At 55.8% G+C, this 57,671-nt stretch carries 53 protein-coding genes and 2 riboswitches (2 of these 55 cut by a window edge); of the genes, 17 read left to right on the top strand and 36 right to left on the bottom strand.

The window, feature by feature from the left end:
* The 21 genes from tssH to KGA69_RS18025 all read right to left on the bottom strand — a co-directional run.
* Positions 1-1,579, bottom strand: partial view of a type VI secretion system ATPase TssH gene (gene tssH / locus KGA69_RS18125; RefSeq protein ID WP_213292543.1) — the 5' portion only. It extends 1,034 nt beyond the left edge of the window; only the first 1,579 of its 2,613 coding nucleotides appear in the window; it begins with the start codon at positions 1,577-1,579; its stop codon lies off the left edge, out of view.
* 49 nt (positions 1,580-1,628) lie between these two features.
* A complete protein-coding gene (gene tssG, locus KGA69_RS18120; protein ID WP_045387934.1) occupies positions 1,629-2,672 on the bottom strand; it encodes a type VI secretion system baseplate subunit TssG in 1,044 nt (347 codons plus the stop codon).
* Complete coding sequence (gene tssF, locus KGA69_RS18115) at positions 2,669-4,540, bottom strand: type VI secretion system baseplate subunit TssF (protein ID WP_213292542.1); 1,872 nt, start codon at positions 4,538-4,540, stop codon at positions 2,669-2,671. The genes tssG and tssF overlap by 4 nt, the downstream gene beginning before the upstream one ends.
* 2 nt (positions 4,541-4,542) lie before the next feature.
* On the bottom strand, positions 4,543-5,106 hold the full coding sequence (gene tssE / locus KGA69_RS18110; protein ID WP_213292541.1) for a type VI secretion system baseplate subunit TssE: 564 nt from the start codon (positions 5,104-5,106) through the stop codon (positions 4,543-4,545).
* A complete protein-coding gene (locus KGA69_RS18105; protein WP_213292540.1) occupies positions 5,103-5,897 on the bottom strand; it encodes a type VI secretion system accessory protein TagJ in 795 nt (264 codons plus the stop codon). Before KGA69_RS18105 ends, tssE begins: the two co-directional genes overlap by 4 nt.
* A 9-nt stretch (positions 5,898-5,906) precedes the next feature.
* Entirely contained in the window at positions 5,907-6,890 is a 984-nt protein-coding gene (locus KGA69_RS18100; RefSeq protein ID WP_063447110.1) for a hypothetical protein, read from the bottom strand.
* Between the two features lie 21 nt (positions 6,891-6,911).
* Positions 6,912-7,706, bottom strand: coding sequence for a PP2C family protein-serine/threonine phosphatase (locus tag KGA69_RS18095; RefSeq protein WP_015705455.1), 795 nt, complete (start codon positions 7,704-7,706; stop codon positions 6,912-6,914).
* A gap of 2 nt (positions 7,707-7,708) precedes the next feature.
* Complete coding sequence (tagH, locus tag KGA69_RS18090; protein ID WP_063447111.1) at positions 7,709-9,433, bottom strand: type VI secretion system-associated FHA domain protein TagH; 1,725 nt, start codon at positions 9,431-9,433, stop codon at positions 7,709-7,711.
* Positions 9,434-9,550: 117 nt separating this feature from the next.
* Entirely contained in the window at positions 9,551-9,949 is a 399-nt protein-coding gene (locus KGA69_RS18085) for a hypothetical protein (protein WP_223683732.1), read from the bottom strand.
* Positions 9,950-10,348: 399 nt separating this feature from the next.
* The gene (locus KGA69_RS18080; RefSeq protein ID WP_045394289.1) at positions 10,349-11,338 is read right to left on the bottom strand and encodes a hypothetical protein; all 990 of its coding nucleotides are present in this window, start codon (positions 11,336-11,338) and stop codon (positions 10,349-10,351) included.
* A gap of 64 nt (positions 11,339-11,402) precedes the next feature.
* Positions 11,403-11,885, bottom strand: coding sequence for an Hcp family type VI secretion system effector (locus tag KGA69_RS18075; RefSeq protein ID WP_015366565.1), 483 nt, complete (start codon positions 11,883-11,885; stop codon positions 11,403-11,405).
* 324 nt (positions 11,886-12,209) lie between these two features.
* The gene (gene tssC, locus KGA69_RS18070; protein WP_049053513.1) at positions 12,210-13,709 is read right to left on the bottom strand and encodes a type VI secretion system contractile sheath large subunit; all 1,500 of its coding nucleotides are present in this window, start codon (positions 13,707-13,709) and stop codon (positions 12,210-12,212) included.
* 3 nt (positions 13,710-13,712) lie between these two features.
* Positions 13,713-14,237: a type VI secretion system contractile sheath small subunit gene (gene tssB / locus KGA69_RS18065; protein WP_015366559.1), complete on the bottom strand. Its 525-nt coding sequence runs from the start codon at positions 14,235-14,237 to the stop codon at positions 13,713-13,715.
* Positions 14,238-14,312: 75 nt separating this feature from the next.
* Positions 14,313-15,323: a type VI secretion system protein TssA gene (tssA, locus tag KGA69_RS18060; RefSeq protein WP_045394286.1), complete on the bottom strand. Its 1,011-nt coding sequence runs from the start codon at positions 15,321-15,323 to the stop codon at positions 14,313-14,315.
* 11 nt (positions 15,324-15,334) lie between these two features.
* Positions 15,335-16,042, bottom strand: a complete 708-nt coding sequence (gene tagF / locus KGA69_RS18055) for a type VI secretion system-associated protein TagF (RefSeq protein ID WP_047048474.1) — start codon at positions 16,040-16,042, stop codon at positions 15,335-15,337.
* A gap of 16 nt (positions 16,043-16,058) precedes the next feature.
* On the bottom strand, positions 16,059-19,670 hold the full coding sequence (tssM, locus tag KGA69_RS18050; protein WP_213292539.1) for a type VI secretion system membrane subunit TssM: 3,612 nt from the start codon (positions 19,668-19,670) through the stop codon (positions 16,059-16,061).
* Positions 19,671-19,672: 2 nt separating this feature from the next.
* The gene (locus KGA69_RS18045; RefSeq protein WP_015705462.1) at positions 19,673-20,902 is read right to left on the bottom strand and encodes a DotU family type VI secretion system protein; all 1,230 of its coding nucleotides are present in this window, start codon (positions 20,900-20,902) and stop codon (positions 19,673-19,675) included.
* A 14-nt stretch (positions 20,903-20,916) separates the two neighbouring features.
* Positions 20,917-22,260, bottom strand: a complete 1,344-nt coding sequence (gene tssK, locus KGA69_RS18040; RefSeq protein ID WP_015366554.1) for a type VI secretion system baseplate subunit TssK — start codon at positions 22,258-22,260, stop codon at positions 20,917-20,919.
* 24 nt (positions 22,261-22,284) lie between these two features.
* On the bottom strand, positions 22,285-22,791 hold the full coding sequence (tssJ, locus tag KGA69_RS18035; RefSeq protein ID WP_015366553.1) for a type VI secretion system lipoprotein TssJ: 507 nt from the start codon (positions 22,789-22,791) through the stop codon (positions 22,285-22,287).
* Positions 22,792-22,815: 24 nt separating this feature from the next.
* Positions 22,816-23,310, bottom strand: coding sequence for a hypothetical protein (locus tag KGA69_RS18030; RefSeq protein WP_015366552.1), 495 nt, complete (start codon positions 23,308-23,310; stop codon positions 22,816-22,818).
* 608 nt (positions 23,311-23,918) lie between these two features.
* Entirely contained in the window at positions 23,919-24,236 is a 318-nt protein-coding gene (locus KGA69_RS18025; RefSeq protein WP_045394282.1) for a DUF2502 domain-containing protein, read from the bottom strand.
* Positions 24,237-24,517: 281 nt separating this feature from the next.
* Between KGA69_RS18025 and KGA69_RS18020 the strand changes: the two genes are divergently transcribed.
* Positions 24,518-25,801, top strand: coding sequence for a glycoside hydrolase family 10-like protein (locus KGA69_RS18020; RefSeq protein ID WP_045394647.1), 1,284 nt, complete (start codon positions 24,518-24,520; stop codon positions 25,799-25,801).
* 73 nt (positions 25,802-25,874) lie between these two features.
* Here KGA69_RS18020 and KGA69_RS18015 read toward each other — a convergent pair whose 3' ends face one another.
* Entirely contained in the window at positions 25,875-26,852 is a 978-nt protein-coding gene (locus KGA69_RS18015) for an NAD(P)H-dependent flavin oxidoreductase (protein WP_045394279.1), read from the bottom strand.
* Positions 26,853-27,014: 162 nt separating this feature from the next.
* On the opposite strand from KGA69_RS18015, the gene KGA69_RS18010 reads away from it, so the two are divergent.
* On the top strand, positions 27,015-27,899 hold the full coding sequence (locus KGA69_RS18010) for a LysR family transcriptional regulator (RefSeq protein WP_213292538.1): 885 nt from the start codon (positions 27,015-27,017) through the stop codon (positions 27,897-27,899).
* A gap of 47 nt (positions 27,900-27,946) precedes the next feature.
* Here KGA69_RS18010 and KGA69_RS18005 read toward each other — a convergent pair whose 3' ends face one another.
* The 6 genes from KGA69_RS18005 to KGA69_RS17980 form a co-directional block, all read right to left on the bottom strand.
* On the bottom strand, positions 27,947-28,495 hold the full coding sequence (locus tag KGA69_RS18005) for an RNA polymerase sigma factor (RefSeq protein WP_047049008.1): 549 nt from the start codon (positions 28,493-28,495) through the stop codon (positions 27,947-27,949).
* A gap of 17 nt (positions 28,496-28,512) precedes the next feature.
* The gene (locus tag KGA69_RS18000) at positions 28,513-28,935 is read right to left on the bottom strand and encodes a hypothetical protein (protein ID WP_045394274.1); all 423 of its coding nucleotides are present in this window, start codon (positions 28,933-28,935) and stop codon (positions 28,513-28,515) included.
* 108 nt (positions 28,936-29,043) lie between these two features.
* Positions 29,044-29,997, bottom strand: a complete 954-nt coding sequence (locus tag KGA69_RS17995) for a hypothetical protein (RefSeq protein WP_045394271.1) — start codon at positions 29,995-29,997, stop codon at positions 29,044-29,046.
* Positions 29,998-30,062: 65 nt separating this feature from the next.
* Positions 30,063-31,169, bottom strand: a complete 1,107-nt coding sequence (locus KGA69_RS17990; RefSeq protein ID WP_045394269.1) for a DUF4056 domain-containing protein — start codon at positions 31,167-31,169, stop codon at positions 30,063-30,065.
* 66 nt (positions 31,170-31,235) lie between these two features.
* Positions 31,236-32,189 (bottom strand): hypothetical protein, encoded by a 954-nt coding sequence (locus KGA69_RS17985; protein WP_045394266.1) that lies wholly within the window; start codon positions 32,187-32,189, stop codon positions 31,236-31,238.
* Positions 32,190-32,204: 15 nt separating this feature from the next.
* The gene (locus KGA69_RS17980) at positions 32,205-33,329 is read right to left on the bottom strand and encodes a BamA/TamA family outer membrane protein (RefSeq protein ID WP_045394263.1); all 1,125 of its coding nucleotides are present in this window, start codon (positions 33,327-33,329) and stop codon (positions 32,205-32,207) included.
* A gap of 257 nt (positions 33,330-33,586) precedes the next feature.
* A riboswitch (TPP riboswitch) is annotated at positions 33,587-33,690 on the top strand.
* Between the two features lie 67 nt (positions 33,691-33,757).
* Between KGA69_RS17980 and tenA the strand changes: the two genes are divergently transcribed.
* The 6 genes from tenA (at position 33,758) to KGA69_RS17950 (ending at position 40,053) form a co-directional block, all read left to right on the top strand.
* Positions 33,758-34,453: a thiaminase II gene (gene tenA, locus KGA69_RS17975; protein ID WP_045394260.1), complete on the top strand. Its 696-nt coding sequence runs from the start codon at positions 33,758-33,760 to the stop codon at positions 34,451-34,453.
* Positions 34,450-35,175 carry an ABC transporter ATP-binding protein gene (locus KGA69_RS17970; protein ID WP_045394257.1) on the top strand — a complete coding sequence of 242 codons (726 nt, stop codon included), beginning with the start codon at positions 34,450-34,452 and terminating at the stop codon, positions 35,173-35,175. The genes tenA and KGA69_RS17970 overlap by 4 nt, the downstream gene beginning before the upstream one ends.
* Positions 35,172-35,912 (top strand): ABC transporter permease, encoded by a 741-nt coding sequence (locus KGA69_RS17965; RefSeq protein ID WP_045394255.1) that lies wholly within the window; start codon positions 35,172-35,174, stop codon positions 35,910-35,912. Before KGA69_RS17970 ends, KGA69_RS17965 begins: the two co-directional genes overlap by 4 nt.
* 27 nt (positions 35,913-35,939) lie before the next feature.
* Complete coding sequence (locus KGA69_RS17960) at positions 35,940-36,869, top strand: ABC transporter substrate-binding protein (RefSeq protein WP_045394252.1); 930 nt, start codon at positions 35,940-35,942, stop codon at positions 36,867-36,869.
* A gap of 307 nt (positions 36,870-37,176) precedes the next feature.
* Complete coding sequence (locus tag KGA69_RS17955; RefSeq protein WP_015366536.1) at positions 37,177-38,562, top strand: diaminobutyrate--2-oxoglutarate transaminase; 1,386 nt, start codon at positions 37,177-37,179, stop codon at positions 38,560-38,562.
* Positions 38,563-38,571: 9 nt separating this feature from the next.
* Positions 38,572-40,053, top strand: a complete 1,482-nt coding sequence (locus tag KGA69_RS17950) for a pyridoxal phosphate-dependent decarboxylase family protein (RefSeq protein WP_213292537.1) — start codon at positions 38,572-38,574, stop codon at positions 40,051-40,053.
* Positions 40,054-40,120: 67 nt separating this feature from the next.
* Here the strand turns inward: KGA69_RS17950 and KGA69_RS17945 are convergent, their stop codons facing one another.
* From KGA69_RS17945 to KGA69_RS17930, 4 genes are all read right to left on the bottom strand, one after another.
* Complete coding sequence (locus tag KGA69_RS17945) at positions 40,121-41,311, bottom strand: cytochrome c biogenesis protein/redoxin (RefSeq protein ID WP_045394246.1); 1,191 nt, start codon at positions 41,309-41,311, stop codon at positions 40,121-40,123.
* Positions 41,312-41,399: 88 nt separating this feature from the next.
* A complete protein-coding gene (locus KGA69_RS17940) occupies positions 41,400-42,752 on the bottom strand; it encodes an ATP-binding protein (RefSeq protein WP_045394244.1) in 1,353 nt (450 codons plus the stop codon).
* Positions 42,752-43,489 (bottom strand): response regulator, encoded by a 738-nt coding sequence (locus KGA69_RS17935; RefSeq protein WP_045394241.1) that lies wholly within the window; start codon positions 43,487-43,489, stop codon positions 42,752-42,754. Before KGA69_RS17935 ends, KGA69_RS17940 begins: the two co-directional genes overlap by 1 nt.
* 86 nt (positions 43,490-43,575) lie before the next feature.
* Positions 43,576-44,568, bottom strand: a complete 993-nt coding sequence (locus KGA69_RS17930) for an alpha/beta fold hydrolase (RefSeq protein WP_045394239.1) — start codon at positions 44,566-44,568, stop codon at positions 43,576-43,578.
* A 245-nt stretch (positions 44,569-44,813) separates the two neighbouring features.
* Between KGA69_RS17930 and KGA69_RS17925 the strand changes: the two genes are divergently transcribed.
* The 7 genes from KGA69_RS17925 (at position 44,814) to pqqF (ending at position 51,480) form a co-directional block, all read left to right on the top strand.
* Positions 44,814-45,833: a dipeptidase gene (locus tag KGA69_RS17925; protein ID WP_045394237.1), complete on the top strand. Its 1,020-nt coding sequence runs from the start codon at positions 44,814-44,816 to the stop codon at positions 45,831-45,833.
* A gap of 138 nt (positions 45,834-45,971) precedes the next feature.
* Positions 45,972-46,043, top strand: a complete 72-nt coding sequence (pqqA, locus tag KGA69_RS17920) for a pyrroloquinoline quinone precursor peptide PqqA (protein ID WP_002905689.1) — start codon at positions 45,972-45,974, stop codon at positions 46,041-46,043.
* A 54-nt stretch (positions 46,044-46,097) separates the two neighbouring features.
* On the top strand, positions 46,098-47,015 hold the full coding sequence (gene pqqB / locus KGA69_RS17915) for a pyrroloquinoline quinone biosynthesis protein PqqB (RefSeq protein ID WP_020078734.1): 918 nt from the start codon (positions 46,098-46,100) through the stop codon (positions 47,013-47,015).
* Between the two features lie 2 nt (positions 47,016-47,017).
* On the top strand, positions 47,018-47,773 hold the full coding sequence (gene pqqC, locus KGA69_RS17910; protein ID WP_045394234.1) for a pyrroloquinoline-quinone synthase PqqC: 756 nt from the start codon (positions 47,018-47,020) through the stop codon (positions 47,771-47,773).
* A 2-nt stretch (positions 47,774-47,775) separates the two neighbouring features.
* Positions 47,776-48,054, top strand: a complete 279-nt coding sequence (gene pqqD, locus KGA69_RS17905) for a pyrroloquinoline quinone biosynthesis peptide chaperone PqqD (protein WP_015366526.1) — start codon at positions 47,776-47,778, stop codon at positions 48,052-48,054.
* Entirely contained in the window at positions 48,041-49,183 is a 1,143-nt protein-coding gene (pqqE, locus tag KGA69_RS17900) for a pyrroloquinoline quinone biosynthesis protein PqqE (protein WP_213292536.1), read from the top strand. The genes pqqD and pqqE overlap by 14 nt, the downstream gene beginning before the upstream one ends.
* A complete protein-coding gene (pqqF, locus tag KGA69_RS17895) occupies positions 49,183-51,480 on the top strand; it encodes a pyrroloquinoline quinone biosynthesis protein PqqF (protein WP_213292535.1) in 2,298 nt (765 codons plus the stop codon). The genes pqqE and pqqF overlap by 1 nt, the downstream gene beginning before the upstream one ends.
* 5 nt (positions 51,481-51,485) lie before the next feature.
* Here pqqF and mrdA read toward each other — a convergent pair whose 3' ends face one another.
* The 4 genes from mrdA to KGA69_RS17875 all read right to left on the bottom strand — a co-directional run bounded on the left by mrdA (position 51,486) and on the right by KGA69_RS17875 (position 55,278).
* Positions 51,486-53,405, bottom strand: a complete 1,920-nt coding sequence (gene mrdA, locus KGA69_RS17890) for a penicillin-binding protein 2 (protein ID WP_045394227.1) — start codon at positions 53,403-53,405, stop codon at positions 51,486-51,488.
* Between the two features lie 186 nt (positions 53,406-53,591).
* Positions 53,592-54,224 carry a LysE family translocator gene (locus tag KGA69_RS17885; protein WP_213292534.1) on the bottom strand — a complete coding sequence of 211 codons (633 nt, stop codon included), beginning with the start codon at positions 54,222-54,224 and terminating at the stop codon, positions 53,592-53,594.
* Positions 54,225-54,241: 17 nt separating this feature from the next.
* Positions 54,242-54,321: riboswitch (ZMP/ZTP riboswitch) on the bottom strand.
* A gap of 9 nt (positions 54,322-54,330) precedes the next feature.
* Entirely contained in the window at positions 54,331-54,834 is a 504-nt protein-coding gene (locus tag KGA69_RS17880; RefSeq protein WP_213292533.1) for a DMT family transporter, read from the bottom strand.
* Positions 54,835-54,843: 9 nt separating this feature from the next.
* Positions 54,844-55,278 (bottom strand): DMT family transporter, encoded by a 435-nt coding sequence (locus KGA69_RS17875; RefSeq protein ID WP_045394222.1) that lies wholly within the window; start codon positions 55,276-55,278, stop codon positions 54,844-54,846.
* Positions 55,279-55,378: 100 nt separating this feature from the next.
* Between KGA69_RS17875 and KGA69_RS17870 the strand changes: the two genes are divergently transcribed.
* Together KGA69_RS17870 and katG are read left to right on the top strand one after the other, a co-directional pair.
* Positions 55,379-56,311 (top strand): LysR family transcriptional regulator, encoded by a 933-nt coding sequence (locus KGA69_RS17870; protein ID WP_045394220.1) that lies wholly within the window; start codon positions 55,379-55,381, stop codon positions 56,309-56,311.
* A 264-nt stretch (positions 56,312-56,575) separates the two neighbouring features.
* A protein-coding gene (gene katG / locus KGA69_RS17865) for a catalase/peroxidase HPI (RefSeq protein ID WP_213292532.1) crosses the window boundary here: on the top strand, positions 56,576-57,671 show its 5' portion. It continues 1,082 nt past the right edge of the window; 1,096 of the gene's 2,178 nt are visible here — the first part of the coding sequence; its start codon is at positions 56,576-56,578; its stop codon lies beyond the right edge, outside the window.

Genomic DNA, 57,671 nt, shown 5'->3' with positions numbered 1-57,671 from the left:
CCTGCAGGGTTTTTAGCGCCAGCTGTTTTTCATTAAGCATCTGGCGCAGCGCCGGCTGGGCGTCGTCATCGGCCTCCTGCAATTGCGCGCGCAACGCGATGACTTCATCAACCAACGCGCGTTCCTGCTCCCAGCGACGACTCAAGGTATCGCGTTCAGTTTCCTGCTGCTGACGCGCCTGCTTGAGTTGCTCAATGCGCTGAGCATCGCCAATCGCCACCCGGTTCTCGCGTTGGGCAATCTCCAGTTCCACATCCAGGGCGGCAATGCGCTGCAGGCAATCTTCCAACTGCGGCGGCGGCGCGCTTTGGCTGACGGCGACGCGGGCGCAGGCGGTATCCAGCAACGCGACCGCTTTATCCGGCAACTGCCGCGCGGGAATATAACGATGCGACAGCTTCACCGCCGCGTTGACAGCTTCATCAAGCAGCAGTACCCGATGGTGTTTCTCCAGCGGAGATACGGTACTGCGCAGCATCAGCAACGCTTTCTCTTCATCCGGCTCGTGCATTTGCACCGTCTGGAAACGGCGGGTCAGCGCCGGATCTTTTTCAATATATTTTTTGTACTCCGCCCAGGTGGTCGCGCCGATGGTGCGTAACTGTCCGCGCGCCAGCGCCGGTTTCAGCAGGTTCGCCGCATCGCCGGTGCCCTGCTGGCCACCAGCGCCAATCAGGGTGTGGATCTCGTCGATAAACAGCACGATCGGCGTCGGGCTGGATTGCACTTCGTTAATTAACGCCTGAAGACGGGCTTCAAATTCGCCTTTCATGCCCGCACCGGCCTGCAGCATACCGATGTCCAGCAGCCACAGCTCAATATTACGCAACGGCTGCGGAACATCGCCTGCGGCGATCCGCCGCGCCAGCCCTTCCACCACCGCGGTTTTGCCGACGCCGGCTTCCCCGGTCAGCAGCGGGTTGTTCTGCCTGCGCCGCATCAGGATATCCACCATCTGGCGGATCTCTTCATCGCGGCCAACCACCGGATCGATTTTGCCCTCCTGCGCCCGCAGCGTCAGGTTCTGTCCGTACTGGGCCAGTGTACCCTGCGCCGTCGGCGTCGCGCTCGTGTTGGCCGCCTCCACCGCCGCCTGCTGGCTCTCTTTACTGGCGGCCAGCAACGTCTCAAAGCTCTCGCTCAAGGCATCGACATTGATTTTGCTAAACTGCGGCGAAATACCTTTCAGAACATTAGCCAGATTCCAGGTTTTCAGCAGCCCTATTAACAAATGGCCGCCGCGGATGCGGTTGACGCCATATTTCAGCGAGCCATAAACCCACGCGCGTTCGACGGCGCTATCGATATGCTCAGAAAGGTCGGAGACAGAGCTGGCGCCGCGCGGCAGCGCATCCAGGGCCGCGATGATATCGCGGGTCAGCGCCTGCTCATCAAGGGCGAAATGGTGGATAATGTGTTGCAGGTCGCCGTCCTGCTGCTGCATCAGCTGATGCAGCCAGTGCACCAGCTCAACGTAAGGGTTGCCGCGCAGTTTACAAAAGGCGGTTGCGCTTTCCAGCGAGGTAAACAACAGCGTATCCAGTTTGCCGAAGAGTACGGCACGGCTGATTTCTGACATGTTCGGTTCCATTGATAACATTAATAAAGGTGTCAGAGAGCAGACGACATCAGGCGTCGCTCTGCTCCACGCTAAACACTAAATCGCCACGCGGCGCGGGGGCTGGCTGGCGGCCAAGCCAGGTGCTGTAGCCCAGTTTGCCGTCGCCGCTGAGGACCGTACCGGGTACTTCATCGCCGCGGATAAGTACCCTGACGTCCCATGCATATTCGATCCCGAGATACTGGCGGACCCAATCGCGTAATTCGTTCACCGCGTTTTCGCCCGGCAGAAAACGGGCGTATTCGGCGGCGCTAAGCGGGCCGATTTCAAGGCGGAATTTATGCTGAACATCGCGTACCGCGACGCCGAGAAACGCCGAGACGCCCAGGCGAGGTAAACGCCTTCCCGCCCCCAGTTGAGCTTGTTCTCGCGAGGTCAGCGGCATCCATTGCGGCACGTTGCTGATAATGTTGACCGGGACTTTGAAGTAATTTCGCAGGATCTTCTCCAGCCCTTCCGGATCCCGACCATGGCGGCTGAGATGGCCTGCGTGGGTGAAACGCGCATGCGGGCTCAGGTCGCCCTTCTCCAGTTGCCCCGGCTGACCCATGCCGATGAGTGAGGCGAGATAGCGCTCAAAGCGGCGGTTGTCCGCACGGTCTAACGATACCGTTGGCTGCGCGTCGGCCCAGGCGCGGTAGAACAGTAGCGTCAGGCGGTGATGAAAGAGATCGGCAAAAGCGCTCAGGCTGTCGTCCTGATGATGATGAATACGCTCACGGGCGTATTCGGTCATATGAACCGGCAGCGGGCCATTGGGGCCGAACAGACCGAAGCTGAGAATCGATATCTCATGCACCGCGCTATTTGCCCGTTTTTGCGCGCTGGCTAGCGTTGCTGGCGCAAACCCCATTGATGGCGTTTGCCCGATGCGCAGCGATTCAAATTTCGGCAGCGGCGCGCGCCCAAGCGGATAACGTTCGCCCCCTTGTGCGTCAATGCGGCGCAGCAGATGAAAAAGATCGTAGCGCCAGGGCGCGGCGGTAACCTCGCGCCAGAAAACGTCCGCCAGCGGCGTCAGGCGATGAATGGTAGCCAACGTGTCACTCATATCAGCGCCCTTTTACCCATTCGCGGCGCCCAGTAACCGATTTCGCCGCGCTGCTGGCTACATAAGGTGAATTCGGTAAAGCTGTTGAGCGACACCAGCCGGGCAAAGACCCGTTCCAGTACGCTGCCAAACAGCCACGGGCTGGCGCCGGAAAAAGCGCGCTCATCTACGGTTAAGGTAATGCCGATACCGCGGGCGAAGACGATGGGTCCCGGCTCCGGCACCCGGCGATGAACCGGCTCCAGCACGCAGTGGCGTACCCCTTCGATTTGGCGGGCCACGGCGGTCTCCGCCAGCCCGGCATACAGCCCAAGCAACTGGCGTAGCGCCGCGGCGCCTTCGCCATTTTCACCATCCATCAGGCTGAGATAGTTCATCTGCAGCTGGCTTATCAGCCGCCAGGTGCTGAGCCCTTCCGCCAGCGCCGGTCGCGGCGGCGTCGGGCCGCTACGCATTTTCAATGTTTTTACCGGTAGCGAATCCGCCAGCACAAATTGCCCCAGCTCCTGTTGTAGCATCAACGGCAGGTCGCGGCTGGTGCACAGCACCTCGGCGGTGATGTAACGCAGATCTTCCTGCCACGGCGCATGCTGCTCATCGACCAGTGAGACAAAGGTCTCAGAGCCGGTATAGCCGGTACGCGTGCCATAGCGCAGCGCGTGTTCGGAAAGCACCCGCTGTTCGCGGCGCAGTGAAAAATAAGCGCCATAATCTCCGGCATCCTTGCTCCATGAACTCCAGAATGGACGGAACTCGCGATCGTCGCGGTGGCCATCAGCGCTGCCGTGAATTTTACTCACCGAATAGATTTCGTAGTCCAGCGGGCGGATGTTATCGACCACCAGATGGTATTCATGTTGGCTGTCGCTCAACGACTGGCGGGCGGCGATTTTCGGAAACAGGTTAATCACCGGCGTGCAGTGCAACGCGAAGTGGTTAGCTTCCACCACTTGTTCCAGGCGGTCGTCGGTTTTATCCAGCAGAATGATGATATCGAATGATTTTTCTTCCTTGCACTGCCCAATTAGGTTGCTCAGGCCGTTAATACTGATAAAGCGGAAGCGCGCCGGGAAGGCAAAGTATTCGTGCAGCAACCGGTAGCCGTCAAAATTGCGAAGATCTTCCGGTAGCAGCGCCTGATTGGCGGCGAAACCCTCTTGTTGGATAGCCTCTTCGCTCAGCGAAAAACGTAGCGGATCGCGCCCGGTGGTCTGGCACACCACCCCGACCTGGTGGGCAAGAATCAGCTCCAGCAGGCGCAGCGCCTCAATATCCGGGCCGCTTAAGAAAAACGCCAGCCGGTCAAAGGTCAGATGGCCAAGATGTTGAGCCCCTTCACAGCTTATACGCAGGCGCAAAGCGCTGACGGCGCCGCGCTGGCTGAGCCCAAGCGCGGCCAGCGGCACATCGGCGGGGATCCCGCCAAGTTCGGCTTTCTCAATACGCAGCGGCAACAGCGTGACATCGTGCGCAGTGGTGTAGCTACAGGTGACGCCGTTTTTCTTCAGTACCTGGCTGTCCATCATCGTACCGCGCGGTACCACGAAACCTTTACTCAGATCGCCTTTATTGATGTCCGGCTGCAGTTCGGCTATCGCCATCGACGGCGTAGGCGCCAGATAATTGGGCGCGATCATCTCCAGCAGGCGCTGTGAAAAGCGCGGGAATTCGGCGTCCATTTTTAGCTGCACGCGGGAAGTCAGAAAGGCGAAACCCTCCATCATCCGCTCAACGTAAGGATCGGCGACCTCAATACCGCGCATGCCCAACCTGCCGGCAACCTTCGGATAGCGTTCGGCGAATTCAGCGCCCATCTCACGTAGATAGGCCAGCTCGCGGTTGTAATATTCAAGCAGTTTGCCTTCCATCGTTACCCCGCGTCTTTCAATTCAAAGTGGCCATTTTCGAGATCCACATCGGTACGGAACAGAAACTCTAATGGATACGGTACGCACCACAGCCGCCCTTTAATTTCAATCGACAGGACGTTATGTAAATCCAGTGACTGGGTATCAGAAATACAGCGGACCTGAAGCCCCTGCGGCAGAATGCGTGGTTCGAAGCTGATAATTGCCTCGGTAAGTTTGCGCTGAATATCCTGCCATTCAATGTCCGACATCCGTTTCCCGGCCAGCGGCGCGACGCCGAAATTAACCACCGAACGGCGCACATGCGCCAGCGCGGCCAACGCCTGCGGATCGTCATGATTGATGGTATTGAACAGCCACTGCAGATCGCGCAGCACGTGACGGCGCAGCGTACTGTGGGTGATCAGGTTGCTGTTAAGCGGCTCCGATTTTTTCTGCGGCTGATTATCGGTCAGGCGGTCGAGCAGCGACGGCTGCATCTTATCGCGGGCGCCAATGGTCTCTTGCTTGCTACGCGCCTGCCAGCCGCTGCGCAGCGCGTCACCGTCGCGTACCGTTTTGTTCATGCAAAACTCACCACGTCAAGAGAGAGAATCGGGAATTCATCGCTATCGTTAAGCCACACTTTCTGCCCGTGGCCCTGATGCAGCGCGCCTTCGTCGTCCAGCGGCTGCCACTCGGTGGCGCGGCCCAGCTGGAAGCGCGCCTCCGTCTGCGGCGTGACAGGGTAACGCGCGGGGATCTGACACACCTGCTCGCTTCCATCGGTCAGGCGCACCAGCGCATGGCGCCACACCAGATCGGTGACGCTCGCCGGGGCCTGAAAACGAATTTCGGCGATAGCGGCGAACGGCAGCCAGCAATACCGGCCATTGACGATAAGTTCGCAAACCGGACCCAGACGCGCGTCGCCGTCCATCAACCAGTGAAAAGCGACCGCGGGGGTATCCGCCTGATTGAGATTGCCAGGATTAAGGGGCGCCTGTTCAAAGGCGGCCAGCCGCTGTCGCTGGGCGGTTTCTGAATCAACACAAAGCGCGGAGGCCAGCGCAGACAGCCACGGCCACTGGCTGTCCGGCATCTGCGGGCGTGCGCTACCGGCAAATACCGCATCGCGCTGCTGCTCGCCCTGAATGCTCTGTTCCAGCAGGGTGACCGTTGGCCGGGCCTGCGGCTTCAGCACCAGCCAGCTTTTTAGCTGCGCCAACGCGCGCGCCCAGTTACCGCTCAGGCATAGAAACTGGACGAACGCCGCGCGCAAGTCGGCATCGGCGGGACGGCTTTTGATGTCGCTTTCCAGGCGCTGCAGCGCCGCGTCGACGCTTTCGCCAGCCAGCTGTTGATATAGCGTGTTCATCGTCGCTCCTTAGTTTGCCGCGCGCCATGCGCTGGCAGCCGGATTACGCAGCAGCGGGTGCAGGCCGTCGATCAGCACAACGTTGAGTTTGATATCCGGCGCCAGCCACGGCGACCAGACGCTCCGCGCCGCCTCTATCCGCGCCTGTAGACGCGACGGATCGTTGGCCAGTTCGCGGGACATTTCGATAGCCAGCGTGCCGGTCATCTGCCAACCGTTTTGTCCGGCGACATAGGGCAGGATCATCCAGCTTTGTTGGGCGTTTTCATTGCTGACTACCATGCGTTGGTTATTGACCGCGGTGATCAGAAGTTTGTTGGGGTCAGCGGCGGCATTGAGACCCACTACCGGGAAGCCATGCACGAACGTGACGGTGCTCTGCTTTTCTTCGCCGTTCACTGATTGAGTGATGACGGTGCGTCCGCTCAGCCAGCCGCCCTTTTCACAACTACCGGATTCAACGGCGGGAATGAATAAGGCGGCGGCGCTTTCCTGCCAGAAGGTGCGCAGTCGGCAGCCGCCCTGCAGCGTAAACTCCTGCCACGGCGTGCGGTCGGCGGCGGGAGACAGTTTTTCCGCCTTCTCTTCCGGCGGCAGCCAGGCTGGCGCGACGGGCTTTTCCGCCGCCGCGACGGTCTCGGCGGGCGCGACTTTTACCGCCCATTTTTTGTTTTTCGCCGCGCTACCCTGGGCGATATGCCCATTATTCGCGTCAACCAGCGTCCAGTTCAGCTGCTGTAAACGCGAACACTGATGCTGCATTAAGGCGCCGACGCGCGGCAGGAAGTTATCCAGTATTTTGACGTTCTTATTGCCGTTGGCGACGATGCGTAGCGCCACTTCATCAGCGCACCAGTTCTGCGCGGTGTTGCCCTTGATGTTATCGATCCAGACATCCAGTTTTTGCGAAGGCGATTGCACGATACGGTAGTTTTCCGCCTGCGCGACGCCGGTGGCGGCAAATATTGCCGCACCCAATATCCAATGTTTCATAAAAATCCTTCTTAGCCTGTCTCAATCCCGCAGTGGGAAAAATTGCGCGGCGTCGGCCAGCGAGTGCAGCAGCGTCGCCTCTTCCGGACTGCCCATCCATACCGCGACGGCGCTGTAGTTGTCCTGCGAGGCCTGGTCGCCGTCATTGTTTCTCTGAAGATACTGATTCATCAGGGTTAACCACTCCTGCGGGGTATTGACCATCTGCAGGGAGGATTTCATCTGCTCTTCGCCAACGCCGTGCCAGAAACCATCGGTACAGAGCAAAAAGGCATCACCGTCTTCCACCGGCACCACATCGCTATAGCTGGCTTCCGCGCCGTCGCTGGCCATGCCTAACGCCCGGTACAACAGATTACTGTTAATATCGTCGGTCTGATGTCCGGCATCTTTCATCTGTTGGACCAGACTGTGGTCAGTGGTGACGTGGTACAGCCAGCCGCGGCGAAACAGGTATAACCGGCTATCGCCGGCGTGGGCCCAGTAGGCCAGCTTATAATCGCGATCGATAAACAGGCTCACCAGCGTGGTGCCCATTCGCCGATAATCCGGCGTCGCCTGCTGTTGTTGGAGAATGGCGCCGTTGGCCTGCTGCACGTACTGACGAATGGTCTGGGCGTTCAGATGATTATCGCCGTCAAACCGATCCAGAATCGCGTTGCGCGCCAGTTCCGCCGCCACCTCGCCGCCGGGCAACCCGGCAATGCCGTCGCAGACCACAAAGCAGGCGGAGCGCTCACCGACGCATTCGCCGGTCTGATCCTGATTGCTGGCGCGCGTTCCCTGGCGGGAAAGAGAAGCCGTGGTAATGTCCATTATTATTCCGATCCGCTCTGTGAGTCTTTGTACTGATTCACTTCCATGTCATAGGCATAGAGGAACGCTTCACCAAACAGTGTGTGGAAATCGTCTTCAATTTCCCCGGCGGTTTCGCCGTAGGTACGGACAAAATAGTCCCATAACGCCGCTTTCCGGCTGGCCGGAAGCGCCAGGCGCGAAGTGTGGCCATCGCGTTTAGCCTCTTCTTCCAGCTGCTCAGGGTTAAAGGACTGCAGCATCGCGGCGATAATGGCGCGGATCCCCGAGATCATCCCTAACTGATGGGCCTGCAGGTCGATCAATGCGTCGCGTACCGATTTTTTCGGCGGCATAAAGCCCGGCATCCGCGCGCCGAACATCTGCATCAGCACGGTTTTCCCGGAAGGCAACAGCTTGAACGGGTTGTTGGCGTCGTCCAGTACCATGGTCATATCGGCTTTGACACCGCGTTTGAGGATCGAACGCGAAGAGAGCAGCGCGACGGTGCCCTGCGAGAACATGCTCAGCATTTGACCAAGCTGACGCATATTCTCTTTGTCGAACTGCGGCACCGGTTGCATATCGCCGAGCCCCATGCCTTCCAGTAAGGCTTCCAGTAGCTCTCCCTGCAGCACTTCGCCGTTACCCGGCTGCGGCGTGCTGGTCGCCTGATGTTCATGACGTACGGGATCGATACGCAAGCGCCCTTTTGGCGTCTGGGCGGCTTGCCGCGCCACGGCCTGCGGCGTCGGTAAGGTTATTTCCGGCGCTTCTTCGCGCGCTGCCGCGGGCGGCTCCTGCGGCGGCTGGGTCATTAATAATGGCGAATCAAAAGCGGCATCAGGCTCGTCGGCAACCGTTTTAGCAGGCTCTTCGGTGCTGAAGGCATCTACCGATGTCAGCGGCGCGCCGCCCATTAGCCCCAGCGGATCGTCATGACGCGCGGTTTTGGCGCTAGCGTCGCCGCCGAAGAGCGCCAGCGGATCCAATTCTGCCTGCGGCTCATCGGCGACAGGCTGAGCCGGTTTTTCAACTGGCGGCACCAGCGTCGTTGGCGTAACGTCGGCAAAAATACTGTCGCGATCAAATGGGGTGTCATCGGCAAACAGGTCGTCCGTCGCCACCGGCGGGCGCTCAAACAGAGGTTCACTATCAGCGAACATCGCCAGCGGATCTTCCGGATTACGTTCAGCAGGCTTCGGCTCAGCGAAGGGATTCGGCGCATTATCGGCCTGCGGCTTAGCCCGGCTGCTGGAGATGCTGTCGGCAATCGAGAATTCCTGCATCAGGCTATCCCAGATTTCTGACGGTACCGCGGTTGGCGCGGCTTCCGCCACAGTGGGCGCTGCGGATGGCGCTGGTGTCGACGGTTTCGTAGTGACAGGCGGCTGACCGCTCGCCGCCATTCGGCTTATCGGTTGGCTATCCTGCAGCAGATCGCTGACTTCGATGCGATAGTCGTCAATGGCGAGGATATCGCCATCCTGGAGTTCAACCTGACGCCCCCGCTCCAGCGGGATCTCGTTGAGTACCACCCGCGTCACGTTGCCGCGATTGGTAATTTTGCACTCGCCGTCTGCCGCCACGTGGACGATGGCCTGCAGGCGAGAAATGGCGCGGTCGTCATCCGGCAGCACCAGGTTATTGTCCGTGCCGCGCCCAATGGTACCGCCCGGCGCGTAAAAGTCACAGCTCCCCTGCGGGGGCTGATGACCGGCTTTGGTCGAAATAATCGTGAATCGCATAGCCTATTCCTGCTGATATGATTGGCGCACAAACGCTGCCGCTCTCGAAATAAGAACGGCGGCGTTTGCGGGCGAGTTATTGAGTCATTTAGAAAAAAGAGAAGTAAATTTAGTGAACTAATTATCGCCCAGCAAGGCCAGGACGAACATCACCGCAAATAAAAATAACATTAACCAAGTCAGGCGCTGAAAATTCTGTAGCCAGGAAATGTCATAGTATTCTCTGACTAGCTGACTCGCCCCAGGCTTAAGCCAACCGCCCCCTTTTCTTTTTATCTTTTTCTCCTTAAGAATTGCGGCCATTAATGATGCTCGAAAACCGAAACCGGGTAACCCCAGCTTTTCATATAAATAATAATCCTGGTAATCAAGAAAACCGTTCCGCCGTAATAATTCGAAAGCGCCAGCTAACTCCTGATCGTGTTTTTTATAATAACCATGATAGATAATCAACGTTACAAATACTGCAACAAACAAAACTGAAGAAATGATGAGGTGATAACTAACAATAGACATTTTAGTTAACGCATAAGCGTCCATACCAGAAGCACTAAGAACTCAATAGCCATTATAGTAACGCATTTATAATAATTACGAATCCAGTCGAGTTCGAAGTTTGCGATGCAACGCTGACCTTCCCTGGCATCCAATATTTTGGCATTACTCAATTTAACTGGCTTGCCATTATGAATTCGTGAAACCATTGCCACGCGAAAACTAAACCCCCAGAATCCTAACCGCTGCCAAAACTCATAATCCTGAGCACTAAGCACTCCCGCTTTCGCGAGTAATAGGCACATTGCTTCCACTTGCTTCGTGTGGCGGCGATAAAATAAAAAAGAAAAAATAATAGATGTAAAAAAAACAACTACAAGAAGCAAGTACAATATATCAAGGTAGTATTTCAATGTAGTATCAATCCCCACGATAAATTAATCTATTTAATGTATTGCCAATTTCGTCGCCAACGATACTACCAGCCCAAGAACCTGCTGCCGTAACTACTAATCCACATACAATAGTTCCTACACCATAAGTGGGAACACCAGCCGCTATACAAATAGGTGCTGCAAATGATGCTCCAGCCATACCGCCACCTATTCCCCCAGCAAACTCACTATATTTTTTGATTGCTACCTGACCACATTCGCTTTCTCGGCCTGCGGTGCAAGCGTGATAGACGTCATTGCTGGTGTTCATGAATGATAGACCAAATGCCACCCAGCCCCCCATCTTCATAAAAGCGGCAGCTTTGGCTGCACTGTTCACATAAGTTGCGTAACCGGGTATTGCCCCAATGCCAACTGTGCTCCATTCATGAACGATAGATTGAGTAGACAATCCAAGTACCCTTTTCATATCGTTATAGTCATTGAATTTAAGGGACTTTCTTACAACCTTATTAAGCAGTGGTTTTAGCTGAGTAAATAACGAATTTCGTTCAGCATAGAATTGTTGTCCAATCAAAGCACCTTGTGTCCTGAATTGATTTTGATACGTTGCTTCAATTTTTTTCAGAATACTCTCGATTTGCCTGAAATATTTTTCGCCTGAATCGCTCGCATTGCCAACTATCGCATCCCCCCACGAAGTAATGGTAGATATTTTATCATAATTTTTATTGAGCATTTCAGCCACTGAATTATCAACTGTCGATAATGCTGTGTTTACTTTTTTCTTGGCGACAAAAAGTGAATTCATCTGGAATGCTTGATTTAAGTTGTTTGGGTCGGCAATAATTAATATCTGGCCTGGTTTGACCCAGGGGGTATCGCGATTAAGCTGCATAAAGTAACGGGCGGATTCACAATTGATATTATTGAATAATAAGCGAGCTTGAAAATCCAATGTTCCCGGCTGCTGTACAATACAGTAACCTGGTAATAAGTTTGATTGTCCCTTCATTTTCTTAGTCCCTGGTGAATTAAACCGAACCAGAGAGTCCCCCGGTTCGGTTAAAGCAATATAATTATGCTTCTTTATTTTCTTTGATATTCCAGCCGGCGCTGCTTTCTGCCCCTTTACCGCCAGCGGAAGTCTGCTCCCAGTACTGCTGTTTCACTTTCGCCGCCTGGAAGGCATAGGTTACGCCAACGGTGTCGCCGTTATCGGCGCCGGTGTACTGCACAGAAGTCACCAGTACATCTTCGAGGGTGATTCGCGCATATTCAACCTGCTGACCACCGGCTTTGCAGACCGAAAGTTCAACTTTGGTCAGGTGCTTGCCGCTGGAGCAGTGCTTCAGAATCGCGGTGGTGGATTTGTCGATCAGCGCATTTACGTGCAGGTCGTTGAAATTCACTTTACCCGCACCGCCACCGCCGCCCACGCTCATATTACCCGGCTGGGATGCGCCCCAGGAAAAAGAGGTAATATCAGTCCAACCGGTGTGATTAGAATCTTTTGATTCACCGGTTACACCCTCGACCTTCAGAAACATATCAATAGCCATAATATCTACTCTTCGTTAATGAAAATTATTGCTTTCGAAAAAGCACTTATATGGCAAACAGGAAAGCATGGGGCTGAATAAAACCATCCATATTTTACCTCTGCCTCAGAGCAACAGGCTTAAGCCCATTGCTGGTCTTAACACTCATGCTGTGAAATAGCAGGAATGCAAAGTTGAAATTAATGCGGGTTATCCTGACTCCAGGTTTTATTAGGATCACCGATGATTATCTGGGAAGTTAATTTCCCAAAACCATATTTCTTTGCAGTCGGTGTAGTTCCATGACGTGGTACCTGCCGGGAGTCGCCTCCCGGCGGCATCATATTACGCTTCCTTGGTTTTCAGCGACGGCAGCTTGGAAACCAGACGCAGCGACACGGTAAGCCCTTCCAGCTGGTAGTGCGGACGCAGGAAGAACTTCGCGGTGTAGTAACCCGGGTTGTCTTCGATCTCCGCTACCTGCACTTCAGCGGCCGCCAGCGGTTTGCGCGCTTTGGTCTCCTGCGACGAGTTAGCCGGATCGCCATCGACATAGTTCATCACCCAGTCGTTCAGCCAGCGTTCCATGTCATCGCGCTCGCGGAAGGAGCCGATTTTGTCGCGCACAATGCACTTCAGGTAGTGAGCAAAACGGCAGCAGGCGAACAAGTACGGCAGACGCGCAGCTAGACGGGCGTTGGCCGTGGCGTCGGCATCATGATATTCCGCTGGTTTCTGCAACGACTGCGCGCCGATAAAGGCGGCAAAGTCGGAGTTTTTGCGATGGATCAGCGGCATAAAGCCGTTTTTCGCCAACTCCGCTTCGCGGCGATCGCTGATGGCGATCTCGGTCGGGCACTTCATGTCCACGCCGCCATCGTCGCTCGGGAAGGTGTGGCAAGGCAGATTTTCCACCGCGCCGCCGGATTCCACGCCGCGAATGGAGGTGCACCAGCCAAACTCTTTGAACGAGCGGTTAATGTTCGCCGCCATCGCATACGCCGAGTTGGCCCACGCATAGTTGTTGTGATCCGCGCCGTCGGTCTGCTCTTCAAAATCAAAACTGTCCACCGGGTTGGTTCGAATCCCGTAAGGCAGGCGCGACAGGAAGCGCGGCATCACCAGCCCCAGATAACGCGCGTCTTCCGACTCGCGCAGCGAACGCCAGGCGGCGTATTCGGTATTCTGGAAGATTTTGGTGAGGTCGCGCGGGTTCGCCAGCTCCTGCCAGGACTCCATCTGCATCACTTCCGGTGCGGTACCGGTAATAAACGGACAATGCGCAGCCGATCCGATTCGCGCCATTTCGCCCAGTAATTCCACATCCTGCGGACTATGGTCGAAATAGTAATCGCCAACGATGCAGCCGAATGGCTCGCCGCCAAACTGGCCGTACTCCTGTTCATAAATTTTCTTAAAGATCGGGCTCTGGTCCCAGCCCACCCCTTTGTAACGTTTCAGAGTGCGCCCCAGCTCCTGCTTGGAGATGCTCATAAAGCGGATTTTCAGCATCTCGTCGGTTTCGCTGTTGTTGACCAGGTAGCTCAGGCCGCGCCATGCGCTTTCCAGTTTCTGGAATTCGTCATGATGCAGGATCTGATTCACCTGGCGCGACAGCTGTTCATCGATACCGGCAATCAGGTTCTGGATGGTGCGATAGGTGTCGTTGGAAAAAGTGACGGTGTTTTCCAGCGCCTGCTGCGCGAGGGTTTTTACCGCGCTCTCAACGGCGGAACGCGCCTGGTCGGTTTTCGGGCGAAACTCTTTGTTCAGCAGCGCGCTGAATTCATCCTGGCTAAAGGCCTGGCTGGACTGCTGCTCATTTTGTTGAGTCGGGTTGCTCATCGATTACTCCTCGCTACCTTTCGCACTGTCATCTTGTTTCGGCATCTGGCTCAACGATTTGAGCAGCGTCGGATCCTGCAAAATTTTGGCAATCAGCTCTTCCGCGCCGTTTTTGCCGTCCATATAGGTGAGCAGATTCGAAAGCTGGGTACGGGCTTCCAGCAGTTTGTTTAGCGGCTCCACTTTGCGGGCCACGGCATCCGGCAGGAAGTCATCCATGCTGTCGAAGGTTAAATCGACGTTCAGTTTGCCTTCGTTGGTCAGCGTATTGTCGACCTGGAAAGCGACGCGCGGTTTCAGCGCTTTCATACGTTCGTCGAAGTTATCAATGTCGATGTCGAGGAACTTACGTTCATCGACCGCCGGTTGATTGTCGACCGGTTTACCCACCAGATCCGCCATCACCCCCATTACAAACGGAAGCTGGATTTTGCGTTCCGCACCATAAATCTCTACGTCGTACTCGATCTGTACGCGGGGCGCACGGTTGCGTGCGATAAATTTCTGCCCACTTTTACTTATTGCCATGATGTTCTCCATCGAAGATGCGCGGTAAAGGTTGAGCGCCAGACCTTATGCCTGTCGCCATAATGTCCGGACGCGTCAGTCGCGACGTCCAAAAATGTTTTCCAGTTGATGAACGCCGTCCGGCGCTAAATCGCGGATGATGTCCATAAAATCCAGCTCAATCAGCCGCTGTACCCGTTCAATCATCAGCGGCGCGGGGTGACTCGGTTCGTGCTGGGCGAAGTACTGTTTTACTTTTTCCAGCATTTGCTGCGCCTCGGCGCGGCTGCTGATTTGCGCGCTGCGCCAGTTAACGGCAGACGGCGCAAGCGCGTCGGGAATCGCTTGATGTTCACTCACGGCACTCTCCTCGCGGGACGCGTGAAAGGACGAAATATCGGTGATCTGGCAGGCGCCGGCGACAATACCGACGGTCTTCTGCAGTTGTTCCATTTCCGGCACGCCGCTTTCACCCAGACAATCGCTTAATATTTCGCGGATGGTCTGCAAGCGCTGGTGAATGGCGAGGATGGCGTCTATCCCCGGCTGTCCGCCGCGGGCCAGTTCATCAATCAATCGCGAACGGCCGCCGGGATAATCCGCGCATTCGGTTTTACTGCCATCGAGCAGCGCCTGCGCATCGCGCAATAGCAGTTCATCGCCATTACTGCGTAACAGCACGGCATTGCGTAACGCGCTGGTCAGTGCTGATTTATCGCTTAGCCCCGCGAGCGCATTGATGCGGTAAAACGGATCAGTTTCGCCATACTCTTCCAGCAGCGGATAGATAGGCTGCCAGTAAAGCGACAGCGCCTGTTGCACCAGCAGCAGGCCATCCGCGTAACCACTCAGGCCGCGGCGTTTTGTCCACGCCTGAGTCAGCGCCAGCATGACGCGCAAATCTTTGGTGCGGCTAAGTAGCCCAGCCGCCAGCTTTTCTACCGTCGTCCAGTCAGCGGGTTCCGCCGGGATAATGGTGTCGCCGAACTGCTGCTCGGCTTTACCCTGCATCGCTTGTTCCATTGCCTGGAAATCGGCGTCATATTCGAGGTTTTCACCGCAGGGCTGCTCCGCGCTAACCGGAGCAAGGAATTCATCAATATTCATGGCCTACCTGCTTATTCAAACATCGGCGGATACAGACCGTGACGGCCCGGTCTCGCGCCCCCGGCGGGATCAAACAGCAGCGTGAACAGCTGGCCGGTCAAATTACCGCTATGGACGTGGGTATAGAGCGGATAACCATCGGCGCGGTTGGTCCACCAAAAACTGGTCTGACGCTGCGGATCAAAACAGTCCGCCGCCTGCTGCCAACCAAGGGAGCTTTGCCCATCTTGCTGATAGCCAATCACGTCGAGTATTTCCGAACGCTTTTCCGCCTCTACCAGCTTTGGCGCCGGAATAGCGAGTAGCGCCTGGTCAAGTTGTTCAGCGGAAAAACCATTACGTACCGCATGCAGCAGCGTTCTGCCCACCTGCTGATACCACTCTCCGGCCTGAGTGAGGATCGAAGGCGACCACTCCAGCGGGTTGAAGGCCATTTGCGCGCAGATAGGATACTGGCGACCTACCCGGTCGCGCCCTGGGATCAGACACCCCATCTGCACCATCTGCCCGCTCAACATCGGCGGAACGATAAAGTTCCATACCGGCGCGTTGCTGAACTGGCGTTCGCCGCTGCGCTGTTGCTCCTGTTGCCAGGCCATCAGCCCAACCTGAAACCATTGCGACCACTGGCGAACCAGCATGTCCGGAAATCGACGTTGTAAAAAATCGCCGGTACTGGGGAGTTTCCCGTACCAGCTCATCGCAGGGGCGTGAGTCATTCGGCTTTCCTTGCGGTTATGGACATGAGAAACGGGGAAGCTGGAACGGATTGCGGATACTGTTCGGCGCAAACTCCAGCGTGACCTGGTAACCATCGACATTAAACGTTGCCTGACGGCTCAAACTGCTGCTGCCGGGCGCGGTGCGCGCTTTATCAAAAAAGCGGTTCAGCGCCCATGAGCCGCTGGTCACCAGCGTCGAGGTGGTGCCATCGGCCAGACCGAGTTGCATACGCACCTGGTTGGTTCCGCCCGGCCCCGGCCAGCTCATCATTTGCACCGCCTGCGGACCGTGGCTATAGCGCAACTGCTGGCCATCAACATCCAGCGTCAGGTTGAGGATCCGGTTGTCCATGTTGATGGTGCGCACCGTCACTTTAAATGACGGCATGGTCGCGCCATTGGCAAAGAACGCGTCGCGGATCGATTGCGCCTGCTGGAAAGGCCTTAATAACCCTTCACTACCCGGCAACGTTTTGCCATCGATGCCGGGCATAAAACGCCAGCTGGACTGCGTGGTATCGACCTTATTGGTCAGGTTGTCACGGAAGAAGGTATCCATCATGCCGGTGCCCGGCGCAAACATACGCGCCAGATCGTCCGGCGTGACTTCGCTACTGGCGCTGCGAACCAGCGGATAGCGCCCGGCGATAGCCTGACGGCAGAAACCGCCAACTTCCACGTTAATCCGTTTACGTACGTTATCGAGATCGCGGCGCTGGGTATCACTGCTGGCGCCGACTGCCATTTTGCTGAACATGGTTTGCAGGCCGCCAGGTAAACGCCCGGCGCTGGCCTGCAGACGGCTAATCGCATCACCGCCCGGCGGTTGCATACCGCTGTTGGCGGCATCCTGTACCGCCGTCAGGTAGCGATAAAGTTCGTCGATCTGTTTGAGAAAATCGTCGAACACAATCGTTTTGCCGCCCTTTTCCAACGGCTGCGCCAGTTCGATCAGCGGCGCGTAGTGTTCCGTTACCAGCTGTTCCGGCGTCTGGCTAAGCGCCGCGCCCTGGGTTGTGCCGCCCTCATCATGGCGGAAAAGCGCTTCCAGCGTTCGGGTAGCGCGGTTGCCCTGCTCGGCTGAGTTTTCGCTTTTAACCGTATCCGGCTCAGCGCGCGCCAGGTTCAGCACCTGGCTCAGGCTGATAACCAGCCGGCGCAGCGGCGAGTTACTGGCTGAAAGCAGGCGCGCGGTGTTGATCCGCGATGACAGATCGGCGCTATTGTTGAGCTGAATATCGGCGAGGAAGCGATCCCAGTTGGCGATAAAATCACGCATATAGAGCTGGCGGACGGCGTTATCGGTTTGCTGCTTATCTTCCGACGCGCTGGCGGCGCCCAGCACCCAGATATCATCTTCATGCAGCGCGCTGGTCACGTTATCGATCTGTTTATTGAACACCTGCCAGTAGCCATCTGGCGTGTACAGGCCGGGAACGCCCTCAGCGATCGGCGTACCGCTTTTACGCGAGAACACCAGTTCGCTCTGCGGACCGCCGAGCGTCGCCAGCGATACCGCTTTCAGATTGTCATCATGCTCAAGTAGACGTTTCAGACGACCGTACACTCTTGAGGAGAGCGGCTGCTGGTTAATCAACGCCCGCTCACGGGCGATCAGCGCATCATCCCTGGCATACGGCGAGGACTGGATTTGCGGTTCCAGTAGCTGGACCAGATGCCCTTCCAGCTGTCGTAGCTGCGTCTGCGTCACGTTTTGCGGCAGGTTACGCTGCAGGTTAAGCATCACCCAGGAGAGTAGAAACTTGCCGTCATACTGCTTGGGCTGATAGAGCATCTGATAGGCTTTCAACGCCTCATAGCTATATTCGGCGTCACTGCCATTGTCGTTGCGCAACCAGGTAGTGATACGCATGGCGACATCCGGTAACAGCATTTGCTGCAGCGCTTTTTGATACAGCGTCTGCGAGGCGTCGCTGACATCATTTCCGCGGTAGAGTCCCATCCGGCGGCTGACCGGCGGGTCGTTGACGTCAAAATCGGCACTCTTCGGCAATTCCAGCAGGCCGTTGAGTAGCGGCAGCATGGCGAACAGATCGCGCTGCTCGGGGTTTTGCAACGCTTTGCTCTGCTGCTCAACCTGCGGCACCTTCACCGAGACTTCTTCCAGGTAGGCCTTGTTTTTGCCGTAGCTGGTCAGCCACAGTACGCATGAAATGATTAACAGCGCCGCGAGCGCCGCATAGCCTGACCAGATCGCTGCGCGGTTACGCAGTTCCCACCAGCGGTTCTGCCCGGCGATGCCGGCTTCCTGGAAAATCACGTTTTGCAGCAGGTTTTTAATGAAATAACTCTGGCCTTTGGCGCCGGGGATCGGCGCTTCTTTACTCACTGAGTCCCAGTTGTCGTTTTCATTTCCCTGTGGCAAAGACAGCGCGCGATTGAGTTCGCCCATCACGCGGTCGAACGGTAGCCCTTCCTGGGTGCCGCTGGCAAAATAAATGCCGCGCGGTGAAAACTCGGTTTCAAAGTTAGAACGGGCAAAGACGGTACTCAGGTAATCGGCTAACAGCGGCCGCAACGCCGCAAACTCTTGCGGGAACAGCCAGGCTTCGGCGCGGGTTTTGGCATCATGCTCTTGCAGCATCGTATCCGGCAGCCCGGCTTCAAGCCGCTGTTGCAGTAGCGCAAACTCCTGGGTAAAGCGGCCCATCAGGTCGAAGTCGGCAAGGCTTGCCTGCTCCCACGGGAAAGTGAAGCCCCAGATTTGATCGCGCTGCGCCTTGTCGTAATCGGCAAACCAGGCGCGGAAGCCTTTAAGCAGGTCGGCCTTCGTCACCAGTACGTACACCGGGAAACGAATACCCAATTGTTCATGTAGTTCAGAGAGACGCTGGCGCAGATTAACCGCCTGCTGCCGCGAGGCCTCCGTCGATTGCGTTAACAGGTCGGAGATACTTACCGTGACAATAACGCCGTTAATCGGCTGGCGGCGGCGGTATTTACGCAATAACCCCATGAACTTCAGCCACTCGCTGGCGTCCTGCGCCTGCTCGCTCTCCTGGGTGGTATAGCGCCCGGCGGTGTCCAGCAGCACGGCTTCGTTGGTAAACCACCAGTCACAGTTGCGCGTGCCGCCGATGCCGCGTAACGCCGTTTTACCGAAGCGGTCGGCTAGCGGAAACTGCAGCCCGGAGTTGGCTAAAGCGGTGGTTTTACCGGAGCCAGATGCGCCAATAATCACATACCACGGCAGCTGATACAGATAGTGGGTGCTAAAGCGCTGGGTCCACTGACCATTACCGGTTTTACTGAAGTGCGCTTTTTTCAACATTTGCGCGGCTTCATCAAAGCGATCGGCGAGGATCTGGTCTTCGCTATTGAGGCGCTGCTGCGGATCGTTGCCCTTCGGTGTTTCTTCCTTCAGGTTATCCATCAGCTTGCGGTTGAGCCAGGCGTTGTACAGGCGCGGCAGAATGTGGCTTTGCGCCCAGATGAGGTAGACCAGCGCAATAGATATAACGCGGTTTTGTTCCGATTCCAGCGGCCGGGTATCGACAATCGACAATAGCGGGCCAATCATCCAGATGACGGCCGCCACCGCCGTAGCGCCGAGAAAACCCCACAGCAGCCGGTTGGTCAGTATGGAAAGCAGAAGTGTCAGCATCCTTAATTTCCTTGGGGCAATCCGTTCAGCTCAGCCCGGGTATTATCGGGCGACACCAGCAGAGTAATTTCCACACGGCGGTTACGGGCACGGTTCTCAGGAGTGGTATTCGGCGCGATGGGGTTCATTTCCCCTCGCCCTTCGGCTTTTACGCGTTCGGGCTGCGTCAGATGATTTTGCAGTTGTTTTTGTACCGAACGCGCGCGTTCCAGGGACAGCTCGTAGTTCGAGGCAAAGCGCGCGCTGCGGATAGGCACGTTATCGCTATAGCCGACCACCAGAATGCGGCCGCTGACGTTGTTCATCGCTTGCGCAATACGGTCAATGACCGGGTCGTAGCGATCGCGCACCACCGTTGAGGCCGAAGCAAAGAGCCCGTCGCCTTTGAGGATCACCACGCTGCGGTCCGCTTCGTCACGGACCGCAACCAGCCCTTCGGCAATTTCCGGGCGCAGAAAACCTCGCAGGTTAAGTACCGCCGGCAATTTTTCCGCCGGCTGAGCAATCGACGCTTCCGGCAACGGCGTCTGGTAAATTTTCGCCAACACCGGGTTGGTAGCATCGCCAAGCCGCCAGTTAAGAATGATATAGAACAGACAGGCGGCGAACCCCGCCAGCGCGACGCAGGCCCACAGCGGCACCACCGGACGCCACAGTTTACGCAGCACCGGGCGATCCTCGCCGTGAACCGATAACGGCGGCGCGTAGCCGCCGCGTACGCCGCAAATCATCTGCCACAGGCGCTGTTTGATAGTTTCCAACTGCGTGCGGCCGTTATCCATTACCCGGTAACGCCCTTCAAAGCCGAGCAATAAGCAGTAGTTGATCAGTTCCAACAGATTGATATGTTCGCGCGGATTCTGCGACAGGCGTGCAAGCAGCTGGAAAAACTTCTCCCCGCCCCAGGTTTCATTGTGAAAGGTCACTAAAAGACCGCTGCCCGACCAGACGCCGCTACTCCCCCATGGCGTCAAGGCCGCCGCCTCGTCCAGTGCGGTACACAGGCAGTAACGGGCGCCGACTATTACTTCGTAGGGTAACCCCGCCTGCTGACCGCGCACTTCAAAACGGCGGATTTCATCAATCAAACGCTGGCGCAAACCGGCCTGGTCATCGTGCGATACCGAATGACGGATCTGGGGAATCGCATTAAGTAATGGGTTGGCGGCCGTCACCAGGGGATTATTGCCGCTCACGCCATGGTTGGCATCGGCCTGTTGTTCCTGCATCATCAACGCTCGCTTTCTTATTCCGACGGGCTACGGATAGCCCAAAATTCCATATCCAGGCCGGGGAACTCGCCTGCCAGATGCAGGGCGAAGGCGCCAGATTTCTCCATGTCGTTCCACAGCTCGCCGCCCTTCTCGACTGCAAAGTAGTTGTAACCGGCATGCCACGGAATTTGCGGCGGCGCGGCGGGCATAGCGCGCAGAATTAAACCCGGAAGCTGTAGTTGCACCAGATCGCGAATTTTGCTCACCGGCGCGACTTTCATCTGCGCCGGGAAGTGCGTTTGCAGAACATCACCTGGTACGCTGGCTTTAACTGCCAATACGAATCCGAAATCACGCACCATGCTGCTCTCGGGTACCGTTGCGATGTTCAACCCATGCGATCGTTCTATCAGCGGGAGTTGGATGGCATTGTCTTCCATTACCTGTGATAACCCCTGGCGCAGCAACAGCATCAGTTTGCCGAAGCAGCTCGCGAGATCGTCATGGTCATAAATCGGCAACGCAGCATCCGGACCGCGCTGCGCCATCCAGGTCGTCAGCTCGGCGGCGAACGGCAGCCAGCTATTCCACAATGACTCGGGATGAACTAACGGCAGCGTTTTGAGATGTGAGAGATGGCCGAGATGGCGATTGACCAACGCAAGTAGAGTGAACTCAATTAATTCGGAAGTATTAAAACGCCCCGGCTGTCGGAGCCGGCTGCCGATTTGCTGGCTACGCTGCGCCAGCAGACCATGCAAGTCGTTGATCATCGCGTAAATCAAAGGATGATTGATGCCGTTAAGCATCGGCGGGATATAGCCATTATCGAGTTTTACGGCGTTATCGTTGCGCTTTTCGGCGATGAACGCCACGCCGATGGCCGTCCACTCGGCGGTTAAATCCTTTTCCAGCATCAGGGTGAGCCGCGGGCGGGCAAACTGCACGGTGGCATCGCCAACCGACAGCGCATTGTCATCTTCCACATCCTGTTCAAACGCGGTAAATCGCGCCAGCGAGTCTTTTTCCTCGCTGAAGATAACCTCTTCCCGACCGCCGCGGCGTACCGGCAAGGCCAATACGACTTTTTCGCCCGTGACGTTATCCGGGATTTGCAACGGCGCCGGGCCCTGACGAGCATCGCGAAACTGGAAGAACGTCCCATCCGGCAGCAGGCCGCTGGCATAGCTCAGGGCAATGCACCCCTGACGCAGCATCGCATCATCAAGTTCAATCTCAAGAAAACCCCACAGCCAGGAGCGCTGTAATCCGCCCCATTCGCGAATTTGCGTTTGCAGGTAGCTTTCTGCCCGCTGAAAGTGATGCGGACGTAAAAACATGCCTTCGGTCCAGACCACCTTTTCTGCTTTATTCATACAAATTTCCTGTTAGGGCTCGCGCTATTGCTGCACGACGCGGATCCCGTTAACGTCAAGATATAAATTGGCTTGCAGTTGATCTGCCGACAGTTTCCAGAACTGCCAGAAAGGGGTTTCGCCAGGCGTTGGCAGAGGAAGAGAAATGCGCCACTTTTTACCATCCAGAGATTGGTATTCCGCCATCACTCCGATATAACGCGCCTCCGGCGAGCTTTGCCCGCTGAGTTTTTTTGCCAGTTGCCCCGGCATCAGGAAAAATTCATCGCTGTTCAGCAAGTTGCCGGCGAGAACTTTTTGCGCGTTATTTTGTAAGGAGTAGAAATCGGCGGACATGAATTCCGCATCGGATTTCAGCACTAACACTCTGACCTTTAATGGCGCAGAACGGTTAATTTGCGGGTGGGCCTGGAACTGAAGATTGTATCGGGCAGGGTCGCTGTGTGAAGACGAACCACATCCACTAACCAACGTAAAAAGAAACAAATAAAACGCCAGCATGACCTGGCGTAAAAGAGAGTTATTATTCATACGGTGTCGCTCGTAAAGGCGGGATTAATCCAGAATCCAGGTACCGTTATTGCCGTTTTTGCAGGCTTTGGTATTTCCGTCGACGCTCACGCAGGTCGCTTTCTTACGCGCCTTCGGGCGCTTCGACTGTTCGCGAACCGTTTTATCATACAGCTCACTTTTGACAACGGCATTGGCCGGAGCATAGCCAATTAAATTTTCCTGACCTTCATTGGCTAACGCTATCCAGCCGTCCTGGGCCTGTCCCAATGCAATATAATTAGCACCTGGAACTAATTGCACAATCACTTTGCCGCCATACCCGGCCTGGCTCATTACCGCGGCGGAATACAGCGCGCGATATTCTGCGTTAATCGGGGTAAATTCCGTTGGAGGAACAACAATATGGCGATGGGTCAAATTGACGCCGTTAACCTGCGTGGTTTCAATGGTGTCATCGGTAATTTGCGGCTTCGGCGGCGCTTCGCACCCTGCCAGTGAAACCGCAATCATAGCGGCTAAAAACACTCGCGTTTTCATATGCTTTTCCATTGCAATGCTATTATTTTCTTAAGGGTTATTCCTGCTTGAATAACAAGTCTGAATATCCTTAATCACTGTGCGTAAAAGGGTTCCAGCTGTGATATGGCCATAGCTACCGCACGAATCTTCACCGCAGTGGATCCCTTTATTACATTTCATTAACTATCACCACACAATTTTACAGATCGATCGAGTCAATTCAACACGCAATTTCGCCCCATTATCAGGAGCAGTTGGCGGAATTAATTTTTTCAGACTAATCTTATAATGATGATATCCCTGAAAAAACCTTCTGACGGCGGAAAAGTGTAATCGCAAAAACCATACAAAAGAAAGTGAAATTTAACTGATTGATTTAATGAATATAATATACGGTTTTATAAATCGGATTTTTCATTCACTGAAAAGATGGAATTATCCTAAATATTTTTACACGCATATTACCCCCACTAATGTTGGTAGGCCATTTGCAATATTATTAGTTCATTCTGAAAAGGGAGATTGATGGGGTAATTTGCTTCTGCGATGAAGACATTATCAGACAATATTGCAGACACAAGGCAGAAGGTAATAGCAGATTGGAGCCATAATGGCTCCAATCTTATTTAGTGATGATGGTGGTTGTGGTGCTTGTTGTACTCTTTTTCGCGCTTCTTATAATCCTTGCGACCATCACGATAACCTTTCTCATAGGCTTTACGCTGCTTTTTCTCCAGCTTTCGCCAGTGCTTATCACGATATTCATAGTGACGATGCCAGTAGTCTTTGTCACGCCAGCGCCCACCATCCCAGTAATGACCATAGGAATCACGGTCGCCAATCTGCAGTTTTATGGCCGGTAAAAGCGTAATCTCCTCGGCCTGGGTGACGATCGGTGCGGATGATGCCAGCAAGACGGCGGCCAGCAATAATATTTTTCGCATCGGATTCTCCTTAGCTGTGCGTTTAGTAATATGTTGTAACACAACCGACCAGCTAATTATCCAGGTTAATTCTGCTTTTTTGTCAGGAAATCACTGGGAGGATACTGTTATGTATGGATGTTAGAGGCGATCCTAATTGGCAACATGGCAGTAATTTTTCTCCGTCCAATTACACACCTTGCCCTCACCTGCGAATCATAAGACAATGTGATTTTTCAAGCGTCTACATGCCTACGGGAGTAATGATTATCGCTTCTCGTCGCCTCCTCTCCGTCACCAGCATGACCCGGCTCGGCGCGGTTGCCGCCGCCGTATTGCTGCTCGTGACTTGCACCAGTAAAGCGCCAAAATCGCTGGTGACCGCCAGCAAACCGCCCGTTGCGCAAAAATCGGCAAAAAATCAGCAGCCGGTGCGCGGCGTCTGGCTCACCACGGTTTCCCGTCTCGACTGGCCGCCGGTGGGTTCAATTATCGCCAGTAGCCCGGAAAGCCGTATCAGCCAGCAAAAGCTGGCCCTGATCGCCAAACTCGACAATCTACAACGCCTGGGCATCAATACCGTCTTCTTCCAGGTTAAACCGGATGGCACCGCGCTGTGGGAGTCCCACATCTTGCCGTGGTCAGACATGTTGACCGGCAAAATTGGCGAAAATCCCGGTTACGATCCGCTGCAGTTTATGCTCGATGAGGCGCATAAACGCGGGATGAAAGTTCACGCGTGGTTCAACCCGTATCGGGTTTCGGTCAATACTAAACCCGCCACCATCGCCGAACTTAACCACACCCTGACTCAGGTCCCCGCCAGCGTATTTGTCCTGCACCGCAACTGGATACGTACCGCCAGCGATCGCTTTGTGCTCGACCCAGGAATCCCGGAAGTCCGTGACTGGATCACCAGTATCGTGGCGGAAGTGGTGCAAAACTATCCTATCGATGGCGTGCAGTTTGATGACTATTTCTATACTGAAACGCCGGGATCGATGCTGAACGATAATCAAACCTATCAGCGATATGGTCAGGGTTATGCCTCGAAAGCCGACTGGCGGCGTCATAACACCCAACAGTTGATAGCGCAGGTCTCACAGACCATCAAGAAACTGAATCCGCAGGTTGAGTTTGGCGTCAGCCCGGCGGGGGTATGGCGCAACCGTTCCCACGATCCGGCCGGTTCTGACACCCGCGGCGCTGCGGCCTATGATGAGTCCTATGCCGATACCCGCAGTTGGGTTCAACAAGGGCTGTTGGATTATATCGCGCCGCAGCTGTACTGGCCGTTCGCCCGCGATGCCGCGCGCTATGATGTGCTGGCTAAGTGGTGGGCCGATGTCGTGAAACCCACTCACACCCGGCTCTATATCGGCGTGGCGCTGTATAAAGTCGGTGAACCGTCAAAAAATGAACCAGACTGGATGGTCGGCGGCGGCGTGCCGGAGCTGAAAAAGCAGATCGACCTCAATGAAACCACGCCAGGTATTCAGGGGACGATTCTGTTTCGCGAGAACAACCTTAACCAGCCGCAAACCCAGCAGGCGGTTCAGTATCTGCAGCAGCGCTGGGGGAGCTAATTTGTGCTAATCACCCTCCCCGTTGTGCGAACGGGGAGTTTCTGTTTTCCGCCTGAGAGCGCAGCGGTAGAGATTAAACCGTCAGTTCATCCACTACTTCCGCGACGCTCTTGACCTGCTGAATACTGCCGATGCCGGTTCCCAGTGAAATGTAACCTTCGTCAGTATTGCCCTCCAGCATGCCAATCCGTAGGCCGCGCAACCCGCCCATTTCCGCGGCTATGGTTTCATTACTGGCGCCGGATTTATCTAACGCCACCAGTCTGGCGGCTAATTGACCCGGCAGCGAACGATAGTAATCCGGCAATGTGCGAAATAGCTGCAAATCCAGGCCGTTAGCTTGCACGATCATCTCTTTCACCGATTGCGGCACGCGGCTCTCGGTGGTGCTGATAAACACGGAGCCGGCAAATACCCCCTGCGCGCCCAGCGCGTGGGCGGCCCTGGCGGTGCGCCGGTCGGTAATCCCCCCAGCCGCCAGCACCGGCACGCGCTTCACCGCATCGACAATCAATGGCACGATAGAAAACGTTCCCAATGCCGTCCCCGGAAGCGTTCCACCTTCGTCGAAGCCGGTGGCGACAATAACATCAGCGCCCATCTCCTCGGCCTCGCGGCTGTTTTCCGGCGTCGGGTTAATATCACGATAGATAATGTTGATCCCGGCCTGCTTAAGAGAAGCAAACAGCGAGGGAATGATAGCCCCTTGACCATAGCCGGTATAAACCACCGCTTTAACCCCCTCTTCTTTTACTACTTCTACAATCGGCGGCGTCCAGATATCGTTTTCAACCGTCGGAATGAGATTGACGGCAAAAGGTTTCTCGGTGAGTAATTTCGTTTTACGGATCTCTTCACGCATCTTTTCTGCCGTTTCCTGCGGCGTCGAGACGGCGGTTTGCGCGGTTAAACCTGCGTTCGGCCCTAATACGCCAAGCCCTCCGGCATTACTGACGGCGGCGACCAATCGGGCGTCGGTCAGCCAGGATAACGGCCCCTGAATGACAGGTTTTTCAATACCGAGAATATGGCTAACAGAACGGTTTTGCATGATGCGACTTCCTTAGTGTGTTTTCTGGCGCTTAACGCTGGGATGACGACACTGTAGGCCGCTTTATTGTTTGGAAAAATAGTAGAAATTATCCATCACTGTTATTAAATAAGTAATAATCAAAGTGAAATACCAAGCCGTCATCAGAGCACATTGATAAAAATGAACTTAAATCTATTTGAATCTATTAAGATTTTTATCGAAATCATCGACTCTGGCAGCTTTACGCGTGCCGCCGAGAATCTGCAGATCCACCGCCCGGCGGTCACGAAAGCGCTACAGCAGCTGGAGCAGCACTGCGGCGTTAGGCTTCTGCAGCGTACCACCCGACAGATCCACCTCACCCCTGATGGCGAGGCGTTTTATCGTCGTAGTAAACCTCTGCTGGCGCAGGCCGACGAGCTGATGGAATCTTTCGCCCCGCAGCGTCCGCTGCAGGGTCAACTGCGCGTCGATATGCCTATCGCCCTGGCGAAGTTAGTGGTCGTACCGAATCTCCCCGCCTTTTATCATCAGCATCCGGAGCTTGAAATTGTGCTGAGCAGCTCCGACCGACGGCGGGATATGCTTCGTGAGGGCCTCGATTGCGTTCTGCGCATCGGCGAACTTGAAGACGGTGACTATATCGCACGTCATCTCGGTACCGTCGGTATGAAAACCTGCGCCAGCCCGGCCTACCTGGCGAAACACGGCGTTCCCACAATCCTTGACGACCTGCAGCATCATCAGGCGATCAACTGGCTGAATAACAGTAATCATCAGACCATGCGCTGGGTGTTTCAGACTGACGCCGGACCGCAGACTCTTGCGCTGGCCGGCAAACTGGTGGTGGATAATTCAGAGACGTACATTGCCGCCGGTTTGGCTGGGCTCGGCATTATGCAGGGTCTGGATCTTTTCCTGCAACCCTGGTTGAAGAGCGGTGAGTTGGTTGAGGTCCTGCCGAATAATCCGGTTCCCTCCAGAAAATTATCGCTTATCTATCCCCATCGTCATGTATCACGCAAGGTGCGCGTCTTCGCCGAGTGGCTGGCGACGCTGTTATAGAAATAAGGATACAATAAAGCCCGGCGCGATATGCCGCCGGGCATGAGTTAAGGCGAGGTAAGTTCATCGTAGAGCGTTCGCAATCGGCTGCGAAGAAAGAGTACCGCTTTGTGTTTACGCGACAGCCACGCCTGCTCGCTGGCGCCGCTCTCTGCCGCCAACTCCCTGTAGCTATAGCCCTGCAGTTCGGTTTTCTCGAAGGCTTCTCGCTGCAGCGGCGGCAACTCCGCCAGCGCTTCAGTTAATGCCTCCCACAGCAGTTCTTTAAGGTATGCTTCCTCCGGCGTCTGCGCGATGCCAAACAGCGTTTCCGCCAGCTCATCCTCGGCAGAGCCGCCATCGCCATCCTCATCGCTGTCGAATGTTAATGGCAACTCGCGCTTCTTGCGCGACCGATCGGTCATTTCATTACGCGCCGCCCGGAATAACCATGCCGCCACGTTCTCCACCGGTTGCTCGACTTTCATCAGTTGCAGGGTAACTTCCTGCAGGATGTCATCGGCATCGTCACGTACGGCGGTTCTACCGCGAATAAACGCCCTTAAACGCGCACGACAGGCGGCAAGCGCAGACAGCAGCCGTGATTCCCCCGCCATCGTGTTGTTTACCTCGTTCACTCGGCATCCGGCGTCTTCGCCGAGGTGTTATCGTCAGTCGGTTGCCCGCCGCGACGTTCATGCCAGGCGCAGCGGCCGTGATGTCCGTGGCGACCAAAACGTTGAGCAAACTCCTCTCGCTGCTCCGGGGTCATGGTCATCCAGCGTTCATGCATGCGTCGACGCGCCTGCGCCATACCAAACATACCGCGATGAAAACCTAAACCGCCAAACAAGATACGGCACAGCGCCAGCAACCCCAAAGCCTGCCAGAAACCGATGCTTTTCACCCCGAAGATAGCCGGCAGCAAGGCGTTCCATAGCGACATCACGACCAGACTCAGTACCACAACAATCAGCGCGCCGATGATCAGCGGCCGCGCCATTCTGTGACGTCCAAAACCCTGGTGATGATGCCCGTGTCGTTCAAAATCTCTCATCGTCAATTACCTCATTAAAATGTATGTATCGAGGTAGACGAATCAGCGAAGAAAATATTGCCAACAAAAATGAAAAAATAACGCAATCACGAAAACGGGCAATAGCACTCAGAAACTCATTGCTAAACCGAGGCCGTACCCTTCGGTGTTATTACCGAACATGTAGCGGGCCACCAGTCGGGTGCGGGTGATAAATACCGGGTACTGGCTACTATCGAGCTCCAGGCCAATACCAAGCGAACTCAGGCTATCAAAACCGAGTTCACCGCGCTGGTCGCCGAGATACATGGTATGGGCGCCTTCCAGCACATAGCGCACCGGGCTTTTCAGCAGCGTCCAGTCGGCAATCGGCGCGCGTCGGCGAAGGTAGATACCCAGATTTTCGGCACTGGCCTGCCCCTGTACCGCTTCAGATGTGCTACCGAAGGTTTGCAAATTCATCGCGGAATAGCGCGCCTCTATATCAATATCCTGCGTTTTGGAAAACAGTTCATAATCGAGCATTAGCGACCCGCCCAACCCATAGGCGTTCAGTCGTCCACCATCGAGGAAGCGAATATCGGCATCGGTTTTACGTTCGAGTGCCCAGCGACCAAGACGCGCATCACTGGCCATGGTGCCCAGCATCATATTGAAGATAGGCCGTAGTACCAGTTTTCCGCCCCAGCGGTCCTGATACAACGGAAAGTCCCAGCCGACGCCGCCGGTGGCGGTCAGACTGTTCCATTTGGTCGGGATGGTACGACTTTGGTCGCCATCGCTGATTACAAATTGTGGGTCGTAGCGGCTATAACCCATGGTGCCTTCCAGATAGAGAGGAAAGCTGTCGCTCAGCGTTGCGCCGCCGCCGAATTGGGTGATGGTGAGTTCGTTTTTCTCATTGGCGCCGGAACCAATATTCAGGTCGCTGGCGGTTACATCAGGCACCACGGTATAACTCATTAAGGTGAGCACCGCGTCCGCACGCTGCTTTAGCCGACTGCCGTCGAGGGCATAGCCTGCCTGGCTGACGAATAGCACCGCCAGCAGTAGCCAGGACGCGCGCGGAACGACAAATACCATGGTCTGATGCTACCTCAACGGGGGATTCGTTTGATTGAGTATAGCCAGCAGCGACCAATCGTTAGTTATTTTTCAATACGCTGCAGTTGAATGGCATCTGCCTGCTGCGCTTTATCAGCAAGCTGCTGGAACTGCTGCGGAGAATAAAAATTTTGCGGCGCTGGTAGCGACTGCATATCCTGCCCTGGATGGATTTGCAGTTGACCCAGTTCAGCGAGCGTAAACCCGGCAACTTCCTTTGGCATCGTCAGACGATACGGCGGCGTGCGTTCAAAAGGAACCGGCGTTGGCAGGCGATTTTCGCTGAGATCGTAATTCCGCTTCAGTACCAAAAATTTGTCCGGTACCCTGCGCTTACTGTTCCACCAGTCGCCGTCAATCTCGCGAAACATCCGTTCCGTCTCACTTTGCGGCGCGACCAGCAGTTTGACCAACGCCTGTTTTAACGCCGCTTCCATCGCCCGGTTGTAGGCATCGACCGAACCGGCTTGCCCTTGCAATATGACGTTGATCGCCAGACGTGCGCCCAGCAGATTGGAGTAGAGATCCTCCGGCGAAAAGGCGGAAATCTCTTCCGAAAAGCCCGGAACCGATTGGAAGCCATACCATTGGGCGATCTCATGCCATTGCGCAATTTCAAAGGCCAGATGGCCGGCAAGCCACGCGGCAATCGTATATCGCTGCGGCAATGAAGCCGGCGGCGTAAAGGCATTTAACTGGACGCGGCGGACGCCCAGCTCCTCGCTATAAAAGATACGTCCTGGCTGGCCGAGCGTGGGATAAATTCGGCTGAATAAATAGAAGGTGTAATCAGCGGTATCGCGCACATGGGCAATATCAATAAAGCCGCCGCGGCGGGTATAAATAAGGCCATTGTGCTCATCGCTTAAGCCAATCAGATTTTTAACCGCGCCGAGCGCGCTATCGTTGTAATGATGCTCACCTAAGGTATCGAGCGTCAGCACATTGCCAATCTGATAAACCGGGATCGGCACGCCAATGGCGCGCACCCGCAGATCGAACCCGAAGGCGCAGCATGGGCGCAGCGATTCCGGCGGTGACAATTCACCCACTACCGGGCTGACATGATTAACGGGAATCGTCGGTAATACCGGGTCCTGGGCAAATACCGAAAAAGCGGCTGCCCATAACCACCACAAACTCTTACGCATCAAAAGCGTTCTCCACCACACAAAAACAGCGCGCATCATACTCGCCGATGACTACGCGCCGTTAAGTCAAAAACGGTATTCGCCAGCGACAAAGAAACTATTGCGCTCGTTAAAGCCAAATTCGGTTAGCACATTGAAGTTACGCGTGATTTCGTACTGGGCGCCGATCAGCATATTCCACGGTGAAGTGAGTTTCTGTTTGACATCAAACTTGCCGTCGCCGTCTTTATTGACCGCGGCAATCAATGGCTGCAGCTGTGGCGGCATATGCAAATCAGCAAGATTGCCTTTAAATTCCTGCTGCACGTCCTGATACATACTGCCAACCCACACGCTGAGATGCGAAGGGCCAGAAATTCCCTGTAGATCAAATCGATAACCCACGCGAGGTGACACTGTCACGGCAGAGATGCTGCCGTCGAGAATATCAAAATCGGTGCGGGTATAGTTAGTATCGACGAGGGCAAACCAGTTCTCATAGCCGCCAGCCAGCGTGAACCCGCCCCCCCAGGTAGTACCTTTGAAATCAAGGACAAAATCGATGTTTTGCAATTCGCCGCTTTGGTTGAGGTTATGCACCGCGCCGGCGATGATGCGATCCAGACCGCGGTATTGCGTCGGGTCAGCATCGACCGACACATTCGACACCGACGAACCGCGGGTGTGGCCCAAAATTCCGTAGACATTAAGGAATGGAAATACCCACATATCGAGACGCAGGTTCTCAGTTTTGCTCTTCTCCCGCGTGTGTCCGGCGTCAATGGCGAACATATCGCTGGGGATTGGATGGTTACCCAGTTTCAGTCCGGAAAAGGTGATGCTGTCGACCATAATATCCTGGCGCATATTCATATAGCTGAGATTGACGCCAAACGGCAGCGGAATGGAATAACCGCGGGCGCGGGCTTCGTCGCCCCAGATGGGAAAGTAGCTATCACTGTCGTCACTTTCCGCCGCACAGGCATTCCACACGGCGCCAGAGGTTAATAGCAGCGTAATGACGGTTGTTTTCCATCTCATTTTTTATATGTACCTTTACAGTCCGGAACCCACATTAAAATAGACCGCCTGTTCGTGTTCGCTGAAGGCGACATCGGCGCCGGTAAATAACCCATACTGACGGGCGACCAGATAACGAAAACCGGTGCCCCACGCCACTTCGTTTTGCTGCCACAACGCCCCGGCTTCGTCAGCGGTGCTACCGACGCCGACAAAACCCTGCAGGATCCAGCGCGGCGCAAATTGCCAGGCCAGTTGTGTCTGGGCGACAGCGACATAATCGCCCTGATAGCGAAAACGCGAGATGCCACGCAGTTCGATGTAAGGCCGGGCCATTGGCGTCAGGTGCTTGTCATGATGAGTTAGCGACTGATAATTCGCCGCCAGCGCCAGGGTTAAGGTCGGCGCCAGCGGGATAAAGTATTTACCATCCAGCGACAACTGATTGTAATGATAGTCGCCGCCAAGCAGAGCGCGGTAAAAACGGTACTCGCCCTGTAGCGATAACCCTTTCTTAGGGTAGAAAAAATTATCGGTGGTGTCATATTCCGCCACTACGCCCAACGCCGAAGAGGTGCTTTTCTCCCCCAGCACCCGCTGCCACACCTTGTTAATCACCTGATTGTCCGCGGTCACATCGGTATGTGCATAGAATTGCGAGGCGCCAAGAAAAACCGGCGAGTCCCCCACGCGAAATAACAGCTTTTGTAGACCGCCATAGCCTTTGGTGTGGGTTTGCACCGCCACATTTTTGTTAAAACCGGCAATATCGCCCGAATAGATATCGAGATTGACATTGGCGTAGCCCGCGCCAACCAGGTAACGAATCCGGTCGTGATTCCACGTATGGCGATGCGCGGCGCCGATGAACCAGGTGCCATTTTGCGTCCCGCCGCCGCCGACCCCCGTTAGCGCTGGTGGAATAAAACGATCGCCCTCGCGGGAGCCTTTACCATGCAGAAATAAACCAAACAGACCGCCGCCGTAGCCGATAGCCGGCTCGGTGATCATTACCGGCACCGGCAAAAAACCGTAGGGGTTATCCTGCAGATACTGGCTCATATCAAGCATGCCATCTTCAGGATCGAACAATTGGGCGGCACGAGACGCGTCAGGCGCGAGGGCAAGCATCAGTAAAAGAGTAAGGCCTGCCAGCTTCATGCGGTCTCCAGCACTGACGCATTCATAAGGGGATATTAAGGGAATGTGCTAAAAATATATCGTAAGCCCTTGTTCTTCGCCAACTTACCCTCTCCTTACTTTGCTTATTTTTGGATAAAAAAGCGTGGTTAATCACACAAATTGATAAAGGTTGTTTATCGATCTGACACATAACCACTCAATTGTGACAATGTCACTACTATCGACGCTTTTTACCTTGTCGCCGTTGTAATCAAAAAGTGAATGACGTATAACATGTCGCAACCGAGGGGTGTCCCGTGAGGGCTGAGATGGCGTAAAAACCGAACCCTTTGAACCTGATCTGGGTCATGCCAGCGAAGGGACGGGTCGGCATGTTCGCCAGTTTTCAGTTTTTACCTGTTCACACTTCTGCACGCCCGGATCTCCCCTTATTTTCAGGAGGTCCCATGATGATTCCCGCTTTTACCCAAGGTCTTTACGGTCGACTGCGTGAGCAGGCCGGTGGCGAGTGGCAACGCTATGTATCGCACCCTTTCCTCCAGCAATTAGCCGCGGGTACGCTGCCGCAGGCAGCCTTTCGTCATTATCTAACCCAGGATTATCTGTTCCTGATCCACTTCGCTCGCAGCTACGCCCTGCTGGTCAGCAAACTTCGCACGTTGCCGGAGATGCGCGCCGCCGCCGCCTCGATGAATGCCATCCTTGCTGAGCTACCGCTACATGTGGGCTATTGCGAGCAATGGGGGCTGAATGAAGACGCTATGGCCCTGCAAAGCGAAGCGATGGAAACCGTCAACTACACGCGCTACGTACTGGATATCGGCCACGCCGGCGACGCGTTGGATCTGCTGGCGGCGCTGCTGCCCTGCGTTGCGGGTTACGCGGAAATCGGGCTCGGTCTGCTGCACAACCCACAAACCAACTTGCACGATAATCCCTATGCTTCATGGATCCGCAACTACGGCGACGAGAGCTATCTTCAGGGCGTCAACGCGGCGATCGGCCTGCTGGAAACCCTCTGGCAACAGCGCGGCGCGGAATCACGGTTCGCCGGACTGAGCGACATATTTACTACCGCTACCCGGCTGGAAGGCAATTTCTGGCAGATGGGTCTGAATGCCGCCGGGCAGGTCCAGGCGTGATGGCGCCAGGCATTCACGTTCGCGATTTATGCCTGCGCTTTGGCACACGGACTATCTTTCGCGATCTCGCCTTTGATATTGCCGCCGGGCAATGGGTGTCGCTCCTTGGCGCCAGCGGCGCGGGCAAAACCAGCCTGTTGCGTATTATCGCCGGGCTGGCGGCGCCAACCCGCGGAACCGTCATCGCCAGCGATGGCCTTCCCGTCACTACGCGACTGGCGTGGATGGGTCAAAAAGATCTGCTCTATCCGTGGCTTAATGTGCGGGAAAATGTCGCCCTCGGCGCCAGGCTGCGCGGTGAGAAGGTCGACAACGCCCGCGTCAACGAGCTTCTTGAGCAGGTAGGACTGGCCTCCTGCGCTGATGAACGCCCTGCCGCGCTGTCCGGCGGGATGCGCCAGCGCGCGGCGTTGGCGCGCACCCTCTATGAAGATCGGCCCATTGTGCTGATGGATGAACCGTTTTCCGCTCTCGATACCCTCACCCGCACACGCATTCAGAGCCTGGCCGCGCGCTTACTGACCGGACGAACCGTAGTGCTCATTACCCACGACCCGATGGAAGCCTGCCGCCTCAGCCATCGGCTGCTGGTGCTCTCGCCTGATGGTGAAATTGATGATAGCCATCATTTAAGTGGCGTTCCGCCCCGCGATCCGGATGATGGCGCGCTGTTGGCAAGTCAGGCGCAGCTGCTGCAGCAATTGATGAGGGCGAACGGATGAGGGGCAAGTTACTGCGCGGGTGCAGCGTATTTTGTGGCCTACTGTTGCTCTGGCAGTTGGCGAGCTACAGCGGCATTCCCGCCTTTTTGTTGCCTTCTCCGGCGGCGGTCGCTGAAGCGCTGTGGAATAACCGTAGTTATCTGGCCAGCCACACCCTGGTCACCCTGAGCGAAATTCTCAGCGGAATGGCGCTCGGCGTCGCGCTCGGTATGGTGCTGGCGCTTTGTATGACCATGTCGCCGCGATTACAGCGGTGGGTAATGCCGCTGGTACTGACCAGCCAGGCCATTCCGGTCTTCGCCCTCGCGCCGCTACTGGTGCTGTGGTTTGGTTTTGGTATGAGCGCCAAGGTCATGATGGCGGTGCTGGTTATTTTCTTCCCCGTTACCTCGGCTTTCTTTGATGGTCTGCAACGGGTCAATCGCGACTATCTCGATCTGGCCCGCACCATGGGCGCCTCCTTTGGCGCTCAATTGCGCCATGTCCGACTCATGGCGGCGCTACCCGCGCTAGGTTCCGGCCTGCGGATGGCCGCCGCCGTCGCCCCCATTGGCGCGATTATTGGCGAATGGGTCGGCTCCGCCGAGGGGCTTGGCTACGTAATGCTGAATGCCAATGCCCGCCTGCAAACCGATATCTGCTTCGCCGCCTTGTTCATTTTAGTGCTGCTGACCATCGCGCTGTGGTTGGCGGTCGACGCCTTTTTGCACCGGCTGATCGACTGGTCGCCGGAATAACTTATCAACAGATAATAAGGAAGAGATATGCGTATACCTCTGTTGGCCGGCCTCACTCTGCTGGTTTCCGGTCAGGCATCGGCAAATGAAAAGCTGACCCTGGTACTGGACTGGTACATCAACCCGGATCATGCGCCCATTATGGTGGCGGAACAGATTGGCGCCTTTCGGGATGCCGGGCTGGATGTCAACATCATCCCCCCTTCCGACCCGGCGCTCCCTCCGCGCCTGGTTGCCGCTCGCCAGGCTGATTTAGCGATAACCTATCAACCGCAGGTTCACTTCTTCGCCGATGAAGGACTGCCGCTGGTCCGCGTCGGGACGCTGATCCACTCGCCGCTGAATACCGTGATTGCGCTGGATCCGCGCATCAAATCTCCGGCCGATCTACAAGGGAAAAAAGTGGGATACTCGGTGAGCGGTATTGAACAAGCGACGCTGGCCACCATGGCGCAGCATGCTCACATCGACCCTGACAGCATCAAATTGATCAACGTTAATTTCCAGCTCACCAGCGCTCTGCTGGCCGGCCAGGTTGATGCCGTTATCGGCGGTTATCGCAATATCGAAGCGCTGGAACTCAAACTGCAGGGCAAAAAACCGGTGGTCATGAACGTGGAAGACTATGGCGTGCCCGCTTACGACGAACTGGTGATCGTCGCAAACAAGGCCGAGGTCAACGCCCCTAAAATCAAAAAGTTTCTCGACGCATTACAGCAGGGCGTGAGCTATTTGCGCGCCCATCCGCAGCAAACCTGGCAGCGGTTTGCCAAAGAGCATCCGGAACTCAATACCGAACTGAACCAGCAGGCGTGGTTGCAGAGCGTGCCGCTGTTCGCCACCGATCCGGCAGCGTTAGATAAGCCGCGTTATGACGCGTATGAACAATTTTTATATAACAACAAGTTGGTGAAAAAAGTAACACCTTTAGCAAATTATGCGGTTGAACTGCGTTAAGTAACCATAAAACTGACGGAAGTATTTCCGTCAGTCATTCAGCGAAGCGGTAATAAAAATATATAGACTTTCTCACTAATAATTACACTTTCCATGGTTTTAAAAACAATCGAAATTTATCTTTTAAATCAGCTAATTATATTGACACCCCTGTATGTAATAATGACGTCAAAATAGCGCCATAAATTAAAGATTGAATGCGGATTTAAAAAGCCATATATTGTGCGCGCTTTATGAATGCCGATTCAATTTTCTAAACCTTTTTATTCAACCAGAGTTCAAACGTAACGCTGGTTGTGGGAGTGATATGATGACGGATAAAGTCCGTATTGATACTTTAAGTGCAGATTTATTGGACGCGAACAACGAAACCTTTTTGGCTCGTCAGGCTGAATTCGAATCGAATGTCAGGAGTTACCCTCGCAAGTTGCCGCTCGCCATCACCAAAGCCGAAGGCGTTTGGCTGACCGATGCGGATAACAAACAGTACCTGGACTGCCTCGCCGGCGCCGGGACCCTCGCTCTGGGCCATAACCATCCTGAAGTACTGCAGAGCATCCAAAGTGTCATTACCAGCGGCTTGCCGTTACATACCCTCGATCTGACAACACCGTTAAAAGATCGCTTCTCTGAATACCTGCTCTCCTGCCTGCCGGGCGAAGGGAAAGAGTATTGCCTGCAGTTCACCGGTCCTTCCGGCGCTGACGCCGTTGAAGCCGCGCTGAAGCTGGCGAAAAAATACACCGGCCGTACGGCGGTGATCAGCTTCTCCGGCGGTTATCACGGGATGACCCACGGCGCGCTGTCCGTGACCGGCAATCTGTCGCCAAAAGCGGCGGTCAACGGCATGATGCCGGAAGTCCAGTTTATGCCTTATCCGCACCTGTATCGTTGCCCTCTTGGTATCGGCGGCGAAGCGGGCGTGAAAGCGCTGACCTACTACTTCGAAAACCTGATCAACGACGTGGAAAGCGGCGTTCGCAAACCTGCGGCAGTTATCCTTGAAGCCGTTCAGGGTGAAGGCGGCGTGAACCCGGCGCCGGTTGAGTGGCTGCAGCGCATCCGCAAAGTCACCAAAGAGCACGGCATTCTGCTGATCATCGATGAAGTTCAGGCAGGCTTCGCCCGTACCGGTAAATTCTTCGCCTTCGAACACGCCGGCATTGAGCCGGACATCATCGTGATGTCTAAAGCCGTCGGCGGTGGTCTGCCAATGGCGGTTCTGGGCATTAAGAAAGAGTTCGATGCCTGGGAACCTGGCCACCATACCGGCACCTTCCGCGGCAACCAGCTGGCGATGGCCACCGGCCTGACCACCCTGCGCCACCTGCGTGATAACAAGATTGCCGACAAAGTCGCCGCCCAGGGCGAGTGGCTGAAAGGCAAACTGGCGGAAATGCAGAAACGCTATCCGGTTATCGGTCACGTTCGCGGTCTCGGTCTGATGATCGGTATCGAAATCGTGAAGCCGAACGAGGCGCAGGATCATATGGGTTGCTACCCGGCTGACGGCGAACTCTCCGCGCTGCTGCAGAAGAAATGCTTCGAAGCGGGCCTGATCCTGGAACGCGGCGGCCGTCACGGTTGCGTACTGCGTCTGCTGCCATCTCTGCTGATTAGCGACGCGGAGCTGGAAGTATTCCTCGATAAGTTTGAACAGGCCCTGCTGGCCGCCGGCGTAAAACCGGTCTGAGTGGAGTAAGTGACCGCAATGTCCAAATTGAATCCGATTCTGGCTGGGTCCGCGGCAAGCATTGACGCTTACCAGCAGGTCATTTCCCAGACCAGCCAGGCGGTTGCGCAGTGGCTGCAACAACCTGAAATGTATCAGGGGAAAAGCGTTGATGAACTCCGTGAGCGCATCACCCTTGATTTTAACGAACAGGGTCTGGGCAACCAGGCGGCGATTGAACGTGCGATCGAGTACTTCCTGAAAGACAGCCTATCGGTGCATCATCCGCAGTGCGTGGCGCACCTGCACTGCCCGAGCCTGGTTATCAGCCAGGCGGCGGAAGTGCTGATCAACGCCACCAACCAGAGCATGGACTCCTGGGATCAGAGTCCGTCGGCGACCATCATCGAGATGAAGCTGATCGAGTGGTTGCGCGCGCAGGTCGGTTATCCGGCTGGCGATGCCGGCGTCTTCACCAGCGGCGGCACCCAGAGCAATCTGATGGGCCTGATGCTGGCGCGCGACGCCTTCTTTGCCCGTCAGGGGCATTCCATCCAGCAGGATGGTATTCCGGGCGACATTCGGCAGTACAAAGTGCTGTGCTCGGAAAACGCCCACTTCTCGGTGCAGAAGAACATGGCGCTGATGGGGCTTGGCTATCGCTCGGTCACGCTGGTGAAAACCGATGAATTCGCCCGTATGGACGTCACCGACCTGAAGGCCAAGATTGCGCAAGCGCAGGCCAACGGCGAGCAGATCATGGCCATCGTCGCCACCGCCGGTACCACCGACGCGGGCGCGATTGACCCGCTGCGTGATATCGCCGCTATCGCGGCGGAGCACCAGATCTGGCTGCACGTTGATGCCGCGTGGGGCGGCGCGCTGCTGCTGTCCGAGCAGTATCGCGATTACCTCGACGGCCTGGAGTTAGTGGATTCAGTAACCCTGGACTTCCACAAGCAGTTCTTCCAGACCATCAGCTGCGGCGCCTTCCTGCTGAAAGAGGCGCGTCATTACGAGCTGATGCGCTATCAGGCGGCCTATCTGAACTCCGAGTTTGATGAAGAACATGGCGTTCCGAACCTGGTCTCCAAATCGCTGCAGACCACCCGCCGCTTCGACGCGCTGAAGCTGTGGATGGGGCTTGAGGCACTGGGCAAGAAACAGTACGCTTCAATCATCGATCATGGCATGACGATGGCGAAAAACGTCGCGGAGTTCATTCAGTCTCAACCAACGCTGGAGCTGGTCATGCAGCCGCAGCTGGCAAGCGTGCTGTTCCGCTCACGTCCGGCGCAAATGGCTGGTAGCGATACCGCAGCGATCGCCCTGCTTAACCAGCGCGTGGGCGACGCCCTGCTGGAGTCCGGCCGCGCCAACGTCGGCGTGACCGAGCATAACGGCGTAACCTGCCTGAAGCTGACGCTGCTCAACCCGGTGGTAACGCTGGAGGATGTGAAAGTCCTGCTGAGCCTCGTTGAACGCACTGCCCAGGAACTGCTGGCGAAATAAGACGCTGCCGATTAGCGAGTGTCCTGCAAAGCCGATAACTGCTGTTATCGGCTTTTTTATTTCCCTCTCACGTCCGCGCTTCGCGCAGCAGTTGTTGGATCACCTGCTCCTGACGGGCATAATCGCCTTCGCCAAAGGCGGTATAGCGCAGTTGTCCCCGCGCGTCGAAGAAATAATGCGCCGGCCAGTACTGATTACCAAACGCATTCCAGATGGCGTAGTTGTTATCCGCGACAACCGGATAGTTTAGCTGCCGCTGGCTGACCGCTTCACGAAGCTGCGGCAACGATCGTTCCCACGGATATTCCGGCGTATGTACGCCAATCACCACCAGCCCCGCATCGCGATACTTATTGGCCCACGCCCGTACATAAGGCAGCGTATGCTGACAGTTGATGCAATCGCGGGTCCAAAAATCAATCAGCACCACCTTGCCCTTTAACGCCGCCTTGGTAAGCGGTGGGCTATTAATCCATGCGGTGCCGCCGTGCAAATCCGGCATAGCGCTGGTTGGCCGCGGCGCGACGATCGGCTCCAGCCGAACCCGTTGCGGAGCCTGCGGCATAAACGCGCTGAGCCGCTGCTCCAGACGATGGGTTAAACCGCTGGCGCCCTGCAGATAACGATCGCTGCCGCTGGCGATTAACGCCACCACGGCCAGCATCGCCACGCCAGCCAGTTTGCGCAACCGCCCACTTATCACCTGACCACCGCGCAGACGGGAAATCAGCCGCGCGCCGAACCACCCCAATAGCAGCAACATCAGCGCGCATCCGCTGGCATAGGAAAGCAGCAAGATGCCGGTCGTCACTGAATTTCCTTGCAACAACGCCAGGCTAAATATCGCCCCCAGCACCGGTCCCGCGCACGGCGCCCAAAGTAGTCCAATCGCCAGTCCGGCGAGCACTGAAGCGAGCCCACTGCCATAACGATAGCTCTGTTGGTTAAGTTGATTGCCCAGCGCCACCGCTGGCGATCCGAGCCAACCTGCAACGCGTGATGACAGCAAACTGATGGCCACAACGACCAAAAAGCCCAGCGCCAGCCAACGCCCAACGATAGTCAGATTGACTAACCACCCTGTTGCCGCCGTGGCCAGCAGCGACACAGCGGTAAACATCAACCCCATACCGAACAACAACAAGATCAGTTGTCCCCTACGCCCGCTAACGCTGGCAAACACCAGCGGGATCACCGGTAAGGTACAGGGGCTGAGCAGCGTCAACATACCGGCCAAAAATGCAATCACAACAGCCATGATCATTCTCCTTCGCAACGTTGCCGAAGTGGCAACGTCAGCATTACAACAGGCGATTGTATGGCGGATATGTCCGTGAAACGGCGGTTTAGTATAGGGATTTATCTGCAGTTGACGTGGATACAGAAGGATACAAAGCGGCGGTCTTGAGACGTACCCGCGCCTCAAGACCGCCCTGTTGAAGATTATGCAGGGTCAAACTTCCCTGCATCTGTCCGGCGAGCTGGGCGGCGATTGCCAGCCCCAAACCGGTACCGCCGGTATCGCGATTACGTGACTGCTCGAGGCGATAGAACGGCTGCAGTACGGCGGTGAGTTCTTCTTCCGGGATGCCGGGGCCATCATCAGCAACGTGAATGATAACATCGCCATTCGGCGAATAACTCAGGCTGATTTCTACCTTTTCGGCGTATTTCAGCCCATTATCGATTAAATTACTCATGATTCGCCGCAGCGCCTGTGGCTGAAGCGCCATGACGTCCGCCCCTTTAGCGGCATGAAAACTGACCGCTTTACCGATGTCGGCATAATCACAGGCGATGCTATCCAGTAATGCATTGAGACTCATCCGCTGCGGCGCTTCTGCCAGCGGTTCGGCCGATCGTGCCAGCGCGATGCCCTCACGAACCAGTCGGGTCATGCTATCGAGATCCTGTAACAGCTTATCGCGGAGTGCCGGTTGGTCAGCCATCTCGACCCTTAGCTTCATACGGGTAATCGGCGTCTGTAAATCGTGAGAGATCGCCGCCAGGATCCGCGCGCGCTCCTGCAAATGGTCCTGTATTCGCTTTTGCATCGCGTTGAAGGCGCGCGCCGCGCGCTGCACCTCCTGCGGCCCCTTCTCGGCCAGCGGCCCTGCCGCCGGAGTAGCCGGTTGCAGCGTATCAATGGCGCGGGTAAAACGGGCCATCGGCGCAACCACCTGGCGGACGGCGTACCAGGCGCAAAATAGCAGTAACAGAAACTGAGTGACCAGCACCAGCGGCAGCCAACGCGCGATGGCCGGCAGCTTTGGCCACAGGTCAATGCTCAGCGGCGCGCCGTCGCGCAGGGTCACGTGGGCCTGAATATGTTCGCGCGGTCCAGGGACGGCGACAATACTCACAGGATAGCGACCGCTCAGAGCTTCCTGTAACGAGCGTACCGCATCGCGGGTACGCCAGCTGGTGGGATAGTCGCCAGTTTGTCCGGCAGAAAGCTGATAGCGATAGTTACCGCGCGCCAGACGCGGCAACCAATGCGGGCGTTCTTGCGCCGGAAGACGATCAAGGATAGCCACGCTAGTGGCGACATCATATTCAAGGTTGCCCAGCATGACGCTACGGGCGCTGCTCATGCGTTCGTAGAGCAGAAGCGATAGCGTCAGGGCATTCGCAAGCAGCAGAGCGAGAAAAATCATCAACATTAAGCGCGACTGCAGTGACGCCGGCCACACTTTCATTATCGCGCCTCGCGGATCGACACCGGCACTGACAGCACATAACCCTCGCTGCGCACGGTTTTGATATAGGCGGGCTCACGCGCGTCCTCCCGCAGGCGCTGACGCAGGCGGCTCACTAACAGATCGATAGACCGTTCAAACAGTTCGGCATCACGCCCCTGGGTGAGATTCAACAACTGATCGCGGTTGAGCACCCGTTGAGGATGATCAAGAAACACCCGCAGCAGGCGATATTCCGCCCCGCTTAGCGCCACAATTATGCCACTCTTGTCCAGTAGATGCCGCGCCGAGGTATCGAGCTGCCAGTCGCCAAAGGCGATAAGCCTGCCGGCTTCGCTGATTTGTAAATTGGGGGGAAGCGCGCGGGCGCGGCGTAAGATGGCTTTGATCCGCGCCAGTAGCTCCCGCGCCACGAAGGGTTTCACCAGATAATCGTCGGCCCCCATCTCGAGACCAAGTATACGGTCGCTATCTTCGCTACGCGCGGTCAGCATCAGCACCGGGATATCCTGTTGGCCATCATTGCGCAACTGGCGACAAAGGGTTAAACCATCATCGCCGGGCAGCATGATATCGAGGACAATCAAATCGATTTGATGGTTTTTAAGTACGGACCACATCGCTTTGCCATTAGCTGCGCCGCTGGCGCGATAGCCCGATTTCTCCAGATAACCCACGATCAGTTCGCGGATATCGCGATCGTCATCGACAACCAGGATGTGGTCAATACGTTCCAAAGGCGTCTCCTGCGGAAAAATAAGCTCATGAAAAGCATATGCGGCTTCTCCGCAAGCGCAACTCTGCGTTTGCGCCGCGGTGAGGCTTATAAACGATCGGCGTCAATAACCGCCTGAACAAATTCCGCTGGCGCCTCCTGCGGCGGGTTATGTCCCACTGCGCCTTTGAAATCCCGATGCTCATATTTACCGGTGAATTTCGCCCGATAGGTATCCGGCGCCGGATGCGGCGCGCCATTGTTTTCCCCCTCGATGGTAATTGTGGGTACGCTAATCGCCGGCAGTTTCGCGAGTCGCTGTTCGTAGGCCGCATATTTCGCTTCGCCCTGCTCCAACCCCAGGCGCCAGCGGTAGTTGCTGATGGTGACGGCAACGTGATCCGGGTTATCCAGCGCTTTCGCGCTATTGGCGAACGTGGCCTCCGTGAATGTCCACCGCGGCGAAGCCTGATGCCAGATAAATTTGGCAAAGTCATGGGTATTTTGCCGGTAGCCTGCCTCGCCGCGCGGGGTGGCAAAGTAGAATTGATACCACCACGACAGTTCCGCCTGCGGCGGTAACGGCTTCTCGCCAATTCGCTGGCTGCTAATCAGATACCCGCTCACCGATACCAGCGACTTAACCCGCTGCGGCCAGAGCGCCGCGACGATATCCGCTGTACGCGCCCCCCAGTCAAAGCCGGCGAAATCCGCTTGCTTAATATTTAGCGCATCCATCAGATGCACAATATCCGCCGCCATCGCCGATGGCTGACCGTTACGCGGCGTTTTAGCCGACAGGAAACGAGTGGAGCCGTAGCCGCGCAGATACGGCACGATGACCCGGTACCCCTTCTGCGCCAGCGCCGGGGCCACCTGCGCGTAGCTTTGAATATCATATGGCCAGCCGTGCAGCAAAATTACCGCCTGGCCATCGCGTGGCCCCATATCGACATAACCGATATTCAAATCGCCGGCGTTGATTTGTTGCACCTTGTCGAAAGCGCCTGCGTCTTCAGCAGCGCACACGCTGGCGGACCACAGCGCGGAGAGACACAGCGCCGCCGCGCTGACATGACGGATTGCGGATAATCTGTTCATCCTCATTTCACCTTTTATCTGGAAGCGTTAAGCGAGTACGTGAACAGTTAATCAGGCCTGTGTATCCCGCATGTGTGGGATTTATCGTGTTTTTGCATCGCCATGTATGAGGGGTGTCGATTGATACAGTGTGATACAAACGCCAGATTTGGCGATTGTTGCTAAGTTGTGAATTTCCACTTGCCGCAGCGAACAAATCAGTTACCGTGTCAGGCATTTCCAGTACAACCAGCAGAGGGAGCGCTATGGCGATTTTTGATGGTCACAATGACCTGCTGCTCAATTTATGGCTTCACCATCGCGAAGATCCTGCAACCGCTTTCTTTGCCGGGATTGAGAACGGTCATCTCGACTATCCGCGCATGCAGCAAGGCGGATTTGCCGGCGGGCTATTCGCGCTATTCGTGCCGCCGCAGGAGTATATTGCCCGTATGGCGCCGCAATACGCCAGCCAACGGTGGGATCCGATCGATATCCTCTGGCAGCAGCTGGCCATCCTGAAGCAACTTGTCGCGCAGTCCGCTGGACGCTTGAGATTGTGTTTGAGCGCGGCGGATATCGAGCGCTGCCGCCAGGATAATGTACTGGCAATGGTGGCGCATATTGAGGGCGCCGGGGGTTTTGATGGCGAGGGCCACGACCTGCAGGCCTTCTATGCCGCCGGAGTACGCAGCATTGGACCGTTCTGGAATATTGCTAACCGCTTCGGCAGCGGCGTTAATGGTTCGTTTCCCGGTAGCCCGGATACTGGGCCTGGACTGACAGCGGCAGGTATCCATCTTATTAAGCAGGCCAATGCCCTGAAGATGCAGATTGATGTGTCTCATATGAATGAAAAAGCATTCTGGGATACCGCCCATCACTCGACGTCGCCGCTGGTAGCCACCCACTCCAATGCCCATGCGCTATGCCCGCAGCCGCGTAATCTCACCGATGAACAACTGCGGGCGATTCGCGACAGCGGCGGCGTGGTCGGCGTCAATTTCGGCAACGCTTTCCTGCGCGCCGACGGCAAACGCGATAGCGATACCCCATTGCGTACCATCGTTCACCATATCGACTATCTTATTAACATCATGGGTGACGATCATGTGGCGCTGGGGTCCGATTTTGACGGCATCACGCTACCGGACGAATTGGGCGATGTGAGCGGTTTACCACGGCTAATCAACGCATTGCGCCATAGTGGTTATGAACAATTGGTGCTGGATAAACTGCTGTGGGGCAACTGGCAAAAGGTATTAAAAAATGTTTGGCAACAATAGGTTATATTGTAAACATAAGGTTAAATACTTACATGTTGCCGGTTGACCTTTATCCCCCTGAGGGGCAATATTTGATTGCCATCACAAAACCGACACAACCGACGTTGTTGATGTCGCATTTTTATAGAGGAAAAAACGATGTGGAAGAAACCTGCTTTTATTGATTTACGTCTGGGTCTGGAAGTGACGCTGTACATTTCCAACCGCTAATCGCTCCGCCCGCCGTCCGTGCGGGCATTTTGTTTTTTTATCTGGTCCGTCTTCATGTTTATAAAAGTCCTCGGTTCCGCCGCTGGCGGAGGCTTTCCGCAGTGGAATTGTAACTGCGCCAACTGTCAGGGTCTGCGCAATGGCACGATTCAGGCCACCGCTCGTACTCAGTCTTCCATTATCGTGAGCGATAACGGTAAAGAGTGGGTGCTGTGTAACGCCTCTCCCGATATCAGCCAGCAAATTGCCCATACGCCAGAGTTAAATAAACAAGGCGTTCTGCGCGGCACGCATATTGGCGGCATTATTCTTACCGATAGCCAGATTGACCATACGACCGGGCTGCTGAGCCTGCGCGAAGGCTGCCCCCATCAGGTATGGTGCACGCCGGAGGTACATGAGGATCTCAGCACGGGTTTTCCCATTTTTACCATGTTACGGCACTGGAACGGCGGCCTGATTCACCATCCTGTCACTCCGCTGAATAGTTTTACCGTTGACGCCTGTCCCGACCTGCAGTTTACCGCCGTCCCCATCGCCAGCAATGCGCCGCCCTACTCGCCGTTTCGCGATAGGCCGCTGCCGGGCCATAACGTGGCGCTGTTTATCGAAAACCGACGCAACGGCCAGACGCTATTCTATGCGCCGGGGCTTGGCGAACCGGACGAAGCGCTCTTGCCGTGGCTGAAAAAAGCGGACTGTCTGCTGATTGACGGCACCGTATGGCAGGATAATGAACTGCAGGCTGCCGGCGTCGGGCGCAATACCGGTCGTGATATGGGCCATCTGGCGCTTGGCGATGAACACGGCATGATGGCGCTGCTGGCCTCACTCCCGGCAAAGCGCAAAATTCTGATTCATATCAATAACACAAATCCAATCCTTAACGAGCAGTCGCCGCAGCGTAACGCCCTGACGCAACAGGGAATTGAAGTGAGCTGGGACGGAATGCCTATCACGCTTCAGGACTAACTATGCAGATTCGCGAAACCCTATCGCCACAGGCGTTTGAACAAGCGCTACGGGAAAAAGGCGCCTACTACCATATCCATCATCCGTACCATATTGCGATGCATAACGGCGAAGCCAGCCGCGAGCAAATCCAGGGCTGGGTGGCGAACCGTTTTTACTACCAGACCAATATCCCGCTAAAAGACGCCGCCATTATGGCGAACTGCCCCGATCCGCACACCCGACGCAAGTGGGTACAGCGGATCCTCGACCACGATGGCAGTCACGGCCAGGAAGGCGGTATTGAAGCCTGGCTGCAGTTGGGAGAAGCCGTGGGGCTTAGCCGCGATGAGTTACTCAGCGAGCGCCACGTGCTGCCCGGCGTGCGTTTTGCCGTCGACGCCTACGTCAATTTTGCCCGCCGGGCCAACTGGCAGGAGGCGGCGTGCAGTTCGCTAACCGAACTGTTTGCCCCGCAAATCCATCAGTCGCGCCTCGACAGCTGGCCGCAGCACTATCCATGGATTAAAGAAGAAGGCTATTTCTACTTCCGCAGCCGCTTAAGCCAGGCCAATCGCGACGTCGAACATGGGCTGGAACTGGCGAAGATCTACTGCGATAGCGCGGAAAAACAGAACCGGATGCTGGAGATCCTGCAGTTTAAGCTCGACATTCTGTGGTCGATGCTGGATGCCATGACCATGGCCTACGCACTGCAGCGCCCACCCTATCATACGGTCACCGACAAGGCGGCCTGGCACACGACCCGACTGGTATAACTATGCAAAAGAGCGCAATCATCGCCTTTCGTCGCGGCTACCGCCTGCAGTGGGAAGCCGCTCAGGATAGCCACGTGATCCTCTATCCGGAAGGAATGGCGAAACTGAATGAAACCGCCGCCGCGATCCTCGAGCTGGTCGATGGTCAACGCGACGCGGCAAAAATAATCGCCGAACTCAACGCCCGTTTCCCGGAAGCGGGCGGCGTCGATGACGACGTCATCGAATTCCTGCAGATAGCTTACCAACAGAAGTGGATTATCTTCCGTGAGCCAGAATAAACCCGCCGTTAATCCGCCGCTGTGGCTACTGGTGGAACTGACCTATCGCTGTCCGCTGCAGTGCCCCTACTGCTCTAACCCGCTGGACTTTGCTCAGCAGGAGAAAGAACTCACCACCGAACAGTGGATTGAGGTCTTTCGCCAGGCGCGGGCCATGGGTAGCGTGCAGATGGGTTTCTCAGGCGGCGAACCGCTGACGCGCAAAGATCTGCCGGAGCTGATTCGCGCCGCGCGCGATCTCGGTTTTTATACCAACCTGATTACGTCGGGCATTGGGCTCACCGAGAGCAAACTCGACGCCTTCAGCCAGGCCGGGCTGGATCATATCCAGATTAGCTTCCAGGCCAGCGATGAAGTGCTGAACGCGGCGCTGGCGGGCAACAAAAAAGCGTTCCAGCAGAAGCTGGCGATGGCGAAAGCGGTAAAAGCGCGCGACTACCCGATGGTGCTGAACTTTGTCCTGCATCGCCACAACATCGACCAGATCGATAAAATCATCGAGCTGTGTATCGAGCTGGAAGCGGATGATGTTGAGCTCGCCACCTGCCAGTTTTACGGCTGGGCATTCCTCAATCGTCAGGGATTACTGCCGACCCGCGAACAGATCGCCCGTGCTGAACAGGTCGTTGCTGATTACCGACACAAAATGGCGGCTAACGGTAATCTGACCAATCTGCTTTTTGTCACCCCGGACTACTACGAAGAGCGTCCCAAAGGCTGTATGGGCGGCTGGGGCTCGATATTCCTCAGCGTGACCCCGGAAGGCACCGCGCTGCCGTGTCACAGCGCGCGCCAGCTGCCGGTCGAGTTCCCGTCGGTGCTGGAGCAGAGCCTGGAATCGATCTGGTATGACTCATTTGGCTTCAACCGCTACCGCGGCTTTGACTGGATGCCGGAGCCCTGTCGTTCCTGTGATGAAAAAGAGAAAGATTTCGGCGGCTGCCGCTGTCAGGCCTTTATGCTGACCGGCAATGCCGATAACGCTGACCCGGTGTGCAGCAAATCGCCGCACCACCATAAAATCCTCGAAGCGCGGCGCGAAGCGGCCTGCAGCGATATAAAAATCAGCCAGCTGCAGTTCCGCAACCGCACCCGTTCACAGCTGATTTATAAAACCCGGGAATTGTGATGACCACCGCCACCCGCATCGTGGAACTGGCAGGCGGTATGTGCGCAACGCTGGTTCATCATCCGCAGGCGACGCGTGCGGCGGCGTTGGTTAAGGTGGGCGCCGGAAGCCATCACGAAACCGATGCCCTGCCGGGGCAGGCTCATTTGCTGGAACATTTACTGTTTCGCGGCAGCCAGCGTTATCACGATGATGAGCGATTGATGGCGTGGATCCAACGCCAGGGCGGCAGCGTCAACGCCACCACCCTTGCCCGCCACAGCGCCTATTTCTTCGAGGTCGCCGCCAACAGCCTGGCCGAGGGCATCACCCGTCTACGGGATACGCTCCGGGCGCCGCTACTGTCGCCTGAAGATATCCGTCAGGAACTGGCGGTCATCGATGCGGAAAACCGGCTTATCCAGCAGCACGATCCCTCCCGCCGTGAAGCCGCGGCCCGTCACGCGATGGCGGCGCCCGCGGCTTTTCGCCGTTTTCAGGTCGGCAGCATGGATTCGCTGGGCGGAAACTTGCCTGCGTTGCAGAGTGCGCTCGGCGAGTTTCACCAGCGCTATTATGTCGCCAGCCATCTGCAGCTATGGCTTCAGGGGCCGCAGTCGCTTGATGAATTAGCCGAATTGGCCCATTTTTTTGCTGCGGGGTTCCCTGGCGGCCTGCCGCCGGAAAGCCCGCCGTCTGCGTATTTTAGCAACAATGTGGATCTTCAACTGGCCGTTGAAGACAAACCGGCGGTATGGCGTTGTCCGCTCATCGAAAAAAGTGACAACGTCACCATTTTTCGCGAATTCTTACTGGATGAAGCGCCCGGCAGCCTGCTTGCCGGGCTGCGTGAATGCGGGCTCGCGGACGATGTCGCGCTGAACTGGCTTTACCAGGATGAAGGCGTCGGCTGGCTGGCGCTGGTATTCAGCAGCAACCATCCCGACGCCATCCAGCAGCATGTCGAGCGATGGCTGCAGGCATTGCGGCACACCTCGCCTGAACAGCAGATGCACTATTACAGGCTGGCGCAGCGGCGTTTTGACGCACTGACCCCGCTCGAACAGCTCCGCCAGCGGGCATTGGGTTTTGCGCCCGATTCCCCGCCCGTCGATTTTGCTGGCTTCTGCGCCAGCTTGCTGTCGGCGCCGGCCTCTTCGCTGGTTTGCCGCAAAATAGCGGCTGGCGATGGCGTGGCAACCCAGGGCTTTACCTTGCCGCTCAGCCGCTGGCAGCCACGGACGATAGTGACGGATCCGCTGGCATTTAGCTTTTATCCGCAGGCGGCGACCGCTGATGCACCTGAACTGACGCTAACGACCAGTCCAATGCTGCATGTCATTGCAGATAATCAAACGCCGACGCTGATCGTTCGCAAGCCTTTCTATAGCGTGCTCAGCCAGGCGCAGGGTATGGAGATAAGCCAGCAGATCCGTCCCTTGCTCGCGCAACTTCGCCATGCTGGCGGCAGCGGCGAGTGGCAAACGGTGGACGGCAACTGGCAGCTTACTCTACAGCTACCTGAATCCGGCGGCGTAGCGGAGCGCGTCGTCACCGCGCTCATGCGCCGATTATCTCAACCCGCGCCGGGGACGGTGGTCGCACCTGAAACCATCGCCATTCGCCAGCTACTGCAACAATTACCTGAACAATTGGCTATCGCTCCGCCGCAGGAGGGTTGGCTGGCGGCGATGGTAGGCGGCAGCAGCAATCTGACGCAGCAGGTTGCCCGTCTGTTGAGCTTGCTCAACGCCCCGGTCAACGCCGAGCTTCGCTCTTCGGCAGGCTGTCGCCGCGGTATTAAGCGTCTTCCTCACGCCAGCTCTGATAGCGCGCTTCTGGTTTTTATTCCATTGCCTGAGGGGGCGTCGCTGGCCGCGCTGCAACTGCTGGCGCTACTTTGCGAGCCGCAATTCTTCCAGCGTCTGCGGGTCGAACAGCAGATTGGCTACGTGGTGAGCTGCCGTTATCAGCGGATCGCCGATCGCGATGGCCTGCTGCTGGCGCTGCAATCGCCCGACCGTTCCGCCGGTAATCTACTACGCTGCTGTAAAACCTTTCTTCGCCAGTTAACGCTGTGTGGGCAAGCTGAGTTCAGCCAGTTACAACACCAGCTGGCTGAGCAGAACGGTCAGGCGCGGGACGCCAGCGCAACCGCGCTCGCCGCCCTGCGCCAGCGCTATCATCTACCGGTAGCCAAGCCGCAGGACGTTAACGAGCTGCAGCTGGACGAGATCATCGCGCTATGGCGTGAGATAACTCGCCGTCGCCGCAGTTGGCAAATCTTATATAGCGCGCCGACGACGTCCACCACTTAAGGTCGTTACTGCGCATCGGCGCTTTCGACCTGCGGAACGTTGCTTTGCGCGCTATCCGCAGCTGGCGCATTCGCCGGGTCGAAGATATGGTCGAGAATCGCGCGCGCCGTCGGGCCGGCGACAACGCCATCGCCGCCGCCATTTTCGAGAATGAGCGCCATCGCCACCTTCGGATGCTGATACGGCGCAAACAGGGTATAAAAAATGTGGTCGCGCAGACGTACCGGGATCATTTTGGCATTGTAGGTCTGGTTCTCCTTCAGGCTAAACACCTGCGAGGTCCCGGACTTCGCCGCAATCTGATACGGCGCGGTATGGAACAACTTATATCCCGTCCCGTTCGGCAGGTTCGCCATGCCATACATACCGTTACGGACAATCCCCCAGTATGGCGATTTCGGGTCGCCAACCTGCGGTAAATTGGCCGGCTGCTGGTAGCGTTCGACCTTATTCCCCTGCTTCATTGAGTACAAAAGATGCGGGTTTTGTACTTTGCCATTGTTGATTAGGGTGGTCAGCGCTTTCACCATTTGAATAGGAGTGGCGATCCAGTAGCCCTGGCCGATACCGACGGAAATAGTATCACCCTGGTACCACGGTTTTTTATGGACCCGCTGTTTCCACTCTCGGCTCGGCAACACGCCAGAATACTCCTCATTCAGGTCAATCCCTGTCGGCTGTCCATAACCAAACTTGCTCAGCCACTGATGAATACGGTCAATGCCCATTTCAAAAGCGACCTGGTAGAAGAACGTATCCGCCGACTCTTCAATCGCTTTGGTCACATTCAACATACCGTGTCCGGTTTTTAACCAGTCGCGATAGCGGCGCTGAGTACCGGGTAGCGTCCAGGTTGGCGCGCCGAAGAAGGTGGTATTTGGCGTAATCACCCCGGCGGAAAGGGCTGAGAGCGCCATATACGGCTTGACCGTGGAAGCCGGGGGATACAAGCCCTGAGTGACGCGGTTAATCAACGGGCGATCCTGGTTATCGAGCAGCGATTTGTAAGCCTGGTAGCCAATCCCCTTAACGAAGGGATTCGGGTCATAGCTGGGGCTCGACACCATCGCCAGTACGCCGCCGTCGCGCGGATCGACGGCCACGACCGCGGCGCGCTGGCCCTTCAGGACCGACTCAATATACTGCTGCAAATGCAGGTCGAGCGTCAGATAGATATTTTTGCCGGCGACCGGCGGGACTTCTTTCAGTAGGCGAACGACGCGGCCGTGGTTATCTACTTCGACTTCCTGATAACCGGTGGTGCCGTGTAATTCTTTCTCGTAATAGCCTTCAATTCCCTGTTTGCCGATATTGCGATCGGCCGCGTAGTTTTCTGCTTCGCCGTTTTTCGCCAGCCGTTGTAAATCGTTATCGTTAATTTTGGAAACGTAACCGACAACGTGCGCCAGTTCCGCGCCATAGGGATAACTTCGCTGCTGGTAGCTCTCGACGGTGACGCCGGGAAAACGGAATTCGTTGACCGCGAAGCGCGCCACTTCCACATCGGTAAGATCGGATTTCAGCGTCACTTCTTTATAGCGGCTATTGTGGTGCATATCGTCGCGGAAACTGGCGATATCATCCGCCGTCAGGTCGACAATCGGGCTTAACGCCTGGAGCAGCGCCGACATATCGGCAATTTTGCTGGGGATCACCTGCAGGCGATACAGGGTGATATTTTGCACCAGCGGAATACCGTTGCGGTCGAAAATCAGCCCCCGGCTTGGCGCGATCGGCAGCATTTTAATGTCGTTCTGGTTGGAACGGGTCTGATAAAAATCGTGCTGCTCTACCTGGAGATGGTAGAGATTGAAAATCAACACGCCAAAGCAGACCACCACCAACAGGAAAGCAATGACGGCGCGGCGGATGAATAGCATCTCTTCTGCCGAGTGGTCGCGGATCTCATCTCTCAATAGGGGCATTGGCGGCAATTTACCTGAGTCACTTGAAAGCACAAAAAATAAAGGCGGGGAAGAATAGCTTTATTGACGCATTAGCCCTACAGAAAGGTTGCTAATGAACTGGCAGAAATGTATCAGTATGTTAGAACGTGAGATGCCTTTCTCAACCGGAGAAAGGCATAAGCATGCGGGGTTCGCCAGTAACGGTTATTTTCTGGCCTCAAAGGCAATTTTTACGGCCATTCCGGCAAGTACCGTCGCCATCAGCCAACGTTGAAATTGTTGCCAGCCCGGCCGCCGCCCAAGAAACAGCGCCACCTGCCCGGCCAGCATAATAATAAGTCCGTTTACCGCCACGCTTATTAGCGCCTGGGTGCAGCCTAATATTAGCGACTGACTCAGCACGCTGCCGAGCCCGGGGGTGATGAACTGTGGCAGCAAAGACAAATACATGATAGCCACTTTTGGATTCGCCAGGCTGGTAAGAAGGCCCATTAGAAACAGCTTACGCCCGCTATCCGCCGGTAAGTCGCGAACTGCGAAAATCGGCCGCCCACCGGGTTTAATCGCCTGCCACGCTAAATAGAGTAAATAAGCCACTCCGCAAATTCGCAACGCGTCGTAGGCATAGGGTACGGCGAAAACCAGCGCGGTTATGCCAAAAGCCGCGCACAGCATATAACAGAAAAATCCCAGCGCAACGCCAGCAAGAGAAATAAAGCCGGCGCGTTTTCCCTGGCAAATCGACCGTGAAGTGAGGTACATCATGTTGGGGCCAGGAGTTAATACCAATCCCAACGCCACCACGGCAAAAGCCGATAATGAAGCTAATTCAGGCATAACTTATCTCCAGATAGGGGTAATGCCCAGGCGCGCGGCGTACTTGACCATGCTCCCCAACAGTATTCTGTCTTTAGCGCCAGTCACATGGTGTCTAAGTATTAGCTTATTCCCGTTCGGTCGACAACCATTTCGCCTTTCCCGACCGTTTTGTCGGCTCAACTGCCCCTGATACGCCAGACGCGTATATAAAGTACAGCGCTAGCGCCAAACACAGCGCCGCCGCCAGGCGTTGTGGCGAAAAGGCAATAGCGCTATTCCCCAACCACCCAAAATTGTCAATCAGCAAGCTCATCGCGAGCTGACCAAATATTACCGCCACCGTCGCCGTTGCCGTGCCGATTCGCTGTACTGCCAGCACCATGATGACAATATAGGGTACCCCGCAGAACGCCCCAAGCAGTTGCCACTTTGGCACATCCAGCAGCGTCATCGACTGCTGCGGAGCAAAGAAAACGATCAATAAACCGGTCACCAACGCGCCAATGGAAAAGGTCAAAAATGCGCTACGCAATATTCCGACATGTGCGCCAAGACGGCCATTCACCGCAGCCTGTACGCTTAGCAATGCGCCGCCAATCAGCGACAAAATAATCATCAATATATTCATATCAGCACCTCAATCAACGGCAATCAGCACTAATGCCGCCACAATGAACAACAGCGCAATAACCCGGCGGCGATCTATTTTTCGCCGCGGACTACCAAACCAGCCAAAATGATCGATTAACAGGCTTTTACATACCTGACCGGCGAGAACGCCGGTAATTGTCATTGCGATGCCGATCGCCGGAGTCACAATCGTTAATATCACCACATAACCGGGCCCCAACAGACCACCGGTTAATTGCCAGCCAGGGAGCGAAAAAAAAGAGGGACTCTGTCGCGGGCTAAAAAAAAGCATCAGTAAAAATGTTAATGCCGCGCCAATAGAGAAAATACTCATTGTTGCCCATAAATCACCGACCTGACCCGCCAGCGGCCCCAACAAACCTGCTTCTACGGACAGCCCCATTCCGCCGGCAATCACTAAAAAAATCAGCATACGCTGCATATTAAATACTCTTCAGTTGTTAAGAGCGGAAGAGAATAGAACGGCGCGCTAATGCAAAAAATAGTATAGTGTTGTAAACACCTTTGCAGGATCTGCATCAATGGCCGACGTAGGTAACATTAATCTCCGCGCCCTCCAGCTATTTATCGCCGTGTATGACAGCCATAGTTTTTCCGTTGTCGCGCGCCGTGAAGGCGTATCCCCTTCTCTTATCTCACGGGTCATCCAGCAACTCGAGGATGCGCTAGGCCAGCAGTTGTTCTATCGCAATACGCGTGCGGTCGTTCCAACGGAGGCCGGAAACCTTTTTGCTGACTATGCCCGCGGGATGACCGAGCAATTCGCTCACGCGCAACGCGAATTACAAGATCGCACCCAACAACCTGGCGGACTTATGCGCATCAACGCACCGGTCTACTTCGGCCAACGGCATATCGCGCCATGGTTAGCCGGACTGGCCGATCGTTATCCCGCGTTGGAGTTCGAATTAATTCTGACCGATGACTTTGTCGATCCTCATCGCCAGGCGACTGATATCATTTTTCGCATCAGCGCCCTGCCTGACGCCAGCTATCACGCAAAGGTTTTTGGCGCCCAGCGCTATTACCTCGCCGCAGCGCCGGGTTACCTTTCCCGTTTCGGCGCGCCGCAATCGCCTTCTGAGCTCAATCAACATCACACGCTGGTGTATCGCGGTTCACAGGGAGCTAACCGTTGGCTTTTTCGCCAGGGGGAAGAAGAGTGGACCCATTACCCGCAAACACCGCGGCTAATCTCAAACAACGCCGATGCCCTTCTCACTTCAGCGATTGGCGGAATGGGTATTGTTCTGTTTCCAGACTGGATGGTGGGCGATGCGCTGGCGCAGGGAACATTAGTTTCGCTGATGAATGACTACAGCGTTGGCATCAACCATTTGCCCTCTTACATTGCCGCGATTTATCCGCATGCTCGTCATCCGTCGCTCAATGTACGCACCGTTATTGATTATTTTACCGACGTTTTCGGCACGCCGCTTTACTGGCAACGCTAATCCATTCATCGCAGTAAAATTGTCATATCTCAAACAATTAGCGATCCGTAGCGGTTAACGCATCATAACGTTTCCTTTACCGCTGCGTTACGACTATGTTTAAAGGTGTGGTTTTGAATTTCGCCGAGTAAACACACTAAAACACTGGTTTTAATTATGTTTGTTGAACGGTAAAAGCTATTAAATCCGTAGACTCATTCAAATATCGCTTATTGGTAGCAGTGTATATCGTAATGGCATTCACAAAAGCAAACGGAGCCTGATATGAGCACGTCAAATGATCCCACTAATAACCCATCCGCAGGGAAATGCCCTTTCCACGCCGAGACGCCGAAGCAAAGCGCCGGCAGCGGTACCGCCAACCGTGACTGGTGGCCCAACCAACTTCGTGTTGACCTGCTGAATCAGCACTCCAACCGTTCTAACCCGCTGGGCGAAAACTTCAACTATCGGGAAGAGTTCAAAAAGCTCGACTACTCCGCATTGAAAGCCGACCTTCGCGCGCTGCTGACCGACTCCCAGGAGTGGTGGCCCGCCGATTGGGGCAGCTATATTGGCCTGTTTATTCGCATGGCGTGGCACGGCGCGGGGACCTACCGTACCGTTGATGGCCGCGGCGGCGCGGGTCGCGGTCAGCAGCGTTTCGCCCCGCTTAACTCCTGGCCGGATAACGTCAGCCTTGATAAAGCCCGTCGCCTGCTGTGGCCGGTGAAACAAAAGTACGGTCAGAAAATCTCCTGGGCCGACCTGTATATGCTGGCGGGTAACGTGGCATTAGAAAACGCCGGCTTCCGGACCTTCGGTTTCGGCGCAGGGCGTGAAGACGTGTGGGAACCGGACCTCGACGTTGACTGGGGTGATGAGAAAGAGTGGCTGAAACACCGCCACCCGGAAAGCCTGGAAAAACAAGCGCTGGGCGCCACCGAAATGGGTCTGATCTATGTCAACCCGGAAGGCCCTAACGCCAGCGGCGATCCGCTTTCCGCCGCGGCAGCCATTCGCGCGACCTTCGGCAATATGGCGATGGACGATGAAGAAATCGTGGCGCTGATTGCCGGCGGCCATACGCTGGGTAAAACGCACGGCGCCGCGCCGGCAAGCCATGTGGGTCCGGAACCAGAAGCCGCTCCGCTGGAATCTCAGGGTCTTGGCTGGAGCAGTACTTACGGCAGCGGTGTAGGCGCGGACGCCATCACCTCGGGTCTGGAAGTGGTATGGACGCAAACCCCGACCCAATGGAGCAACTACTTCTTCGAGAACCTGTTCAAATACGAATGGGTACAAACGCGCAGCCCGGCGGGCGCTATTCAGTTTGAAGCGAAAGATGCGCCAGAGATTATCCCCGATCCGTTTGATCCAA

It is taken from the genome of Klebsiella sp. A52, from assembly GCF_018388785.1.
Classification (GTDB): Bacteria; Pseudomonadota; Gammaproteobacteria; order Enterobacterales; family Enterobacteriaceae; genus Klebsiella; species Klebsiella aerogenes.
The sequence above is the reverse complement of the archived record's forward strand: the minus strand, read 5'-3'. Positions and strand labels throughout refer to the sequence as shown.

What these genes read in the sequence shown, in the direction of transcription:
- tssG (WP_045387934.1), bottom strand. Translation starts at nt 2,672, where the DNA reads ATGAGTGACACGTTGGCTACCATTCATCGCCTGACGCCGCTGGCGGAC.
- tssF (WP_213292542.1), bottom strand. Translation starts at nt 4,540, where the DNA reads ATGGAAGGCAAACTGCTTGAATATTACAACCGCGAGCTGGCCTATCTA.
- tssE (WP_213292541.1), bottom strand. Translation starts at nt 5,106, where the DNA reads ATGAACAAAACGGTACGCGACGGTGACGCGCTGCGCAGCGGCTGGCAG.
- KGA69_RS18105 (WP_213292540.1), bottom strand. Translation starts at nt 5,897, where the DNA reads ATGAACACGCTATATCAACAGCTGGCTGGCGAAAGCGTCGACGCGGCG.
- KGA69_RS18100 (WP_063447110.1), bottom strand. Translation starts at nt 6,890, where the DNA reads ATGAAACATTGGATATTGGGTGCGGCAATATTTGCCGCCACCGGCGTC.
- KGA69_RS18095 (WP_015705455.1), bottom strand. Translation starts at nt 7,706, where the DNA reads ATGGACATTACCACGGCTTCTCTTTCCCGCCAGGGAACGCGCGCCAGC.
- tagH (WP_063447111.1), bottom strand. Translation starts at nt 9,433, where the DNA reads ATGCGATTCACGATTATTTCGACCAAAGCCGGTCATCAGCCCCCGCAG.
- KGA69_RS18085 (WP_223683732.1), bottom strand. Translation starts at nt 9,949, where the DNA reads ATGTCTATTGTTAGTTATCACCTCATCATTTCTTCAGTTTTGTTTGTT.
- KGA69_RS18080 (WP_045394289.1), bottom strand. Translation starts at nt 11,338, where the DNA reads ATGAAGGGACAATCAAACTTATTACCAGGTTACTGTATTGTACAGCAG.
- KGA69_RS18075 (WP_015366565.1), bottom strand. Translation starts at nt 11,885, where the DNA reads ATGGCTATTGATATGTTTCTGAAGGTCGAGGGTGTAACCGGTGAATCA.
- tssC (WP_049053513.1), bottom strand. Translation starts at nt 13,709, where the DNA reads ATGAGCAACCCGACTCAACAAAATGAGCAGCAGTCCAGCCAGGCCTTT.
- tssB (WP_015366559.1), bottom strand. Translation starts at nt 14,237, where the DNA reads ATGGCAATAAGTAAAAGTGGGCAGAAATTTATCGCACGCAACCGTGCG.
- tssA (WP_045394286.1), bottom strand. Translation starts at nt 15,323, where the DNA reads ATGAATATTGATGAATTCCTTGCTCCGGTTAGCGCGGAGCAGCCCTGC.
- tagF (WP_047048474.1), bottom strand. Translation starts at nt 16,042, where the DNA reads ATGACTCACGCCCCTGCGATGAGCTGGTACGGGAAACTCCCCAGTACC.
- tssM (WP_213292539.1), bottom strand. Translation starts at nt 19,670, where the DNA reads ATGCTGACACTTCTGCTTTCCATACTGACCAACCGGCTGCTGTGGGGT.
- KGA69_RS18045 (WP_015705462.1), bottom strand. Translation starts at nt 20,902, where the DNA reads ATGATGCAGGAACAACAGGCCGATGCCAACCATGGCGTGAGCGGCAAT.
- tssK (WP_015366554.1), bottom strand. Translation starts at nt 22,260, where the DNA reads ATGAATAAAGCAGAAAAGGTGGTCTGGACCGAAGGCATGTTTTTACGT.
- tssJ (WP_015366553.1), bottom strand. Translation starts at nt 22,791, where the DNA reads ATGAATAATAACTCTCTTTTACGCCAGGTCATGCTGGCGTTTTATTTG.
- KGA69_RS18030 (WP_015366552.1), bottom strand. Translation starts at nt 23,310, where the DNA reads ATGAAAACGCGAGTGTTTTTAGCCGCTATGATTGCGGTTTCACTGGCA.
- KGA69_RS18025 (WP_045394282.1), bottom strand. Translation starts at nt 24,236, where the DNA reads ATGCGAAAAATATTATTGCTGGCCGCCGTCTTGCTGGCATCATCCGCA.
- KGA69_RS18020 (WP_045394647.1), top strand. Translation starts at nt 24,518, where the DNA reads ATGACCCGGCTCGGCGCGGTTGCCGCCGCCGTATTGCTGCTCGTGACT.
- KGA69_RS18015 (WP_045394279.1), bottom strand. Translation starts at nt 26,852, where the DNA reads ATGCAAAACCGTTCTGTTAGCCATATTCTCGGTATTGAAAAACCTGTC.
- KGA69_RS18010 (WP_213292538.1), top strand. Translation starts at nt 27,015, where the DNA reads ATGAACTTAAATCTATTTGAATCTATTAAGATTTTTATCGAAATCATC.
- KGA69_RS18005 (WP_047049008.1), bottom strand. Translation starts at nt 28,495, where the DNA reads ATGGCGGGGGAATCACGGCTGCTGTCTGCGCTTGCCGCCTGTCGTGCG.
- KGA69_RS18000 (WP_045394274.1), bottom strand. Translation starts at nt 28,935, where the DNA reads ATGAGAGATTTTGAACGACACGGGCATCATCACCAGGGTTTTGGACGT.
- KGA69_RS17995 (WP_045394271.1), bottom strand. Translation starts at nt 29,997, where the DNA reads ATGGTATTTGTCGTTCCGCGCGCGTCCTGGCTACTGCTGGCGGTGCTA.
- KGA69_RS17990 (WP_045394269.1), bottom strand. Translation starts at nt 31,169, where the DNA reads ATGCGTAAGAGTTTGTGGTGGTTATGGGCAGCCGCTTTTTCGGTATTT.
- KGA69_RS17985 (WP_045394266.1), bottom strand. Translation starts at nt 32,189, where the DNA reads ATGAGATGGAAAACAACCGTCATTACGCTGCTATTAACCTCTGGCGCC.
- KGA69_RS17980 (WP_045394263.1), bottom strand. Translation starts at nt 33,329, where the DNA reads ATGAAGCTGGCAGGCCTTACTCTTTTACTGATGCTTGCCCTCGCGCCT.
- tenA (WP_045394260.1), top strand. Translation starts at nt 33,758, where the DNA reads ATGATGATTCCCGCTTTTACCCAAGGTCTTTACGGTCGACTGCGTGAG.
- KGA69_RS17965 (WP_045394255.1), top strand. Translation starts at nt 35,172, where the DNA reads ATGAGGGGCAAGTTACTGCGCGGGTGCAGCGTATTTTGTGGCCTACTG.
- KGA69_RS17960 (WP_045394252.1), top strand. Translation starts at nt 35,940, where the DNA reads ATGCGTATACCTCTGTTGGCCGGCCTCACTCTGCTGGTTTCCGGTCAG.
- KGA69_RS17955 (WP_015366536.1), top strand. Translation starts at nt 37,177, where the DNA reads ATGATGACGGATAAAGTCCGTATTGATACTTTAAGTGCAGATTTATTG.
- KGA69_RS17945 (WP_045394246.1), bottom strand. Translation starts at nt 41,311, where the DNA reads ATGGCTGTTGTGATTGCATTTTTGGCCGGTATGTTGACGCTGCTCAGC.
- KGA69_RS17940 (WP_045394244.1), bottom strand. Translation starts at nt 42,752, where the DNA reads ATGAAAGTGTGGCCGGCGTCACTGCAGTCGCGCTTAATGTTGATGATT.
- KGA69_RS17930 (WP_045394239.1), bottom strand. Translation starts at nt 44,568, where the DNA reads ATGAACAGATTATCCGCAATCCGTCATGTCAGCGCGGCGGCGCTGTGT.
- KGA69_RS17925 (WP_045394237.1), top strand. Translation starts at nt 44,814, where the DNA reads ATGGCGATTTTTGATGGTCACAATGACCTGCTGCTCAATTTATGGCTT.
- pqqB (WP_020078734.1), top strand. Translation starts at nt 46,098, where the DNA reads ATGTTTATAAAAGTCCTCGGTTCCGCCGCTGGCGGAGGCTTTCCGCAG.
- pqqC (WP_045394234.1), top strand. Translation starts at nt 47,018, where the DNA reads ATGCAGATTCGCGAAACCCTATCGCCACAGGCGTTTGAACAAGCGCTA.
- pqqD (WP_015366526.1), top strand. Translation starts at nt 47,776, where the DNA reads ATGCAAAAGAGCGCAATCATCGCCTTTCGTCGCGGCTACCGCCTGCAG.
- pqqF (WP_213292535.1), top strand. Translation starts at nt 49,183, where the DNA reads ATGACCACCGCCACCCGCATCGTGGAACTGGCAGGCGGTATGTGCGCA.
- mrdA (WP_045394227.1), bottom strand. Translation starts at nt 53,405, where the DNA reads ATGCCCCTATTGAGAGATGAGATCCGCGACCACTCGGCAGAAGAGATG.
- KGA69_RS17885 (WP_213292534.1), bottom strand. Translation starts at nt 54,224, where the DNA reads ATGCCTGAATTAGCTTCATTATCGGCTTTTGCCGTGGTGGCGTTGGGA.
- KGA69_RS17880 (WP_213292533.1), bottom strand. Translation starts at nt 54,834, where the DNA reads ATGAATATATTGATGATTATTTTGTCGCTGATTGGCGGCGCATTGCTA.
- KGA69_RS17875 (WP_045394222.1), bottom strand. Translation starts at nt 55,278, where the DNA reads ATGCAGCGTATGCTGATTTTTTTAGTGATTGCCGGCGGAATGGGGCTG.
- KGA69_RS17870 (WP_045394220.1), top strand. Translation starts at nt 55,379, where the DNA reads ATGGCCGACGTAGGTAACATTAATCTCCGCGCCCTCCAGCTATTTATC.